The sequence below is a fragment of the Enterobacter sp. CPE_E890 genome, assembly GCF_046521475.1.
GTDB lineage: Bacteria > Pseudomonadota > Gammaproteobacteria > Enterobacterales > Enterobacteriaceae > Enterobacter > Enterobacter adelaidei.
Map to the genome: position 1 here is coordinate 3,278,738 of NZ_JBKFZW010000001.1, position 57,671 is coordinate 3,336,408.

Sequence of the window (57,671 nt, forward strand, 5' to 3'; positions counted from 1 at the left end):
TCTGTTTTTCGCCCATCAGCAAGGCGCGCAGCTCTTCAGCAGTCGTTGCTGACTTCAGCTGTTCAGCAACGGAATCATTGCTCAGTACGTGGGTCAGCTGACGCAGCAGGCCTAAGTGTTCGTCGCTGCTGGCCGCGATACCGATGGCCACATACGCCACCTGACCTTCACCCCAGAGCACGCCCTGTGGGAACTGATAAACCTTCACCCCGGTTTTCAACACCTGGTCGCGGGTGTCGGTTGTGCCGTGCGGAATAGCAATGCCATTGCCGAGGAAGGTTGAGGTCTGCTGCTCACGCGCCAGCATGCCATTTACATAACCGTCCGCGACGTTACCTGCCTGCACAAGGGCAGCGGCAACCTGGCGAATGGCCTCTTCTTTATCCCCGGCCTGTGCGCCCGGGTGGATATCCTGAACAGATAACTGGAACATGGTTCTCCACTCCTGCTGAAATTGAATCGTTTCAGCTTTAATGAGAAAAAATGCGCTAGCCTGCTCCGTTTGCTTAAACAAGATAGCGCTGAAACGTTTCAAAAAGTCTTGCGCTTTCTGCAATGCCTTGCAAGTAAACTCGTATTTCTGATCTCAGAATTTAGAGATACAGCACATTTCTTCTTCGTTCAGCTGAATATTGCTGAAGTTCAGCAAGTCAGTTTCAGCTAAGGTCAGCCAAACCTTCTATAAGTTGAAATGCCATTTTGATTTTTCGTGGCATCATTGACCGCACCCTCTGTTTATTTAATGAGTGCCAGCGTAAACTCCGCCTCTCTCTGTCACTCGTTAATTATAAAACATGCATAACACCCCCGCGGCCACCTCGCCAAAGCCCTTTGATTTGACTTCAGCGGCGTTCCTGATTGTTGCCTTTTTTACGGGTATTGCCGGTGCGTTACAGACGCCGACGCTGAGCTTATTTCTGACCAATGAGGTTCACGCTCGTCCGGCCATGGTGGGTTTCTTTTTTACCGGAAGCGCCATCATCGGCATTCTGGTGAGTCAGTTTCTGGCGGGCCGATCCGACAGAAAAGGCGATCGTAAAAGCCTGATTGTCTTTTGCTGTCTGCTTGGGGTGCTCGCCTGCGTTCTGTTTGCATGGAACCGCAACTATTTCGTTTTGCTGTTCATCGGGGTATTTCTGAGCAGCTTTGGTTCGACGGCTAACCCACAGATGTTCGCGCTTGCCCGCGAGCACGCCGACCATACCGGGCGTGAAGCGGTGATGTTCAGCTCGGTAATGCGTGCTCAGGTGTCGCTGGCATGGGTGATCGGCCCCCCGCTGGCTTACGCGCTGGCGATGGGGTTTGGTTTTACGGTGATGTACCTGAGTGCGGCTGTCGCATTTGTGGTATGTGGCGCGCTGGTGTGGTTCTTTCTGCCGTCGATGCGCAAAGAGCCCAAAGTGGCGACGGGCACGCTGGAAGCCCCGCGCCGCAACCGCCGCGATGCCCTGCTTCTGTTTGTTATCTGCACCCTGATGTGGGGCACTAACAGCCTGTATATCATCAATATGCCGCTGTTTATTATTGATGAACTGCATCTGCCAGAGAAGCTGGCAGGTATCATGATGGGAACAGCGGCCGGGCTTGAGATCCCGACGATGCTCATCGCAGGCTATTACGCAAAGCGCTTCGGCAAGCGTTTTCTGATGCGTATCGCCGCTGTCGCCGGTCTGCTTTTCTATATCGGTATGCTGACGGTACATACGCCGGGGTTGTTGCTGGCTTTACAGCTGCTGAACGCTATCTATATCGGCATTCTGGCCGGGATTGGCATGCTCTATTTCCAGGATCTGATGCCAGGTCAGGCAGGCTCGGCCACCACCCTTTATACTAATACCACCCGTGTGGGCTGGATTATCGCAGGCTCAATGGCGGGGGTCGTCGCAGAAATCTGGAACTATCACACGGTGTTCTGGATTGCGCTGGTGATGTGCACGCTGACGATTGGCTGTCTGGCGAGGATTAAAGACGTTTAAGGCGCGGTGAGCGATTCCAGCTCGAGCAGATACGTCATCGCCTGCGCTCGCGTGCTGCCACACATTTCGGCTGTTGGCTGAAGTCCGGAGCAAACCTTCGGGCGCAGGGGCGAACCAAAGATCATACACAGGTTAGTTTCAGAGAGCTGAACGCAGCGGGTATTGGCAGGCTTGCCCTCTGGCATTCCTGGAATGGGGCTTGAAATGGACGGTGCGGTACAGCACGCGCCGCAATCTGGACGACAATCCATAAACGCTCTCTTTCGCTGACGAAGGCCCGCGCAGCCGGGCATCGCGCGCACAGTAACACCTTTTGCGTATTGATAGCAAAAGCCACGAATTCCTCTTGCCTGAAAGGCCGCGCACGAGTAATTTGGCGCGATATTTTTTACCTTCCGTATACAGGATTACTGCAATGCCAAGAGCGAACGAAATTAAGAAAGGTATGGTACTGAATTACAACGGCAAACTGCTAATTGTGAAAGATATCGATATTCAGGCACCTAGCGCCCGTGGTGCAGCGACGCTGTACAAAATGCGTTTCGCCGATGTGCGTACCGGTCTGAAAGTTGAAGAACGTTTTAAAGGTGACGATATCGTTGATACCGTGACACTGACCCGTCGCTATGTCGATTTTTCCTATATCGACGGCAACGAATACGTGTTCATGGATAAAGAAGATTACACCCCGTATATCTTCACCAAAGATCAGATTGAAGAAGAGCTGCTGTTTATTCCTGAAGGCGGTATGCCAGACATGCAGGTTCTGACCTGGGATGGAGTGCTGCTGGCTCTGGAACTGCCTCAGACCGTCGATCTGGAAATCGTTGAAACGGCACCGGGTATCAAAGGCGCATCTGCAAGCGCCCGTAACAAACCAGCAACCCTGACAACCGGACTGGTTGTGCAGGTGCCAGAATACCTGTCTGCAGGCGAGAAAATTCGCATCCATATCGAAGAAAAACGCTATATGGGTCGTGCTGACTAACACAAAAAACCCGGCTTTGCGCCGGGTTTTTCTTTTACAGCAAGTCAGGATACTTCGTCATCTTCAGCGCCAGCTCTATGCCGCGCACTTCCGCCATCCCTTTCAGACGACCGATTGCCGAATAACCTGGGTTCGTTTTCTTACGCAGATCGTCCAGCATCTGATGCCCGTGATCCGGACGGAATGGAATAGGACGCACATCGCCAACCTGCTTACGACGTACTTCTTCCGCCAGGATGGCATCCACCACCGCGACCATATTTACATCACCGCCAAGGTGCGCTGCCTCGTGGAAGGTTTTTGGGTTCTCTTCACGACAGGTCGCGCGCAGGTGAGTAAAGTGAATACGATCGCCGAAGGTTTCAATCATCCGCACCAGATCGTTATCCTCACGCACGCCGTAGGAGCCGGTACACATGGTAAAGCCGTTGTAGATGCTGTCTACCGTCTCTTTCAGCCACTGCATATCTTCAATCGTCGAGACGATGCGCGGCAGGCCGAGAATAGGACGCGGAGGATCGTCCGGATGTATCGCCAGGCGAACGCCCGCTTCTTCTGCGACGGGCACAATCGCGCGCAGGAAGTACGCCATGTTTTCACGAAGCTGATGCTTATCAATGTCGCCATATTCCGCCAGACGTGCACGGAACTGATCCAGCGTATAGCCCTCTTCCGCACCTGGCAGACCAGCAATGATATTGCGGGTCAGCTTTTCGATGTCAGCATCACTGGCGGCGTTAAACCACGCGCGCGCCTGCTGCTGCTCTTCCGCGGTGTAATCCGCTTCGGCGCCAGGACGTTTCAGAATGTGCAGTTCAAATGCCGCAAAGGCAATTTGATCGAAACGCAGTGCTTTTGAACCGTCCGGCATCTGATATTCAAGGTCAGTGCGCGTCCAGTCCAGGATAGGCATGAAGTTATAGCACACCGTATCAATGCCGCAGGTCGCCAGGTTGCGAATACTCTGCTGATAGTTGGCAATCCAGGTCTGGTACTCCCCTGAATGGGTTTTGATATCTTCATGAACCGGAATGCTTTCCACCACAGACCAGGTTAATCCCTTCTCTGCCAGCAGCGCCTGACGCTTTTGAATTTCATCAACCGGCCATACCTGGCCGTTAGGAATATGATGCAGCGCCGTGACGACACCCGTTGCGCCAGCCTGACGCACATCATCAAGAGAAACCGGATCGTTCGGCCCGTACCAACGCCAGGTTTGTTCCATTGCCTCACCCTCTTAAGTTGTTATACCAATATGCGTTACCGCAATGACGACTACCATACATGTTTACCATGAAGGGTCAACATACCGCCACGCATTGATTGATCAAACTCACAGAACAGGGATATTTACGGCTTACCAATTTTATTTGCTGTCATATAACTTTACACTGGCATTGTTAATTAATGGTTAATCAGGTGTGTATCTCATGAAGACAATTGCCTCCACCGCCCTTCCTGCCCATGTTCAGCAACCGCGCTACGATCGTCAGCAATTACGCTCTCGCATCGTCCATTTTGGCTTTGGCGCGTTTCACCGCGCGCACCAGGCATTGTTAACAAATCGGGTGCTGAATGAGAAAGGCGGCGACTGGGGAATATGTGAGATTAGCCTCTTTAGCGGTGATGTGCTGATGAGCCAGCTGCGTGCGCAGGATCACCTGTTCACCGTTCTGGAGAAAGGTGCAGAAGGAAATGAGGCAATTATCGTCGGTGCCGTCCATGAATGCCTGAACGCAAAGCTGGACTCTCTGCCCGCTATTATTGAGAAATTTTGTGAGCCTCAGGTGGCGATTGTGTCGCTCACCATCACGGAGAAAGGTTATTGCATCGATCCCGCCACCGGTAAATTGGATCTGCAAAACTCGCGGATTATCCACGATCTGGAAAATCCATCTGAGCCGCATTCCGCCCCGGGGATCCTTGTCGAAGCGCTCCATCGTCGCCGTGAGCGCGGCTTACCTGCTTTTACCGTGCTTTCTTGCGACAATATCCCTGACAACGGCCATGTGGTGAAAAATGCCGTTCTGGGAATGGCGCAAAAACGCTCTCCGGCACTCGCTGCGTGGATTGATAGCCACGTGAGTTTTCCCGGAACCATGGTCGACAGGATTGTTCCTGCTGCAACAGAGGCCTCACTGGCAGAAATCACCGAAACGCTCGGCGTTGAAGATCCGTGCGCCATCAGCTGCGAACCGTTTATTCAGTGGGTGGTGGAAGATAATTTTGTTGCCGGCCGTCCGGTGTGGGAAGTGGCGGGCGTCCAGATGGTGCAGGATGTTCTGCCGTGGGAGCAGATGAAGTTACGCATGCTTAACGGCAGCCACTCTTTCCTGGCTTATCTCGGGTATCTCGCCGGCTATGCACATATCAATGAATGTATGGAAGACGCAGCCTTCCGCGAAGCCGCCCGTCGGCTCATGCTGGATGAACAGGCACCCACATTACGCATTAAGGATGTCGATCTCACCGTATACGCCGATAGCCTGCTCGAACGCTTTGCTAACCCGGCCTTGCAGCACCGTACCTGGCAAATTGCAATGGACGGTAGCCAGAAACTGCCTCAGAGAATGCTGGACGGGATCCGCGTCCATCTTGAGCGAAAAACGCCGTGGCCGCTGCTGGCTCTGGGCGTGGCCGGCTGGATACGCTACGTCAGCGGGACTGACGAACACGGAAACACAATTGACGTCCGCGATCCCCTCAGCGATAAAATCCGCGCGATTGTTGACGCCAGCAGCGACGACGATCGCGTCAACGCGCTGCTGGGGCTGAACGAGGTCTTTGGACACGATCTCGCCCAAAATAGCGTTTTTGTTGAAGCTGTCAGCCAGGCTTATCAGCGCATTGCCCGCCACGGTGCACGTCAGGCTGTTATTGAAACGTTAAATCTTTAACGATTATTGCGCTTAACACGAACGGAGGTGACCTCCGTTCACCCTTCCCCTTCTCATTGCGCCCTTTTTTCGCCAGGATAAGAGATAATTGTTATAGCATCACAATTCTCTTCTGGAGCGCACGTGACCAAAACCAACCTCATCACCGGTTTTCTCGGCAGCGGTAAAACCACGTCAATTCTTCACCTGCTGGCGAACAAAGATCCGGCCGAGAAATGGGCCGTTCTGGTCAATGAATTTGGCGAAGTGGGCATCGACGGCGCATTACTGTCGGACAGCGGCGCGATGATCAAAGAGATCCCAGGCGGATGCATGTGCTGCGTCAATGGCTTGCCCATGCAGGTAGGACTCAATACCTTGCTGCGTCAGGGCAAACCCGATCGCCTGCTGATTGAACCCACCGGGCTGGGTCACCCGAAGCAGATCCTTGATTTACTGACCGCACCGGTTTACGAGCCGTGGATTGATCTGCGTGCCACCCTGTGCCTGCTCGATCCTCGCCAGCTTCTGGATGATAAAGCGGTGGCCAATGAGAACTTCCGCGATCAACTCGCCTCAGCAGACATTATCGTTGCTAATAAAGAAGATCGCGCCACGGCTGAAAGCCAGGCCGCGCTGGACGCGTGGTGGCAACATTTCGGGGGTAATCGTCAACGGGTGCAGACCACTCAGGGGAGGATTGATAGCGCCCTGCTTGACCTTCCTCGTCTGAACATAGCGGAACTTCCGGCCAGTGCAGAGCATGCCCATAGCCACCCGGTGAAACAAGGTCTGGCTGCCCTCAGCCTGCCGGAACACCAGCGCTGGCGTCGTAATCTGAATAGTGGTCAGGGGTATCAGGCCTGTGGATGGATCTTCGATGCAGATACCGTTTTTGACACCATCGGGATCCTTGAGTGGGCCAGACTTGCTCCGGTCGATCGCGTTAAAGGGATCATGCGCACACCAGACGGACTGGTACGGATCAATCGTCAGGGTGAAGATTTCTTTATTGAAACGCAAAATGTCGCCCCGCCGGACAGCCGAATTGAGTTAATTAGTGCGGTTAACGCCGACTGGAATGCCCTGCAGTCCAGCCTGTTGAAGCTTCGTTTAAGTTTGGGCGGCTAACGTTGCCCCTGTTTTCACTCTTTGCTGAACGTTATGACGACTCGATTTCCCCTGATATTACTGCTTAATGTCGCCGGTCTGGCGCTCTTTTTCTCCTGGTATATTCCGGCGAATCATGGTTTCTGGTTCCCGCTGGATTCTGCAATCTTTCACTTCTTCAACCAGGAGCTAGTGAAAAGCAATGCCTTTCTGTGGCTGGTAGCTATCACCAACAACCGCGCCTTCGACGGTTTTTCGTTGCTGGCAATGGGCTGCCTGATGCTCTCCTTCTGGTTGAAAGAGGATAAAGCAGGGCGTCGGCGTATTATGATTATCGGTCTGGTGATGCTGCTGTTTGCCGTGGTCATTAACCAGCTGGCAACCGCGATTATTCCGGTTAAGCGCTCCAGCCCAACGCTCTTCTTTAGCGATATTTATCGCGTCAGTGAGTTGCTGCATATTCCAACAAAAGATGCCTCGAAGGACAGTTTCCCTGGCGACCACGGCATGATGCTGCTTATTTTTTCCGCAGTTATGCTTCGTTATTTCGGCAAAAAAGCCTTCTCAATAGCCCTGATTATTTTTGTGGTTTTTGCTTTTCCACGCGTAATGATTGGCGCCCACTGGTTCACCGATATTGCCGTCGGTTCGCTCTCCGTTGCTCTGATTGCTCTGCCGTGGTGTTTGATGACACCGTTGAGCGACGGGATAATAGTGCTGTTTGATCGCTATCTTCCCGGAAAAACGCAACAACAATTAAACAAATAACTAACCTAAATTAACGTTAGCTATCAGGGATCGACATGATCCCTGACAGGTCTTCTGCCGCGATCTTTTCTCACTGTCATATTCCTGTCATCACATTCATGATAAAAATGAATCAATTACGCGATAAGGTGGCGGATCTGTCGGTATTTTGAGCATTTCCATGTTTTTACTTTCTGTATCACAATTTCTTATAAAAAAAAGGCTTTTTTTACTCGCAATACCCCAGGCAATCGGTTAATCTCGAACTCGTTTTGCCCCATAGAGATAATTATTTCACTGGCTAATAATTTTGTGCGCTGTGCCACAAATGTGAGCAGAAAGAATTGTCTCAATGTGAACAGATAATTAGTCTCGTCACGTTTGGCATTTTTATAACGATATTTGTCGTTAAGGACTTCAAGGGAAAATAAACAAAATGGTCAAATCTCAACCGTTTCTGAGATATATCTTACGGGGGATCCCGGCGATAGCAGTCGCGGTACTGTTGTCTGCATGTAGTACATCGAACACCGCAAAGAATATGCATCCTGAGACGCGTGTTGTGGGAATGGAAGATTCCTCGTCACTGCAAGCCTCTCAGGATGAATTTGAAAATATGGTACGTAATCTGGACGTGAAGTCCCGCATTATGGACCAGTATGCTGACTGGAAAGGCGTGCGTTACCGTCTTGGCGGCAGCACGAAAACAGGTATTGATTGTTCCGGTTTTGTACAGCGTACTTTCCGTGAGCAATTCGGGTTAGATCTTCCGCGTTCGACTTACGAACAGCAGGAGATGGGCAAGTCGATTTCACGTACTAAACTGCGCACCGGTGACTTAGTTCTGTTCCGCGCCGGTTCTACAGGTCGACATGTGGGCATCTATATTGGTAATGACCAGTTTGTACATGCCTCCACCAGTAGCGGTGTGACCATTTCCAGCATGAACGAACCGTACTGGAAAAAGCGCTACAACGAAGCGCGCCGCGTACTGACCCGCAGTTAATATGGAAATTGTATCGTTGGTTATCCCTTGGCTGGCGATATGATGAAAAAAAGCACTGCTTCGGCGGTGTTTTTTTTTGCCCGTTACACTGAATACATTCGGCGGCAATTCAGGAACCACAACGTCTATGTTCACCCGCTACTTCTCCAGTAATCGCAAGATACTGATCCTCAGCATTATCACAGGCCTGATCGCTGCCCTGCTCCTGGGTTCATTGCAATTTTTCTGGAGCTACCACAAGCGGGACGTAAAATTCGACACCCTGATTAACGATGTCAACCTCTACATGGAGAGCTATTTCGCAGAGTTAAAAACCTCTATCGACATCCTCCAGCCACTCACGCTGAACAATTGCCACGACGTCAATGCAGAACTGACTTCACGCGCAGCATTTAGCCTCAACGTGCGCGCCTTTTTGTTGGTCAGGGACAAAATTGCGTTCTGTTCATCCGCCACAGGTCCAATGAATGTCCCGATGGAGGAGCTGATACCCGAGCTGCACATTAATAAGCAGATCGATATGGCGTTGCTTCCAGGCACCCCGATGTTGCCCAACAAGCCCGCGATTGCCATCTGGTATCGTAACCCGTTAGTTAAAGATGGCGGTGTGTTCACCTCGGTGAATATCAATCTGACACCTTATCTGCTCTACACAGCCCGCCAGGACGAGTTCGCTGGCATCGCCATCATCATTGGCGATTATGCTCTAACGACGATGTCCAGCAAGCTGGTCAAAGCGCGTGATTTAGATGAAGCACCGAGCCGCATCGCTACGCTGAAAAACGTCCCCCTGACCATTAAACTGTATGCGGACGCCTGGACCAGCGATGAAATACTTTACGCTCTGTTCTTCGGACTGGTGTGCGGCATTGCGGCCGGATCGCTCAATTACTATATTCTCAGCATACGGCTGAATCCGGGTAAAGAGATTTTAAGCGCCATTAAGCGCGATCAATTCTATGTGGTCTATCAACCTGTGGTGGACGCAAAAGAGCTGAAAATGCGCGGTGTCGAGGTGTTGATGCGCTGGAAACACCCGACCATGGGTGAGATTCCGCCTGACGCCTTTATCAATTTTGCAGAGGCACAGAAGCTGATCGTTCCGCTGACGCTGCATCTTTTTGATCTCATCATTCACGATGCGCCGGTATTACAGACCGTGCTACCGCCGGGCGCAAAACTCGGCATCAACATCGCGCCTGGGCATTTGCATGCGGAAAGCTTCAAAGAAGACATGCTCACCTTCAAAGCGTTACTGCCGCCGGATTACTTCCAGATCGTGCTGGAAATCACCGAGCGCGACATGCTTAATCATCGGGAAGCCAACAGCCTCTTCGAATGGCTGCATAACGAAGGGTTTGAGATAGCCATTGATGATTTTGGTACTGGTCACAGCGCGCTGATTTATCTTGAGCATTTCACCATGGACTATCTCAAGATTGATCGTGGTTTTGTTAATGCGATAGGCACGGAGACCGTGACGTCACCGGTGCTGGATGCAGTCCTGACGCTGGCAAGACGAATGAATATGTTGACCGTCGCCGAAGGGGTGGAAACCCCGGAACAGGCTGCATGGCTACGCGAGCATGGCGTCAATTTCCTGCAGGGCTACTGGATTAGCCGCCCGATGCCACTGGATCAGTTCCGCAACTGGCGGCCTGACGTTTCGCCCGGCAGTGAATAATTTCACATTGCCCGTGACGTCACTTATTATTCAGCTTAACTGAGCTGGTTTGTAAAAGAAGGAGCCGCCACGAGATGCTTATGCGCTTTATGTTGCTGATGTTGGCATTCACGAGCCTGTCCAGCCAGGCGCAAGCCATCAAAGAAAATATCGCCTTCGCGGTGATTGGCGAGCCGAAATACGCGGTCAATTTTACACATTTCGATTACGTCAACCCAGCCGCCCCCAAAGGTGGGAAGGTAACACTTTCCGCCACGGGAACGTTCGACAACTTCAACCGCTACGCCCTGCGTGGCGTGGCGGCCGCGCGAACGGAATCACTTTACGATACGCTTTTTGTCACGTCTGATGATGAGCCCGGCAGCTACTATCCACTGATTGCCGATAACGTGCGTTACGCGGATAACTTTGCCTGGGCTGAAATCTCGATAAACCCTCGGGCACGTTTTCACGATGGTTCACCGGTTAAGGCCAGTGACGTCGCGTTCACCTTTCACAAATTTATGACTGAAGGCGTGCCCCAATTCCGCATCGTGTACAAAGGCGCATCCGTCAGAGCCATTGCGCCGCTCACCGTGCGCATCGAGCTGAGCGAACCCAACAAAGAGAATATGCTCAGCCTGTTCTCACTGCCGGTGATGCCTCAATCGTTCTGGAAAGATCACAAACTGAGCGACCCGCTCTCTACTCCCCCTCTGGCAGGTGGTCCTTACCGCATTACCGACTGGCGCATGGGGCAATATGTGGTCTATTCCCGCGTCAAAGACTACTGGGCCGCAAATCTGCCAGTTAACCGCGGGCGCTGGAATTTCGACACCCTTCGTTATGATTACTACCTCGACGATAACGTGGCATTTGAAGCATTTAAAGCCGGTGCCTTCGATCTGCGCGTCGAGAGCAACGCCAAAAACTGGGCCACGCGGTATATCGGGAAAAATTTCGCGAAAGGTTACATCGTTAAAGATGAGCACAAAAATGAGTCCGCCCAGGACACCCGCTGGCTGGCATTTAATATTCAGCGTCCGGTGTTTAATGACCGCCGGGTACGGGAAGCGATTTCCCTGGCCTTTGATTTTGAGTGGATGAACAAAGCGCTCTTTTACGGGGCCTACAGCCGTGCGAACAGCTATTTTCAGAACACGGAATATGCCGCGCGCGACTACCCGAAAGCTGACGAGCTGGTCCTGCTGGCACCGCTGAAAGCGGAAGTACCCGCGGAAGTGTTCACCTCGGTGTTTCAGCCGCCCGTGTCGAACGGTGACGGCTACGACCGCGCCAACCTGCTGAAAGCCAGCAAGCTGCTGGATGACGCGGGCTGGCCCCTGAAGAATCAAAAACGTGTGGATGCCAAAACGGGTAAGCCTCTCAGCTTTGAGCTGCTGCTTTCATCCGGGGGCAACGATCAGTGGGTACTGCCGTTTAAGCACAACCTTGAGCGGTTGGGCGTTACCATGAACATTCGTCAGGTTGATAACGCGCAGATTACCAATCGCATGCGCAGCCGTGATTACGACATGATGCAGCGCTTGTGGCCCGCACAGCCGTGGCCAAGCTCCGATCTGCAAATTTCATGGGCCTCCAGCTACATCGACTCCTCATATAATGCCCCGGGGGTGAAAAGCCCGGCGATTGATGCACTGATTGCAAAAATAGTGGCGGCGCAAGGCGATAAAGAAAAACTCCTGCCGCTCGGACGGGCGCTCGACAGGGTCTTAACCTGGAACTACTACATGCTGCCGATGTGGTATATGGGCGAAGATCGTCTTGCTCGCTGGGACAAGTTCTCCGTGCCTGCCGTACGCCCTGTCTATTCACTGGGCTTTGATACCTGGTGGTATGACGTCAACAAAGCCGCCAGACTCCCCGCTGAGCGACGCTAAGGAATCATCATGGGTGCCTATCTTATCCGCCGTCTGCTGTTGGTCATCCCGACCCTGTGGGCCATCATCACGATTAACTTTTTTATCGTGCAAATCGCGCCTGGCGGCCCGGTTGATCAGGCTATTGCCGCTATCGAGTTTGGTAATAGCGGCGGTATGCCAGGCGGCGGCGGTGAAGGAATGGGCGCGAGCCATGCGCGAACCGGCGTAGGGAATATCAGTGAAAGTCATTATCGCGGTGGGCGTGGACTGGATCCTGAAGTGATCGCCGAGATCACCCACCGCTATGGCTTTGACAAACCCATTCACGAGCGCTATTTCAAAATGCTCTGGGACTATATTCGCTTTGATTTCGGCGATAGCCTGTTTCGCAGTGCATCAGTCTTAACATTGATTAAGCAAAGCCTGCCAGTGTCCATTACGCTGGGGTTATGGGGAACGTTGATTATCTACCTGGTCTCGATTCCGCTCGGGATCCGTAAAGCCGTTTATAACGGCAGCCGTTTCGATATCTGGAGTAGCACGTTCATCATCATCGGTTATGCCATCCCGGCGTTTCTGTTTGCCGTCCTGCTGATTGTTTTTTTTGCCGGGGGGAGTTATTTCGATATCTTTCCGCTGCGAGGGTTAGTCTCCGCTGATTTCAGTACCCTGCCGTGGTACCAGAAAATCACCGACTATCTCTGGCATATCACGCTACCGGTTCTGGCAACGGTTATTGGCGGGTTTGCGGCTCTGACCATGCTGACCAAAAACGCCTTTCTTGATGAAATTCGAAAACAGTACGTCGTCACGGCCCGCGCCAAGGGCGTAAGCGAGAAGCAGATTATGTGGAAGCACGTATTCCGCAACGCCATGCTGCTGGTCATTGCCGGATTTCCTGCCACGTTCATCAGTATGTTTTTTACCGGTTCACTGCTGATCGAGGTGATGTTCTCACTCAACGGTCTGGGCCTGCTGGGCTATGAAGCCACCGTCTCGCGCGATTATCCGGTGATGTTTGGCACACTCTACATTTTCACCCTGATTGGCCTGCTGCTGAATATCGTCAGTGATATCAGCTATACGCTGGTTGATCCCCGAATTGATTTTGAGGGCCGCTAATGTCGCGTTTAAGCCCCGTAAACCAGGCCCGCTGGGCCCGTTTTCGCCACAACCGCCGCGGCTACTGGTCACTGTGGATTTTTGCCGTGTTGTTTATTTTAAGCATGTGCTCTGAGTTGATTGCCAACGACAAGCCTTTGCTGGTGCATTTTAACGACCGCTGGTATGTACCGGTTCTCGCCAACTACAGCGAAAGCGATTTTGGTGGCCCGTTTGCAACGCCTGCGGAGTATCAGGACCCGTGGCTTCGCCAGCAAATTGAGCAACATGGCTGGGCTATCTGGGCACCGGTGCGTTTTGGCGCAAACAGCATTAACTTTGCCACCACAACGCCCTTCCCTTCCCCACCTTCCGCGCAAAACTGGCTGGGAACGGATGCCAACGGTGGCGATGTCCTGGCGCGTATCCTTTATGGCACACGGATATCGCTCCTCTTTGGACTGATGCTGACGCTTTTTTCCAGTGTGATGGGTGTCGTGGCCGGTGCGGTTCAGGGCTATTACGGTGGAAAAATAGACCTGTGGGGCCAGCGTGTTATTGAAGTCTGGTCAGGCATGCCGACGCTGTTTCTGATTATCCTGCTTTCAAGTGTGGTACAGCCAAACTTCTGGTGGCTGTTAGGTATCACTGTACTCTTCGGCTGGATGGCGCTGGTGGGTGTCGTGCGGGCGGAATTTCTGCGCACCCGCAACTTCGACTATATTCGCGCCGCGCAGGCGCTGGGCGTGAGCGACCGCGGGATTATTTTCCGCCATATGCTGCCTAACGCCGTGGTGGCCACGCTTACCTTCCTGCCGTTTATTCTGTGCAGCTCCATCACCACCCTCACCTCGCTGGATTTTCTTGGCTTCGGGTTACCACTGGGTTCCCCGTCGCTCGGCGAGCTTCTGTTACAAGGCAAGAACAACCTGCAGGCGCCGTGGCTGGGTATTACCGCCTTTCTTTCTGTGGCCGTGCTGCTTTCGTTGCTGATTTTTATTGGCGAAGCCGTGCGCGATGCCTTCGATCCTAATAAGGCGGTATAAGATGACGCAGCCCCTTCTCAGTATTGATAACCTGTCGATTGCTTTTTCAACACAGGGTGAGATGCGTACCGTCGTCACCGACCTGTCACTCCAGATACAGCGCGGTGAAACGTTGGCACTGGTGGGTGAGTCAGGTTCAGGCAAGAGCGTCTCAGCTCTCTCCATCCTGCGTCTGCTGCCCTCTCCGCCTGTGAGTTACCCGCAAGGCGACATTCTTTTTCACGGCAACTCGCTGTTGCATGCTGACGAACATACCTTGCGCGCAATCCGCGGTAATAAGATTGCCATGATTTTCCAGGAACCGATGGTTTCTCTTAACCCCCTTCACAGCCTGGAAAAACAGCTCTATGAAGTCCTGTCCCTACACCGAGGTATGCGCAAAGAAGCCGCACGCGGGGAAATTCTGGACTGCCTTGAACGAACCGGAATACGCAATGCAGCCAAACGGCTGAATGATTTTCCGCATCAGCTTTCCGGCGGCGAGCGCCAGCGCGTGATGATTGCCATGGCCCTGCTCACGCGCCCCGAACTGTTAATTGCTGATGAACCTACAACGGCGCTGGACGTGACGGTGCAGGCGCAAATTTTGACGCTGCTGCGCGAGTTGCGTGACGAGCTGAACATGAGTTTGCTGTTTATCACGCACAACCTGAGTATCGTGAAAAAGTTGGCCGACAGCGTTGCGGTGATGCAAAACGGGCGATGTGTCGAGCAGAATGTCGCGTCCACGCTGTTAAACGCGCCACAACACCCGTATACCCAGCGCCTGCTCGACAGTGAACCCTCTGGCGACCCGGTTCCGCTGCCAGCTGACAGCGTACCGCTGTTGCGTGTTGACGATTTGTCCGTCTCGTTTCCCATTCGCAAAGGTATTCTGCGGCGCCTCGTCGACCAGAATCCGGTGTTGAAAAATATCCGCTTCTCTCTGCGACCGGGGGAATCTCTGGGACTGGTAGGTGAATCCGGTTCGGGTAAAAGCACCACCGGCCTGGCGCTGCTGCGCTTAATCGCTTCTCAGGGCGAGATCCTCTTTGACAACATGCCGCTGCATCTCTGGAACCGACGCCAGATGCTTCCCGTACGCCCTCGTATGCAGGTGGTATTTCAGGACCCCAACTCCTCGCTTAACCCACGGCTCAGCGTGTTACAGATCGTTGAAGAGGGTCTGCGTGTTCATCAGCCCAGCCTGAATGCCCAACAACGGGAACAGGAGGTCATGCGGGTAATGAACGAAGTGGGCTTAGATCCCGATACCCGTCACCGCTATCCGGCAGAATTCTCCGGCGGGCAGCGTCAGCGTATCGCTATTGCCCGTGCGCTGATCCTGAAACCGGAACTGATTATTCTGGATGAACCGACGTCTTCGCTGGACAGAACCGTCCATGCGCAGATCCTGAAACTGCTCAAGGGGTTACAGGAAAAACACCGGCTGGCCTATATCTTTATCAGCCATGATTTACAGGTGGTTCGGGCGCTATGCCATCAGGTGATTGTGTTGCGACAGGGAGAAGTGGTCGAACAGGGGGAGTGCCAGCGCGTATTTACTGCGCCAACGCAGAGTTACACGCGCCAGCTGCTTTCAGCAGACTAGCGCTCAGAATGGATACTGGCCAGAGAAAGGCTCCGCAATAGCAACGCCAAAATTTTTCAGGCGGCAGGTCGCGGCAAATTCATCCTGGCTTTTAACAAACAGGCACGGCTCACCTTCGCACTCCAGTACGGAGCTGTCTACTTCGATATCCGTCAACGCCTGGCTTAAGCGCTCCATAACCGGCCATGCGTTTTCGTCGCTCGGGCTAAGCAATTTGAGCGCAACCAGACAATTATCGCAGTCCGCGGCACTTTGCGGAATCGGTTCAACTTTCAAACCTGCAAAACCCGCTGACCAGCGATAGCTCTGGGGCAAGCGATGGACAATGGAGAGTTGTAATGTATTCACGTTCGTTCCCCGGAAGCAAAATTTACTTCACAATTTATTTACATTTATAGTAACACATCATCGCTAACCTGCACTATTCAGCGCTTTTTTATAGGAATCCAGGCTTGCGTCGGCGCTATATGTACCCGTTTCTGCGATCTAACTCAACCTTTTTGAATACAATGATGTGACTTTTTACATAAATAGATTTTACATAAAAGAAACAAACGCCGGGTGTGTCAACGTGGGTTTGGTTGATATGTATCAACAAAAAAGGCCCTGTAGGGCCTTTTTTGTGCTTTAGTGAGCCGTTTTTCGCGGTCGACTGGCGTAAAGATAGAAGAGTATGGAGCTGGTTGCGCAAAAAGCCATCGCCCATAACATCGGCCAGGCCGTCGTAAAGGTAGCCATAGAAAGCAACGCCCCGACAATCGCCCCAATACCAAAGCGGAACGTTCCTGCCAGTGACGATGCTGTTCCCGCCATATGCGGGAATTCATCGAGGATCACCGCCATCGCATTCGACGATACCATCGACACGCAGCCGACAAAAGCCGCCACACCCACTACCAGCGCCCAGAAGCCCACGCCCAGAAACGCGCTCACCACCAGCCAGATCGCCATCACAAACTGGATCCACAGCCCGGCGCGGAACATGTTCAGCGCCCCCACCCGCCGGACAAAACGGCTGTTGATGATGGTCATGATGAACAGGAAGACGATGTTAAGCGCAAAGTAATAGCCGAAGTGCTGCGGCGAAACGTGGTTCAGTTCGATGTAGACAAACGGCCCGGCGCTCAGGAAGGAGAACATCCCGGCAAAGCTGAACCCGCTTGCCAACATATAGCTGAGCACGCGCTTGTGGCGAAACAGTGAGGCGAAGTTACCTATTGTGGTGCGGATGTGGAATTTCTGGCGGCGCTCGACGGGAAGCGTTTCATCAATAAAGAAGAAAATCATCGCGGAGGCCAGCAGCGCGGCCAGCGCCAGGATCCAGAAAATCGCATGCCAGCTAAACCACACCAGCACCGCACCACCCGCCATCGGGGCCACCAGCGGCGCAATCGTCGTCACCAGCATCACGAACGACATCATGCGGGAGAACTCTTCTTTCGGGTAGATATCGCGCATCAGGGCGTTAATCACCACGCTTGCCGCTGCCGCCGCCAGACCGTGGAAGAAGCGCATGATAATCAGATGATCGATGGTCTGAGCCAGCGCACAGGCAACTGCCGCGGCCGCAAAGACCAACGTCCCACCCAGAATAACAGGCTTGCGTCCCAGGCTATCCGCCATCGGGCCATAAAACAGCTGGCCGAGGGCAAAACCGAGTATATAGGTGCTGAGTGTCATCTGTGCGCTGCCTGCCGGTACGCCAAACTGCGCGGCAATAACCGGCAGTGCAGGCAGATACATATCAATCGACAGCGGCATCAACATGGCCAGCAGGCCAAGAATGAAGACAATTTTGAACGACGAGTGTGGCCTGGTGGTCACAGAGTTCTCCTGAGATTAATGCGAAGGCAGACCGACGCTGGCGATCTCTTCTTCCGTTAACGGGCGGTATTCGCCTGGCGCCAGGTCGTGATCGAGTTCAATCGCACCAATCCGCTCACGATGCAAGCCGACAACGTGGTTCCCCACTGCAGCAAACATCCGTTTTACCTGATGATAGCGCCCTTCGCTGATGGTCAAGCGAACTTCGGTCGGGGTGATCACCTCAAGGACGGCGGGTTTGGTGAGATCTTTCTCATTATGCAGCTGAACGCCTTTGGCGAATTGCTCTGCCGTGTCATCCGCTACCGGAGACTCCAGCGTCACCAGATAGGTTTTCTCGCAATGATGGCGCGGAGAGGTAATACGGTGCGACCACTGCCCGTCGTCAGTCATCAGTACCAGTCCGGTGGTGTCGATATCCAGGCGACCAGCGGCATGCAGCTTGTGCGCCACCGGTTCGTCGAGGAAATAGAGTACTGTCGGGTGATCCGGATCGTCCGTTGAACAGACATAGCCTTCCGGCTTGTTGAGCATGAAATAGCGTGGGCCATGCTGCTGGGTCAGCGGATTGCCGTCATACTCAACCTGATGGTCCGGTTGCAGTTTGAAAGCGCTGTCTCTCACAATGTCGCCGTCCACGGTAACGCGGCTGGCGCGAATTTCACGCCCGGCAATAGCGCGGCTTACGCCGAGTTGCTGAGCGATAAACTTATCAAGTCGCATGAAATCTTTTTAGCCTTAATGGTGCTGGAAGTCGAACAGTACGTCCGAAAAAGAAGCAGTCTGGAACGGTTCAGTATAATGGTCTGGTTGCGCCACTCAAGGGAAAAAGTTTCGTGGCATACTATGTGCGGAATAATGAAACCGAGACCCCATGACTTTTACACTTCGTCCCTATCAGCAGGAAGCCGTTGATGCCACCCTCGCGTGGTTCCGTAAACATCGTGAACCTGCGGCTATTGTGCTTCCAACCGGTGCAGGCAAGAGCCTGGTCATCGCCGAACTGGCACGTCTGGCCCGCGGTCGTGTGCTGGTGCTGGCGCACGTCAAAGAACTGGTCGCGCAAAACCATGCCAAATATTGCGCACTCGGGCTGAAAGCCGACATTTTCGCCGCCGGGCTAAAGCGTAAAGACAGCCACGGTAAAGTGGTCTTTGGCAGCGTGCAGTCGGTGGCCCGCAATCTGGATCTGTTTCGCAGCGAATTTTCGCTGCTGATTGTTGACGAGTGTCACCGCATCAGCGATGACGACGGCAGCCAGTATCAGCAAATCCTGACACACCTGAAAGAAGTGAACCCACACCTGCGCCTGCTGGGCCTGACGGCGACCCCGTTTCGTCTGGGGAAAGGCTGGATCTATCGTTACCATTATCACGGCATGGTGCGCGGCGATGACAAGGCCCTGTTTAGCGACTGCATCTACGAGCTTCCGCTGCGCTACATGATTAAACACGGTTACCTGACGCCGCCTGAACGCCTGGATATGCCGGTGGTGCAGTACGATTTCAGCCGTCTGCAGGCACAGAGCAACGGGTTGTTCAGCGAAGCGGATCTTAACCAGGAGCTGAAAAAGCAAAAGCGCATTACGCCGCATATCATCAGCCAGATTGAGGAGTTCGCCGCGACGCGCAAAGGAGTGATGATCTTCGCCGCCACCGTTGAGCACGCACGAGAAATTACCGGGTTACTGCCCTCCGGCGACGCGGCATTAATCACTGGCGAGACCCCAGGCCCTGAGCGCGACAGCCTGATTGACGCCTTTAAAGCCCAGCAGTTCCGCTATCTGGTTAACGTGTCGGTACTGACCACCGGCTTTGACGCCCCGCACGTCGACCTGATCGCTATTTTGCGCCCGACCGAATCGGTCAGTCTGTATCAGCAAATTGTTGGCCGCGGCCTGCGTCTGGCGCCGGGTAAAACCGACTGTCTGATTCTGGATTATGCCGGTAACCCGCACGATCTCTATACGCCTGAGGTCGGCGCGCCAAAAGGAAAAAGCGACAACGTGCCGGTACAGGTTTTTTGTCCTGCCTGTGGTTTTGCCAACACCTTCTGGGGTAAAACCACCGCCGACGGCACGCTAATTGAGCATTTTGGCCGCCGCTGTCAGGGCTGGTTTGAAGATGACGAAGGGCATCGCGAGCAGTGCGATTTCCGTTTCCGCTTCAAGAACTGCCCACAATGCAACGCCGAAAATGACATTGCCGCACGCCGCTGCCGGGAATGTGACACGGTACTGGTCGATCCTGACGACATGTTAAAAGCGGCACTGAAGTTAAAAGATGCATTGGTGCTCCGCTGCTCAGGCATGGCACTACAGCCCGGTGCGGATGAAAAAGGCGAGTGGTTAAAAATCACCTACTACGATGAGGACGGGGCGGACGTCAGTGAGCGTTTCAGGGTACAAACTCCCGCTCAACGCACGGCCTTCGAGCAACTCTTTATTCGCCCGCACACCCGTACGCCAGGGGTTCCTCTGCGCTGGATAACCGTGGCCGATATCGTGCACCAGCAGGCGTTACTGCGCCATCCGGATTTTGTTGTTGCTCGCAAGAAAGGCCAGTTCTGGCAGGTCCGTGAGAAGGTCTTTGACTATGAAGGTCGCTTTCGTCGCGCCAACGAATTGCGCGGTTAACGGGACTTTTCATTGATGTGAGGAGCATTTGAGTATAAAATGCCGCCCGCTTCACATCCGTGAGGCAGAACACTCACCTGCTGCTGGGTCGCCTGTAGTAGGGTTTTAAATACAGAGAGAAATCAATGTTTACTATCGAAGCAGAAGTACGTAACGTGCAGGGTAAGGGTGCGAGCCGCCGCCTGCGTAACGCTAACAAGTTCCCGGCTATCGTTTACGGTGGCGAAGCTGCTCCAGTTGCAATCGAACTGGATCACGACAAACTGTGGAACCTGCAGACCAAAGCTGAATTCTACAGCGAAGTTCTGACCATCGTTGTTGGCGGTAAAGAAGAAAAAGTGAAAGTTCAGGCTGTTCAGCGTCACGCGTTCAAGCCAAAACTGACTCACATCGACTTCGTTCGCGCGTAATCGCAAACTCGTCGAGAAAAACCCCGCTTCTGCGGGGTTTTTTGTGCCTGCTATTTACCGCCAGAAGTACGGCGCTGAAGCTGATCGCGCAGGTTCGGCGGCGTTCCTTTAATGGTCAGCGTATCGGTGGCAGGATCCCAGAAAATGCGTTCTCCCAGCAACATCGCATCAAAGTTAATGGTTAACCCGCCGCCACTGCCGGCAAACTTGGTTAACTGACGCAGCGTACTGCGATCCGCCGGGAAGCTCTCTTCAAGCTCATAGCCTTTATCCGCGGTGAACTCCTGGAAGCTGACTTCGCTGACGCCCGCCAGCTCTTTTGACAGCGACTCCAGCTCAATCTCTTCCCCCGCCTGCAGCTGTTCGTTGCAGTAGCTATAGACCTGCTGGCGCACGTTCTGGCGCTCAGATTTATCGAGCTGCGCTTCTGCCGTGAAGTCATCAACCGCCTGGAGCAGCCCTTTGTTCTGCGCTTTGGCGTTCAGGCCTTCGCTGGCGCCGAGGAAGTCCATAAAGAAATCCGCCACTTTGCGGCCCACGCGCCCCTTCAGGAAAGTCAGGTAGCGGGTCGACTCCGGGTTGGTTTCCCACTCGGTCAAATCAATACGCGCCACGATATCCGCATGGTTAATATCCAGATAATGCGTTGAGCTAATATCCAGCTGTTCGTTCACGCGCATGCTGCTTAAGTTATTCAGTACGGTAACCAGCAGATACTCTACGGCCAGATAGCGGTAGTGGCAGAACAGCACAATCCCGCCGTCGGCGAAGGGATATTTCGCCAGCTCGTCGCGCAGACGTCCGGTCGCGGCGCGGCTAAACGCCAGAAAATCTTCTTCGCCCTGACGTTGCAGACGCAGGCTATCAGCCAGTTCGCTCTCTTCACTGAACAGGCCATAGGCTTTATTTTTAGCGCTGTAGACACGGTGTAACTCCGCCATCATCTCTACAACAGTAGGCGTGGGTTCCAGTAACGAATCGCGCAGCACCACTTCAAGGGTTTGCTCATCACGCTTGATAAGCTGGTGCAAGGCAATCTGGTTGATTTCCAGACTCATGATAAACTCTCCTTTTAGACCGGGCGGTATTCAACCACCACCAGGGCATGTGTGCAACAACAGATAAAAAAGGGGAAAAAAAGCTGTTGCTACGGTAATATGTTGCCCTTTCATCAACAAACTGATTTTGATTTATGCCACAACATTCCCGCTACAGTGATGAACACGTTGAACAGCTGCTCAGTGAGCTGGTTAACGTACTGGAAAAACATAAAACGCCGACCGATCTCTCCCTGATGGTTTTGGGAAATATGGTCACCAACCTGATTAATACCAGCGTTGCTCCGGCTCAGCGTCAGGCGATCGCCAAATCTTTCGCCCAGGCTTTACAGTCATCCGTCAGCAACGACCAGGCCCATTAAGGGATACGAACAACAGTTTATGGTGACGAATCGTCAGCGCTACCGTGAAAAAGTCTCCCAGATGGTCAGCTGGGGGCACTGGTTTGCCCTGTTCAACATTCTGCTGGCGACGGTCATTGGCTGTCGTTATCTGTTTGTCGCAGACTGGCCAACAACGCTAACCGGGCGTATCTACTCCTGGATGAGCGTTGTGGGTCACTTTAGCTTTTTGGTTTTCGCCACCTATCTGCTGATCCTGTTTCCTCTGACGTTTATCGTCATGTCGCAGCGTCTGATGCGGTTCTTGTCCGCCATCCTTGCGACGGTGGGGATGACACTACTGCTTATCGACAGCGAAGTGTTCACCCGCTTCCACCTGCATCTCAATCCCATCGTCTGGGAACTGGTGATTAACCCCGACCAGAATGAAACGGCCCGTGACTGGCAGCTGATGTTTATCAGCGTCCCGGTGATCCTGTTGATTGAGATGCTGTTTGCCACCTGGAGCTGGCAAAAACTTCGCAGCCTGACCCGGCGGCGGCATTATGCCAAGCCCGTCGCCGCGCTCTTTTTTGTCTCATTTATCAGCTCGCATATTATGTATATCTGGGCGGATGCAAACTTCTATCGCCCTATTACCATGCAGCGCGCTAACCTGCCGCTCTCGTATCCAATGACCGCCCGTCGTTTCCTCGAAAAACACGGTCTGCTTGACGCGCAGGAGTACCAGCGCCGTCTGGTCGAACAGGGTAATCCGGAAGCAGTCAGCGTTCAGTACCCTCTGAGCGATCTGCACTATCGCGATATGGGTCGCGGGCAAAACGTCCTGCTGATTACCGTCGATGGCCTGAACTATTCCCGTTATGAGAAGCAGATGCCTGCGCTGGCCGATTTCGCGAGTCAAAACGTCACGTTCACCCAGCATATGAGCTCCGGTAATTCTACCGATGCGGGTATCTTTGGGCTGTTCTATGGCATCTCAGCCGGATACATGGACGGCGTGCTGTCTGCCCGTACGCCTGCGGCACTGATCACCGGGCTGAATCAGCAAGGTTATCAGTTAGGGTTGTTCTCCTCTGATGGTTTTAACAGCCCGCTTTACCGCCAGGCGCTGTTGTCTGATTTCTCACTGCCGGCGGCACAAAATCAGTCTGATGCGCAGACCGCCAGCCAATGGATAAACTGGCTGCAACGATACGCCCAGGAAGATAACCGCTGGTTCTCGTGGGTTGCCTTTAACGGCACAACGCTCGCTAACAGCAATAAGAATGACTTTGCGCGCCGCTACAGCCGCGCGGCTGGCGATGTGGATGCGCAGATAGGCCGAGTGCTTGAGGCGCTGCGTGAGTCAGGCAAACTGGATAATACCGTGGTGATCGTGACCGCTGGCCATGGCGTCCCGCTGGGTGACGAGACGAAGGGTATGAGTTGGTCTCGCCCGAATCTTCAGGTTCCGCTGGTGATCCATTGGCCTGGCACTCCAGCTCAGCGCATTACTATGCTTACCGAGCATAAAGATGTGATGACCACCCTGATGCAACGCCTGCTGCATGTCAGCACGCCAGCAAACGAGTATTCACAGGGGCAAGATCTCTTCAGTGCCACGCGCCGCCATAACTGGGTTACGGCTGCCGGGAATAACACCCTGGTGGTGACCACGCCTAAGCTGACGCTGGTGCTGAACAGCAACGGGAATTATCAGACGTACAACCTGCAGGGCGAGCGGTTGAAAGACCAGAAACCGCAGTTAAGCCTGCTGCTGCAGGTCCTGACGGATGAGAAGCGCTTCATCGCTAACTGATTAATAATAAACCAGTTAGCGATAGATTCCCTTGCATTCAAAACGGAATCGAGTAGTATTCTTTTCATGCGTCGGCACGTAGCGCAGCCTGGTAGCGCACCGTCATGGGGTGTCGGGGGTCGGAGGTTCAAATCCTCTCGTGCCGACCAAAAATACATTGAAAACCAGCCTGATGGCTGGTTTTTTTATTGCGCCTCACCCGGTGTTTTATGCAGATACGCCAGCGTAACAAGACAAATCACCGCTCCGGCATAAAAGGTGTATTGTGCGCCAAACATTTCCCAGATCGCTCCGGCGCTCACGCTGGCGATTAACAATCCCACGCCACTGACCAGGCTAAAAATACCAAAAGCCGTACCTCGCAGATCGGCCGGAGCGGTTTTAGCAACCATGGCCGCCAGCAACCCCTGAGTCATTCCCATATGAACGCCCCACAGTGCGACACCGACAATAATACCGATCCAGTGGCTACTCAGCGCCAGAACGACATCTGCGCCAATCAATACCATTAACCCCCACTGCAGGAGTCGAGTGTGGCTCATGCCATCAGAAAGCTTGCCAAAGGGATAGGCCGAGAGTGAATAGAGAACGTTCATTACCACCATCACCAGCGGAATAAACGCCAGGGGAACACCCGACTGTTGCGCACGAAGCACAAGAAATGCCTCGCTGAAACGGGCCAGAGTAAACACCGCGCCAAGGCCAATCACCCACCAGCACGCTTTCCCCAGACGCTTCAGATTCGCTCTTTTGATGGGGTTAGTGCGTTTGTGCTCGACAGGGGTTTTCGGTTCCTGCAGACCAAAATAAAGCAGTGCAACTGAAAGCAGGCCGGGGATGAGCGCTATCCAGAAAACGGTACGGAAATCATTATCCAGCAACAACATCAAACTCACCGCCAGTAATGGTCCGAGAAAGGCCCCAGTGGTATCCATCGACTGACGCAGGCCATATGCCGCACCGCGCATTTCCGGCGGTGTAACGTCTGCAACCATTGCGTCTCGTGGTGCTCCCCGGATCCCCTTCCCCGTTCGGTCCATCAGACGTGCACCTAAAACCATACCTGAGGAAGAGGCCAAAGCGAAAAGGGGTTTGCTTAGCGCGCCCAGGCCATATCCCAACAGTGCCAGACCTTTGCGCTGACCAAGATAGTCGCTTATCGCTCCCGAAAAGACCTTAATAAAGAGAGCGGTTGCCTCCGCCAGCCCTTCAATCAGACCGATGAATAACACGCTGGTCCCGAGCGTGGTCATCATAAAAAGAGGGAGCAGGCTGTGAATACTCTCTGAAGAGATGTCCATCAGCATACTGACGCCCCCCACAACCCAGACGCCTTTTGGGATCTGGCTGAGTACTGGAAACCTGGAAAGCATGCGCGACTCCTGCTTTAAAAACAGTTGCCTGAATGTTTACAGAATAGGATATGGCGGATTAAAAAACCTGAGGAGGAATAATGGGGCTATAAAAAAGCCAACCCGCAGGCTGGCTCATGAAGGCTTAGTGCTTTTCGCGTCCACCCAGGAAGAAAATACCCAGCGGGATAGCCAGCAGTACGGTGAACACCAGGCTGTAGACAAAGATCATTGCTGATTGCAGGACATACATGCTGGTCGTCCAGGCTGAGAGGGGGATGTTGTACTGTTCGATAACGCCAACAATGGTTGCCCGCCCAACGCACGCGGCAGCAATCATAAACACAACCAGTAGCGCCAGGAGGAACTTACGGCCTTCAGGTGTTTTAAGTTTTGCACGAACCATCTCACTTCCCTTTACAGATGAATAACATTATAAGGTGTTTAAAATAACACGAACTATCGCCAGACTCCATACCAGTACAAACAACCATTAAAAATACCAAAATTAAGTTTATAACACTAAGAATATTGAAAATGTAAGTAAATCAAACCAATCATTCATGAGCGCTATGCTAATCTGTTCAGGATCGTTTTGACATAAAGGAATGACAATGAAAAACGCACCTAAATTTGCCATCGCTCTGATCGCCGCCGCGTGCGTCAGCACCAGCGCTTTTGCCAGCGAAACCCCAAAAGAGCAGCCGCTGGAAAACGTTGCCCCATATCCGAAAGCGGACAAAGGGATGAAGCGTCAGGTGATTCAGTTACCGGCTCAGCAGGATGAAGCAAATTTCAAAGTGGAGCTGTTAATTGGCAAAACGCTGGAAGTGGATTGCAACCAGCACCGTCTGGGCGGTCAACTGGAAAGTAAAACCCTGGAAGGCTGGGGTTATGACTATTACGTCTTCGATAAAGTCACCTCTCCGGTCTCTACCATGATGGCCTGCCCGGATGGCAAGAAAGAGAAGAAATTTGTGACGGCGTATCTGGGTGACAACAGTCTGCTGCGCTACAACAGCAAGCTGCCGATCGTGGTCTACACGCCGGAAAACGTGGAAGTGAAGTATCGCGTCTGGAAGGCTGATGAGAATATCGGACAAGCGGTAGTACGTTGAAAAAAAGCCGGGTAATCAATACCCGGCTTTTTTATTTACAGCGCGATATCCGCAACCGGTTTGTTTTCCGACTGAGGTTTAAGCTCTGCTTTGGGCGCTGTATCAGCAGCCTGCGGCTTAACGTATTGCAGTTGCAGAACACGGCTGGTGTATTCCAGCTCCTGCTCCGTTGCTTCCACGTTACCGTTCAGCTTTGTACCGTAGGATGGAATAATAGTTTTCAGCTTAGCCTGCCATTCAGGACTGGAGACTTTATCTTTAAACACTTTTTCCATCAGGTGCAGCATGATTGGCGCAGCAGTAGATGCACCAGGTGACGCCCCCAACAGCGCAGCAATTGTGCCATCCTTATCGCTCACCACTTCGGTACCCAGGCGCAGCACACCCCCCTCTTTCGGGTCGCGCTTGATGATCTGCACACGCTGACCCGCCTGCCACAGACGCCAGTCTTCTTTCTTCGCCTCCGGGTAGTACTCTTTCAGCGCTTCGAAACGATCGTCGTCAGAGAGCATCACCTGGCTAATCAGGTATTTCACCAGGTCGAAGTTATCCAGTCCCACATCCATCATTGGCTTAACGTTAGAGGTGGTGGTTGCACTGAGCAGATCCCACAGAGAGCCGTTTTTCAGGAACTTAGTTGAGAAGGTCGCGAACGGCCCAAACAGCACCACGCGTTTGCCGTCAAGCATACGGGTGTCGATGTGCGGCACAGACATTGGCGGCGCACCAACAGAAGCCTGACCGTACACTTTAGCCAGATGGCGATTCACCACTTCCGGGTTTTCGGACACCAGGAACTGGCCGCCGACCGGGAAACCGGCATAATCGTCAGCTTCCGGAATACCGGATTCCTGCAGCAGTTTCAGCGCCGCGCCACCTGCTCCAATAAAGACAAACTTCGCCTTGATGACGTGCTCGGCTTCGTTGTTTTTCAGGTCAGCAACGGTCACGCTCCAGCTGTTGTCCGCGTTGCGCTTAAAGCCACGCACTTCGGTGCTGAGCTGCAGATTGAAGTTCTCTTTTTTCTTCAGAGACGTCACCAGCTGACGGGTTATTTCACCGTAGTTAACGTCAGTACCAATCTCAGTACGGGTTGCCGCCACTTTCTGGTTCGGGTCACGACCTTCCATAACCAGCGGGGCCCACTCTTTGATCTGAGCGTGGTCTTCAGAGTATTTCATACCGCGGAACAGCGTGCTCTGCTGCAGAGCCGCGTAACGCGCGCGCAGGAAGTTGACGTTCTGCTCGCCCCACACAAAGCTCATATGCGGCACGGTGTTAATGAAGGAGTGCGGGTCATGCATCACACCGCTGTTGACCTGGTGAGACCAGAACTGGCGTGAAATCTGGAATGCTTCGTTGATCTCTACCGCCTTCTCGATACTAATGGAACCGTCCTTTTTCTGCGGCGTATAGTTCAGTTCCATGAGTGCCGAATGTCCCGTACCGGCGTTATTCCAGCCGTTCGAGCTCTCCTGCGCCACGCCATCGAGGCGTTCGACCATGGTCATTGACCAGTCTGGCTGCAGTTCCTGCAGATAGGTTCCCAGCGTGGCGCTCATGATACCGCCACCAATTAAAAGGACGTCCGTTTCCTGCTCTTTTGGTGCGTCAGCTTTCGCCGCCATCGAGACGGTGTTAAGCCCCACGGCCAGAGAAAAGAGCATGGCAGTCATTTTTTTCATAATTTATGCCTTAGTGTAAAAGTGCTTGATGCGTGGAAATTGCAGGTGAAAAAAGCTGCGGGGGCACGGTAACAACTTTTAAATATTGTTTAAAGGTTACGAAATTATTGTAATTGTGAAATTTAATGATGGATTGTTTGTGGAGAATTACGCTGGCTGCTGGTACCGATTAATTTGCAAACGCAGTGAAAGGATTGGGTGTACTGGGCGGGATCATCATCATGGTACTGCTTCCCGCCCGTATTAAGCATCTGATTAAAGAAGAAAAATCGTTGCCAGTCCAAGAAAAATAAAGAAGCCACCGGTATCGGTGATGGCAGTGATCATCACGCTCGACCCCACTGCGGGGTCGCGCCCCAGTTTGGTCATCGTCAGAGGGATAATCACGCCCATCATTGATGCCACCAGCAGGTTCAGTACCATCGCCAGCATCATCACGCCTCCTAGCGCCATATCGTCGTACAGCCACCAGGTAATACCGCCCATAATGCCGCCCCATACCAGGCCGTTAATCAGCGCAACGCCCATTTCTCTTAAGATCAGGAAGGTAAAGTTGCCAGGCTGAATGTTCTCCAGCGCCAGCGCGCGGACGATCATAGTAATAGTCTGGTTTCCGGTGTTGCCGCCAATCCCGGCCACAATCGGCATCAGCGATGCCAGCGCGACTAACTGAGAAATAGTGTGTTCAAAACCATCAATCACGCGGGAAGCGATAAACGCAGTACACAGGTTAATGGCAAGCCACGCCCAGCGGGTTTTGACGGCCTTGCCAACGGATGCATGGACGTCGTCCTCCGCGCTGATCCCACCGAGAGCACGTAAATCGTTATCAGTTTCTTCGTACACCACATCAACGATCTCATCAATGGTCAGGCGTCCCATCAGCTTGCCGACAGAATCGACCACCGCCGCACTTACAAGGTCGTCACGTTCGAAGGTACGCGCCGCTTTTTCAGCATCGTCTTCCGGAGAGAAGACCATCGGCTCGGTCTCCATCACCTCACTCACCCGCCGTTGGGTACTATTGAGCAGGATCGTTTTCAGTTCCAGCTCACCGAGCAACGTTTTATCCCGCGAGGTCACAAACAGTTTATCGGTGTTATCCGGCATACTGCCGAGGCGGCGCAGGTAGCGCTGGACGGTACCAAGCGTAACGTCCGGGCGTACCGTGATAACGCCAAACTCCATGATCGCGCCAACGCTGTGTTTCTCGTAGTGCATCACCTGACGCACACGTGCCCGCTCTTCGGCTGGCAAAGAGGCCAGCAGGCGGCCGGTCAGATTACGCGGCAGATGTTGAACAAGGTAAATCTGTTCGTCGATATCCAGCGTTTTCAGCGCATCAAGAATATCCCGGTCGCTCATCTCGTCGATAAGGTCATCCCAGACGTTTTCCGAGGCTTCAAGCAGCACCTGGCCACGCTCGTGATCCTGCACCAGACGCCACAACGCATGGCGCTCCTCCGAAGGGAGCGCCTCAAGGGTATCGGCCAGGTCAGGCGGGGGTAAGTGGGCAACCAGCGCACCTACCTCAGCAATATCGTCGGCTAAGGTGCCGACATCATATTGCTCAGCCAGGGTCAGTTTGCCCAATAACGCAGAAGTGACCGCTTTATCGGTCGTGAGAAGCCAGATCAGTCGCGCGCGTTCCTGGTCACGCTGTCTGGCGCTGTTTTTCGTTAATACCGACATCAATCATAAATCCATGAAATAAGATGGTATTAAGCATAGCGCGGGGATATGTAAATAAGAATAAACAACAGGGCGGGATGGAGAAAAAAGCGGCATTACGGCCACGTTTTATCCCCTCTCCCTGTGGGGGAGAGGGTAACGGCATCATGCCGTACGCGCCACCGCGTCACGAGACGCCGCATCTCGCTCTTCACCGGTCAACTCGCTCAGTTTACCGTCGCGCATCTCCAGCAGACGGTCAGCATGAATGAAGTAATGATCGTCGTGGCTGATGGCGAAAATGGTTTTGCCCATCTCCTGCATCAGCGGCAGCAGAACCTGATAAAACTCGCGGCGGAAATGCGGATCCTGATCCGCTGCCCACTCATCCAGCAGAATAATGTCGCGCTCTTCCGCCAGCGCCAGCAGCAGCGCCACGCGTTTTTTCTGCCCTTTAGAGAGTTTCAGGTTGAGGATCTTTCCGTCCTGTAGCTCCAGCTTGTGCGACATCTGCAATTGTGCCAGCCATTTCTCCACCAGCGCAGGATTGGCCTGTTGCCCTTTAGGCCCAAGCAGTTGTTCAAACAACCAGACATCGGTGAACACCGCCGAGAAAAGCTGGCGGTAATCCTCAGGTTTCTCCGCGTTCAACGCCCTACCGTCCAACAAAATCTCGCCCAATTGCGGCTGATAGAGCCCGGTCAGCAACATTGCCAGCGTCGATTTACCACTACCGTTGCCCCCAATCAGGAACAACAGCTCACCGCGATGTATCGTCAGGTTGACCGGTCCTATGGAGAAGGCGTTGTCCCGATAGCGGAACGTAACGTTACGAAGCTCCAGCGTTTGCCAGTTGGGGAAGGCCTGCGGGCGCGGAAATTCGGCTTTGAACGGCGCAAGGTCGAATTTTTTGAGTTTATTAAACGTAACTTGCGCACTCAGCAAGGTAGGCAGTGCGCCGACAGCGGAGAGCAGCGGTGTGCGTAAAAACAGTAACGTTAATGAGTAGGTTGCCGCCACGTTGGTGTCCGCCCAGCCCAGGCTGTTCGCCATCCAGAATACCAGGCCAATGGCGCCCAGCATCATAATGTTTGACCAGTTCACCGCGCTCAGGTGGAAGGTATCGGCGCGAATGATATGGTGTCGGTATTCGCGCGCATCCGGTAGGTAGAGATGGTTAAAGATATGCTCGGCACGTTCGCGGTTCAGCGTCAGCTCTTTACGCCCTTCCAGCACCGTCTGGTAATCGTTATAGAGCTTATCTTCGGTTTCGCGCAGCACCGCCATGTGTTTATAGACGCGTGACACCAGCACAAAACCGCCCAAGATGGTAATGACTATCCATAGAGCAGTCACTGCCAGCATTTTGCTGGAGAGCCAGGCGAGATAGGCCGCAGAGCCAAAGGTCAGAATGATCCCCTGGACCAGTTCCGGTAAACGGACGAATGCAATAGTGATGGCGCGCACATCGCTGGTCAGTCCCGCCAGCAGAGAAGCACTTCCGAGTTGTTCAACACGCTCGACCTGGGTGTCCAGAATCCGCTTGATAAATTCACTGCGTAAACGAAAAACGAAATGGTGCCCAAGCGCAGTCAGCGCCAGCTGAGAGCCGAGCGTGACCGCCATCAACAACAGCAACAGGCCAAGAAACTCCGGTAAAACGGAGAGTGACGTGTCGACCATTTCAATCAAACGTACGTTAATAAATGCGATCAGGCCAATACCTAATGCGGCACTGGCAAGGCTTAACGCCATTACTGCAATGAAGGGCCAGCGATACTGACGCCAGACAAGAAGAATTAGTTGCATGCAGGCAATCCGGACAATAAAAATCAGCCAGCAGTGTAAACTGCCCTGCGGTTACATCAAGAATAATTCTTATTTTTATTTACTCTCTCCTGCCTGGCGAAAGGTCAGGTTAAATCGGTACTCGCCAGTTAATGGGTGAACCCCGGGTTTCAGAGGCTGAATGCCGTGGTAAAACAGCCGCGCTTCCCTGCCCCACACCACCACATCGCCATGCTCCAGCATCAGGCGCTTGAGCGGGTCGTTGCGGCGTAACCCGCCGAACTGGAAGACGGCAGGCAGACCCAGGGAGACGGATACGATAGGCGCGCGCAGGTCAGGCTCATCTTTGTCCTGATGCAACGAGAGCTTCGCGCCCACGGCGTAGCGGTTGATCAGACAGGCATCCGGGCGGAAGTCTGGATAATCCGCAGCCACTGCGGCCTCGTGGCAGAGAGACTGAAAAACAGCAGGTATGGGAGGCCACGGCTGACCGGTTAAGGGATCGACAGGGGCATACAAATAGCCCCGTTCGTTCGTCGCCCAACCGAGTTCTCCGCAGTTGGCCATTGCCACCGACATGGTGTAGCCTCCCGGCGTCACCATATGGCGAAACGGTGAAACGGCCGTTACCTCTTCAATACCGGCAAGCAGCGCCGCCGCACGTGAAAGTGCAAAGCGGCGGAGGATCACCGCGCCCGGAGCAAGGGGTTCCTGCCAGGGTTCAGCATCCGCAAAAAGATCGAGCATCATCCCTCCTGGTGTTCCGCCTCACGTTTCAGTAATAACGCTTTTCGTTCCGTTCCCCATCGGTAACCCGATAGCGCACCGTCATTGCGAACAACGCGATGGCAGGGGATCACAATTGCCAGTTTGTTTGCAGCACAGGCTCCGGCAACGGCACGTACGGCATTGGGTTTACCAATTGCTTTTGCCACCTGCTGATAACTTGCCGTTTCGCCGCAGGGAATGTCGCGAAGTGCCTGCCAGACGCGCTGCTGGAAAGCAGTTCCACGTATATCCAGCGGCAGTGACAGCGGCACTGCACGGTTATCAATACTGGCGATCACCTGGTGGGTCCGCAGCGCAAAAGCGTCTTCCAACGGTACGCGCTCTGCTTTTGGAAACAGCGTAGCAAGCTCTTCGGTTAATTCTGTATCGCTGTCACCCAGCAGTATCGCGCAGATCCCCCGCTCGCTTTCAGCAACCAGACAGCGTCCTAACGAACAGTCGTCAATGGCGTAACGCACGGCCACATCTCCTTTACGATACTGTTTCGCCGTCATACCCAGCGTATCGCTGGCTTTACGATAATAACTGCTGCTATCAGGAAATCCTGCCGCCAGCACGGCGTCGGTAATGTTGTCTCCCTGCGCAAGCGCCGTGCGCAGTCGCTGTCCCCGCGCCGCCTGCTGCCAGGCTTTTGGCGTCATACCCGTCACGGATTTAAACAGACGATGGAAATGGAAAGGACTCATGGCAACCTGGTTAGCCAGCTTTTCCAGTGTCAGGGTGGGATCCTGCTCCAGAAGGCGACAGGCGTGCTCTATTTTTGCCAGTTTCTGTTCCTGAGGATTACCTTTGTCCGGCATGCAGCGCTTGCACGGGCGAAACCCTACCTGAATGGCATGGTGGACATCAGCATAAAAGCAGACATTTTTACGCAGCGCGTGGCGGGCACGACAGGACGGACGACACACGATCCCCGTGGTCTGCACGGCAAAGACAAACTGTTCGTCAGCGCGTGGATCGCGGGCCAGCACGGCCTGCCAGCGCTCTTCATCGGTAATAAAGGTCGGGTTTTTCATCATCAACTCCTCTTACAAGCATACATACAGCGTGCCTGAGTGCCACTGATAAAAAACCCGCAACCTTGCTTTTTAATTTTTTTCGCTCACCAGGAAGCTGTTGAACTGCGGCGAATGCCAGGTTTTAAATCCGTCAGCCTCTTTGATGATCATATAAACCGCCAGCCCTTCCTGGCGAACCACCTCTTTGGCTTTCTCCGGTCCGAGTACCATTAACCCGGTATCCCAGGCATCGGCTTCCAGCGCAGTGGGTGCAATGACCGTCACCGAAACCAGATTATGGGTGATTGGGCGCCCGGTCTGTGGGTCAATGACATGCGAAATGCGTTTACCGTCAAGTTCGTAATAGTTACGGTAGCTTCCGGATGTGCTGATGCCATGCCCGTTGATATCCACCATCGCCTGCACGGCGTTTTGCCGATCGGTCGGCTTTTGGATGGCCACCCGCCAGGGCTTATCACTGGCGTTCATGCCGCGGCTCACTAAGGCGCCCCCCACAGACACCAGATAACGCGAAATCCCTTCCTGGGCCATCAGCGCTGCCAGGTGATCTGCCGCATAGCCTTCCCCAACCGTTGACAGGTCGACAAACAGATCGGGGATATCTTTTTGCAGGTACTGTTGACCGTACTGATTGATCACCGTCAGATGCTGTAGACCGGTTCTGGCACGGGCATCATCAATGGCTGCCTGATCGGGTGTGGTGACCGGCTGCTTGTTGGGGCCAAACCCCCAGAGATTTACCAGCGGTCCAACGGTGACGTCCATCGCTCCGCCGGTTTTGTAGCCCACGCGGAGTGACTCCGTCACGATATCGGCCATCGCTTCACTAACCGGCCACAGGGAAGTACTGCTTGAGAGATTAAAGCGCATCAGCGCCGAGTCATTTTTATACGTTGAAAGTAGCTGATCGTCGGCATCCAGTTGAGACTGTATTTTGCCACGGAGTTCGTCTGCGCGCGTTTTATCAAGGTTCATAACGCTGACGCGCCAGAAGGTGCCCATCGTTTTACCTTCAAGCACCGTCGCCGCAGGTGCATCGGCTTTCGCCACCGGCGGCGTGGAAGAGTCACAAGCGGTCAGGAAAAAAAAAGTAGCCAGAAAGCTGGCGCGTAAAAAAGTCATGTCCATTCATTATTATCCTCATGCCAGGGCGGCAAGAGTACACCAAAACGGGTAAGTTGTGAGATCCTAAAAAAACAGACTAAAAAGGGGCCATCAGGCCCCTTTGTCAAATTGCGAAGCGATTAGAACTGGTAAACCAGACCCAGCGCTACGATATCATCAGTACCGATACCAGCCTGTTTGGTGAAGTTGTTGTCATCCAGCAGGTTGATTTTGTAGTCCACATAGGTAGACATGTTTTTGTTGAAGTAGTAAGTCGCACCCACATCAACATATTTCAGCAGATCCTGATCGCCGTAAACTTCAATGTCCTTACCTTTAGACTGGAGGTAAGCCACGGAAGGACGCAGGCCGAAGTCGAACTGGTACTGAGCAACCACTTCAAAGTTCTGCGCTTTGTTGGCAAAGCCGTAAGCGGTAGTTGGGTTGCTGCCGTTAGAGGTACCGAAACGGGTTGCGTTGTAGGTCTGAGAGTACTGCGCTGCCAGATAGATGTTGTTGGCATCGTATTTCAGGCCACCAGAATAGACTTCTGCGTGATCGCCCTTACCGTATACGCCAGCTGCATTCTGGTCGGCGGTACGTTTGGAGGAGGACATTGCGCCGCCCACGCTGAAGCCTTCGCCCAGGTTATAGGTCACGGATGCACCGTAGCCGTCGCCGTTCTGGTTCAGCAGGCTGCGACCGTTAGTGTTTTCACCGCTTACGCTGCCGTTTTTGCCCTGATATTGCAGAGCAAAGTTCAGGCCGTCAACCAGACCAAAGAAGTCCTGGTTACGGTAGGTTGCAACGCCGTTAGCACGGGATTGCAGGAAGTTGTCTGCGCCGTAGGTATCGCCGCCAAATTCTGGCAGAACGTCGGTCCAGGAGGTTACGTCGTAGATTACGCCGTAGTTACGACCGTAATCGAAAGAACCCGCCTCAGCGAATTTCAGACCCGCGAACGCCACACGCGTCCAGGACTGGTTGTCACCTTCAGTGGTGTTGCCCTGGATCTGGTATTCCCACTGGCCGTAACCGGTCAGCTGATCGTTAACCTGAGTTTCGCCTTTGAAGCCAAGACGCATATAGGTCTTGTCGCCGTCGTTACCCTTGTCGTCAGAGAAATAGTGCAGACCATCGACTTTACCGTACAGATCTAATTTGTTGCCATCTTTGTTATAAATTTCGGCCGCATTTGCTGCGCCTGCTACCAGCAGTGCTGGTACCAGGAGGGACAGTACTTTAACTTTCATTTTATTAACCCTCTGTTATATGCCTTATAATTACCACTGCTTACTGGTTAACCCTCATTAACCAGTCGGCAATTTCATTCTCCGCAAAATTACAGAATAATCCAATGCGAATATGATACTAAAACTTTGAAGATGTTTCATTTATGCATCAACATGTTTCAATTTGTAAATATCAAGGAACTTTTACAAAGCACAAATAGCTTAGAAATTTAGCACGCATAATCAAACAGAAAAATCACCACATAAATATCAACGATTTACAATAAAATTCGTTACAGCACTGAATGACAAAACAAGATCGCGCCTAATCTCTAAAATAACCCCTGCTATCATCATTAACTTTATTTATTACCGTCATTCAGTTTTGAATGTCTGTTTATCCCTAATTCAACCGGATGCTTCGCATTCGGTTTTTTTTTACCTTTCTTTACGTAAATTTTCTTTTCCTGTGCTACCACCCTGAAATTGTAACGACTATTAACTAAATTCTCGCCGCGTATCCCCCGACGTGGAAAAAATGATGAAAAACTCAATTTCTTGTTAATTCGTGCTTTTTGCCATATAGCACTGTTTTATATTTGTACATTCCCGGTGAGTGTGTACATGTTTAGGACACTTTCCATCTCTGATATTACCTGTGGAAAAAGTCGTCGCTTCCAGACCAGTGGCGCTGGAAATTCAGTTATTACCCTTTATACTGCCCTATCGCGACAGAGCACGACCATCACAGGTTAGAGATATCAATGAGTCAGACTGAAACTACCGCCCCGAGCAAATTCTCCCTCCTCCCCGGGAGCATCACCCGTTTCTTTCTTCTTTTGATCGTTGTGCTGTTAGTCACCATGGGGGTTATGGTGCAGAGCGCGGTGAACGCCTGGCTAAAGGACAAAAGCTATCAGGTTGTTGATATCACCCATGCCGTACACAAACGCATTGATACCTGGCGCTACGCCACCTGGCAGATTTACGACAATATTGCGGCTGCGCCCGCAACCTCATCCGGGGATGGGCTGCAGGAGACACGTCTTAAGCAGGACGTCTATTATCTCGAAAAACCGCAGCGCAAAACGGAGGCACTTATCTTTGGCTCTCACGACAGTGCGACGCTGGAGATGACGCAGCGCATTTCGACCTATCTGGATACCCTTTGGGGAGCCGAAACCGTGCCGTGGTCGATGTACTATCTGAATGGTCAGGACAACAGCATGATCCTGATCTCGACGCTGCCGTTGAAAGATCTCTCTTCCGGGTTTAAAGAGACAACCGTGGGCAGCATCGTCGATTCCCGTCGGGCAGAGATGTTGCAGCAGGCAAATGCTCTCGATGAACGTGAGAGCTTCTCTTCCCTGCGTCGCCTGGCCTGGCAAAATGGTCACTATTTTACCCTGCGCACCACGTTCAACCAGCCAGGGCATCTGGCGACGGTGGTGGCCTTCGATTTGCCAATTAATGATTTAATCCCGCCGGATATGCCGCTCGACAGCTTCCGCCTTGAGCCAGACAGCAGCACACAGAATATGCGTGCGGCGTCTGACAAAGAGGCCGCAGAGAGCGTATCGATCTCTTTTAATGGCTCGAAAATTGAAATTGCCTCTTCGCTGAACTCAACCGGTATGCGTCTGGTGTGGCAGGTGCCGTTTGGCACGCTGTTGCTCGACACCCTGCAAAATATCCTGCTGCCTCTGCTGCTGAATATCGGTCTGCTGGCGCTGGCTCTGTTTGGCTACAGTACGTTTCGTTTCCAGCCGGGTCGTCAAAGCGACGCCTCTGCGGTTCCGGCGGGCACCACTAATGAGTTGCGCGTGTTACGTGCATTGAATGAAGAGATTGTTTCCGTGCTGCCGCTTGGGGTCTTAGTTCACGACCAGGAAGCGAATCGTACGGTGATGAGCAACAAAATTGCCGACCATCTGCTGCCGCATCTTAACCTGCAAAACATCACCACCATGGCGGATCAGCACCAGGGGGTGATTCAGGCCACCATCAACAATGAACTGTACGAGATCCGTCAGTTCCGCAGTCAAATCGCCCCACGCACGCAAATTTTCATTATCCGCGATCAGGATAGAGAAGTGCTGGTGAATAAAAAGCTGAAGCAGGCGCAAAGACTGTATGAGAAAAACCAGCAGGGGCGCGCGGCATTCATGCAGAATATTGGTGATGCCTTCAAACAGCCATTAAAAACGCTGGCAACCCAGGCGGCAGCGTTAAATACGTCAGAAAGCCACCAGCTTGCCAGCCAGGCCGACTCACTGGTTCGTATGGTTGATGAGATCCAACTGGCGAATATGCTGGAGAATGATTTCTGGAAAGGAACACCTACCCTCTTCTCCATTCAGAATCTGATCGATGAAGTGGTTCCGGAAGTCCTGCCCGTGATTAAGCGCAAAGGACTGCAACTGCTAATCAATAACCATTTATCCGCGAATGATGAACGTCATGGCGATCGCGAAGCACTGCGCCGCATTCTGCTGATGCTTATTCAGTATGCGGTGACCACAACGCAGATTGGCAAGATCACCCTGGAGGTGAGCACAGACGAGTCTGCTGAAGATCGTCTGACGTTCCGCATCCTGGACACCGGGGAAGGCGTCACAACGAGCGAAATTGATAATCTGCACTTCCCGTTCCTTAATGACACGCAGAGCGATCATTACGGCAAAGCCAATGCGCTGACCTTCTGGTTATGCGATCAACTGGCGCGTAAGCTTGGTGGTCACCTGAATATCAAGGCCCGTGAATCCCTCGGCACCCGGTACTCTCTGCACGTTAAAATGGCCGCCAATCCACAAGAAGAAGATGAAGAACGTCTGCTGGATGATGTTGTGGTGATGGTCGATGTGACCTCAAATGAGATCCGCAATATTGTGGTTCGTCAGTTAGAAAACTGGGGCGCGGCCTGCATCACGCCGGATGAAAGGCTGGCAAGTCAAGAATTTGATCTGTTTTTAACTGATAATCCGTCTAATCTTACTGCCTCCGGCTTGCTTTTAAGCGATGATGAGTCAGGCGTGCGGAAAATCGGCCCTGGCCAGCTGCGCGTCAACTTTAATATAAGCAATGCGATGCAGGAAGCTGTACTACAACTAATAGAAGAACAGCTGGCGCAGGAAGAGATAGCGGAATCCCCGCAAGGCAGCAATGAAAATGCCGAGCTTCACGCCAGCGGATATTATTCGCTCTTTGTTGATACAGTACCAGATGATGTTAAGCGGTTGTATACTGAGTCCGCTGCGAATGATTTTGCAGCGCTGGCACAGACAGCACACCGGCTTAAAGGGGTGTTTGCCATGCTTAATCTGGTTCCCGGCAAGCAGTTATGTGAAACGCTGGAACATCTAATTCGTGAGAAAGATGCCTCTGGCATTGAAAAATACATCAGCGACATTGACGCCTACGTCAAAAGCTTGCTGTAGCAAGGTAGCCTTATACATGAACAATATGAACGTAATTATTGCCGATGACCATCCGATTGTACTGTTCGGTATTCGCAAATCACTTGAACAGATCGAGTGGGTGAATGTAGTCGGTGAATTTGAAGACTCTACAGCACTGATCAATAACCTCCCAAAGCTTGATGCACACGTGCTCATTACCGATCTCTCCATGCCTGGGGACAAGTACGGTGATGGGATCACGCTCATCAAATATATTAAACGTCACTTCCCCGATATCTCGATTATCGTTCTGACCATGAACAACAACCCGGCGATTCTGAGCGCGGTGTTGGATCTGGATATCGAAGGCATTGTGCTGAAACAAGGCGCACCAACCGATCTGCCAAAAGCGCTCGCTGCGCTGCAGAAAGGCAAGAAATTCACGCCTGAGAGCGTCTCTCGCCTGCTGGAAAAAATCAGCGCAGGTGGCTACGGTGACAAACGCCTGTCGCCGAAAGAGAGCGAAGTACTGCGCCTGTTCGCCGAAGGTTTCCTGGTGACCGAAATTGCCAAGAAGCTGAACCGCAGTATTAAAACCATCAGCAGCCAGAAGAAATCAGCGATGATGAAGCTGGGTGTGGACAACGATATTGCCCTGCTGAACTATCTCTCCTCCGTCACGCTGAGCGCAACGGATAAGGATTGATTCCCTACGTGTGCCCCTCTCCCACAGGGAAGGGTGAAAACGTAAAAGGCCCTTGCGGGCCTTTTTTTATATCCGCGTTTTTCTCACGCGATCCGCATAAACAGACAGTGTCTGCTTCAGCACATCCAGCGTCACCGGTTTTGATAAACAGCTGTCCATACCTGACTCCAGGCAGCGCTGTTTCTCTTCCGCCAGCGCATTCGCCGTCACGCCCACAACCGGTAACGTCAGGCCAAGCTGGCGGATGCGCTGCGTCAGACGATAGCCATCCATATTCGGCATATTTACGTCGCTGAGAACGATATCAATATGATTTTTACTCAGTACATTCAGCGCATCCACGCCATCATTAGCCGTTTTGCACTGATAGCCAAGCGAACCCAACTGGTCGGCCAGCAGGCGGCGGTTAATCGGATGGTCATCCACCACCAGAATCATCATATCGTCATTCACCGACGCCAGAGACTCCGGTGACGGTAATCCACCCGCGCCGTCACTCTCTTCCAGATGCACTTTGTAGATGCGTGCCAGCAGGCTCATCAGCTCATGCGGCGTTGCTACGCTATGTACCCATTCTCCCGGCGCACGCTCAACCGGGATGCCGATGTGACGACGGCAGAAGAGTACCGTCCCTCTTCCCTGCCACGGCTGTTCCGGCATATCGTCGGTAATCAGCACATCGTCCACATCCGGTGTTTGACCTTCATAACGGGACACCCTCACGCCGCTGTGAGTGAGCAGCGCAGTGAGATAGTCATTCAGTGAAGCATTATGCACCGCCAGCCAGCAGCGCTTATTGCTCAGGCCGTCAACCGTCGTTTTTGCCGGATACTGAGCCGAATAGAGCGGAATGCGGATAGTGAACTGACTACCCATGCCGGGCTCAGTATCAACAGAGATATCGCCGTCCATCATGCTCACGAGCTTTTCACAGATCGCCAGCCCCAGCCCGGTGCCCTGGAAGTTACGCTGCACGCCGGTACCGACCTGGAAGAACGGGTCGAACAGACGAACCACTTCTTTCGCTGGAATACCCACTCCCGTGTCCCTCACGCGGATACTCAGGTAGTCTCCGGCCCGGCAAACGTGTAAAACAATACAGCCGATATCGGTGAATTTAATGGCGTTACTGAGCAGGTTAGAGATGACCTGCTGCAGGCGCATGGGATCGCCGTGCAATGTCAGCGGCACATCCGGTTCGATAAAACAGTAAAGCCCCAGCTGTTTACGCACCACCAGCGGCAGATAGTTGGCGCTGATGTGGTTCATCACCTCACGCGGAGAGAACTCACGCGGTTCGATTTTCAGCTGCTCAGACTCAATTTTGGAGAAGTCGAGAATATCGCTGATGATTTTCAGCAGCAGGCTGGAGGAGTTGTTCATCGCCGTCACCAGCCTGTCGACCCCTTTCGGCAATTCCTTCGTCTGCAACAGGTCGAGGTTACCGATAATCCCGTACAGCGGCGTTCGCAACTCGTGGCTGACGGTCGCAAGGAACATCGATTTCGACTGGCTGGCCTGCTCTGCCGCCTGCGCCATCTCCTGCAACGACTCTTCCATCTTCACGCGTGCAGAAACATCCACCAGCACGCAAATCGCCACGTTTTCATTGCGATAGCGGGAATGCACAAAGCTGATTTGCAGGTTAGTGTGCGTGCTGGTCAGCACGTCGACAAAGTTAACCTGCTGACCACAGATAATTTGCGTCAGCCTTTGCCGATCCTCATGCGTCAGCATGTTCAGGTAATTATGTGCCAGCTCATTACTCAGGATATTGGTCCCGTCCTGGGTACGCAGAATACAGATCCCCACCGGCGCCGAGGCAACAATCTTGCGGTTAAACTGCTCGTGTTCCTCCAGCCGCTGGGCGTCGCTTTCGGCAGGAATAAAGATTTTCCGCTCATACATGCGCGCCAGCGTGAACAGCGCGCCCCCCACCAGCAGGTTGAGCAGAATCGCATTCATGATAAGAATACGTATCCGCTCAAGCACCATATCCACCGGCAGCGAATAGACGATACTCAGCGACGAAGGCGGCAGGCTCTTCTTCAGCACCAGTTCGCGGAACCCCGAGGTATAACCAAACCACGATCGCTCCTGCATCCAGTGCGGATCGACGTTTAAACGGTTGTCCGGCCCGGCAAGGGAGATAAGCTGATGTCCATTTTCATCAAGAATAGTCACCCCCATTGGCAGACTGCCCGGGGTGAAGAAGTTTTCCATGCGAATGGTCTGTTCAATCCCCAGCAGCGCCTGCAGGCGATTGCCCAGATACACCGGCGTCAGGGCGTAGAAATAACCCACCCCCGTGCGCGGGCCCTGGCTTATCCAGAAGATGTTATTTCCGCGCTCATCCTGCGGTGCATTGCGGTATTTCACGATGCGTTCGTGCAGGCTTTTCAACGCATCATCACGCTCGACGGGAAGATCGCGCAGGCCAAAATCCGCCACGCAGAGATTTTCACTGCCAATCAGGAACACGCGATTGAGGTCATAAGCAGCAGAAAAATTGTCGCGCCAGTAGCGCATAAACCAGGCAAGAGATTCCAGTGACCCACGCCAGGTATTGCTCATGGTGGAACAATCGGAATCCGGGAACAACGGCTGGAAGTCCGGGACTTCGGTTTTGTCGTTACGACCGCGAAGAGCAAGAATACCATTTTCCGCCGTCAGACGATTTTCAGCAATGTACTTCAGCTCCTTCATTACATCAGACGTTCGCTGAATGTAGCGCTGTGCCTGGTCGGAGCTTAAATTAAACTCCTGGCGGATCTCCGCTTCTTTCTGATGCAGCGCGTTAACGATGTAAAACACCGAGAACAATGCCACCAGCAGCCAAAGCAAGAGCGCCAGCGCCCGAAACAGATAGCGAGAAACTTTCAGCGTAGTACGAAAGGAGACGAGGTATTTCAAAGGGGCGAGGCTCCGCCGTCGGGGTCAAAAGATGTGGTTAAGGTAGCGGTAAACGCGCCTTGTCGCAACGTTGAGTTATCTGCTTCTGCAAAAGAAAAGGGCCGGAATCCGGCCCTTTTTTGCATCATGCAATATTACTCGTCAGCGTCATCCGCTGCATCGTCGTCGGTGTCGGTTTCCGGTGCGATATCATCATCACCTTCAGCGACGCTGCCGTCGATGGAATCGAGCTCTTCGTCGTCCACCGGCTCTGCAACACGCTGCAGACCCACAACGTTTTCATCTTCCGCAGTACGGATGAGGATCACGCCCTGGGTGTTACGACCCACCACGCTGATCTCAGAAACGCGCGTACGCACCAGCGTACCGGCATCGGTGATCATCATGATCTGGTCGGTATCATCTACCTGAACCGCGCCCACAACGGAACCGTTGCGCTCGGTCACTTTGATAGAGATAACGCCCTGCGTGCCGCGAGACTTGGTTGGGTATTCCCCTTCCGCCGTACGTTTACCGTAACCATTCTGCGTCACGGTCAGGATAGCCCCTTCACCGCGCGGAATAATCAGGGAAACCACAGAGTCTTCACCAGCCAGCTTGATACCACGAACGCCCGTAGCGGTACGCCCCATTGCACGGACGGCGTTCTCTTTAAAGCGCACCACTTTACCGGCCGCAGAGAACAGCATCACTTCATCCGAACCGGAGGTCAGATCGACGCCAATCAGCTCATCGCCTTCGTTCAGGTTCACCGCGATGATACCGGCAGAGCGTGGACGGCTGAACTCGGTGAGCGCGGTTTTCTTCACGGTACCGCTGGCGGTCGCCATAAAGACGTTCACACCCTCTTCGTACTCGCGTACCGGCAGAATGGCGGTAATACGTTCGTTCGCTTCCAGCGGCAGCAGGTTAACGATTGGACGACCACGTGCGCCACGGCTCGCTTCCGGCAACTGGTAGACCTTCATCCAGTACAGACGACCACGGCTTGAGAAGCAGAGGATCGTGTCATGGGTGTTCGCCACCAGCAGGCGGTCAATAAAGTCTTCTTCTTTAATACGTGCCGCAGACTTGCCTTTACCGCCACGACGTTGTGCTTCGTAGTCGGTTAACGGCTGATACTTCACGTAGCCCTGGTGAGACAGGGTCACAACAACGTCTTCCTGGTTGATCAGGTCTTCGATGTTGATGTCCGCGGTGTTCGCGGTGATTTCGGTGCGACGCTCATCGCCGAACTGATCGCGGACCAGCTCCAGCTCTTCACGGATCACTTCCATCAGACGTTCTGCGCTACCCAGGATGTGCAGCAGCTCAGCAATCTGTTCCAGCAGTTCTTTGTATTCGTCGAGCAGTTTTTCATGCTCAAGGCCGGTCAGTTTCTGCAGACGCAGATCCAGAATCGCCTGAGCCTGCTGTTCAGTCAGGTAGTATTGACCGTCACGCACGCCGAACTCAGGTTCCAGCCACTCAGGACGCGCAGCATCATCACCCGCACGTTCCAGCATCGCTGCAACGTTACCCAGATCCCACGGACGGGAAATCAGTGCCGCTTTCGCTTCTGCCGGGGTTGGCGCACGACGGATCAGTTCGATGATCGGGTCGATGTTTGCCAGGGCAACCGCCAGCGCCTCAAGGATGTGCGCACGGTCGCGCGCTTTGCGCAGTTCAAAGATGGTACGACGAGTCACCACTTCACGGCGGTGACGCACGAACGCGCTCAGGATCTCTTTCAGGTTCATGATCTTCGGCTGACCATGGTGCAGTGCAACCATGTTGATACCGAAGGAAACCTGGAGCTGAGTCTGGGAGTACAGGTTGTTCAGAACAACTTCACCCACCGCGTCGCGTTTGATTTCAATCACGATGCGCATGCCGTCTTTATCAGACTCATCACGCAGCGCGCTGATACCTTCAACACGTTTTTCTTTTACCAGCTCGGCGATTTTTTCAATCAGACGCGCTTTGTTCACCTGATACGGGATCTCGTGAACAATGATCGTTTCACGGCCGGTTTTGGCGTCCGCTTCCACTTCTGCACGGGCACGGATGTAAATTTTGCCGCGACCGGTGCGGTACGCTTCTTCAATACCACGACGACCGTTGATGATCGCCGCCGTCGGGAAGTCCGGGCCCGGGATGTGTTCCATCAGCCCTTCAATGCTGATGTCTTCATCGTCGATATACGCCAGGCAACCGTTGATCACTTCCGTGATGTTGTGTGGCGGAATGTTGGTTGCCATACCGACGGCGATACCGGACGAACCGTTCACCAGCAGGTTAGGAATTTTCGTTGGCATAACGTCAGGAATTTTTTCCGTGCCGTCGTAGTTATCAACGAAATCAACCGTCTCTTTTTCCAGGTCGGCCATCAGCTCATGGGCAATCTTCGCCAGACGGATTTCCGTATAACGCATTGCCGCGGCGGAGTCGCCGTCGATAGAACCAAAGTTACCCTGACCATCTACCAGCATGTAACGCAGCGAGAATGGCTGCGCCATACGGACGATAGTGTCGTACACCGCGGAATCACCATGAGGATGGTATTTACCGATTACGTCACCAACGACACGGGCAGATTTTTTGTAGGCTTTATTCCAGTCATTGCCCAATACGTTCATGGCGTATAGTACGCGACGGTGTACCGGCTTCAGGCCATCGCGGACGTCCGGCAGCGCACGGCCAACAATGACCGACATCGCATAGTCCAGATAGGAGCTCTTCAGCTCTTCCTCGATGTTAACCGGTGTAATTTCTCTCGCAAGGTCGCTCATCTAACCGCTATCCCTCTACTGTATCCCGGATTCAAAGGTCGCAAATTATAACACAGCCGAGGTGATTGAGGTAAACCTATACGCTTTATTCACAGGGATTGCCTGATATACTCATTCGTCTTGCTAAATAAGGAGTAAAAGCGCCCATGAATGCCGAAAAATCCCCGGTGTCTCACAACGTTGACCATGAAGAGATTGCCAAATTTGAAGCGGTGGCGTCCCGCTGGTGGGATCTCGAGGGTGAGTTCAAACCTCTGCACCGTATTAACCCGCTGCGTCTGGGCTATATCGCGGAGCGTTCCGGCGGTCTGTTCGGTAAGAAAGTGCTCGATGTCGGTTGCGGTGGCGGTATCCTGGCAGAGAGCATGGCGCGCGAAGGGGCTACTGTCACTGGTCTGGACATGGGCTTTGAGCCGCTGCAGGTTGCCCGTCTCCATGCCCTGGAGTCCGGCATAAAGGTGGAATACGTGCAGGAAACCGTGGAAGAGCACGCGGCCAAACATGCGCATCAGTACGATGTGGTGACCTGCATGGAGATGCTGGAGCACGTTCCCGATCCGCAGTCCGTGGTGCACGCCTGCGCAAAACTGGTGAAACCGGGCGGCCAGGTCTTCTTCTCGACCATCAACCGTAATGGTAAAGCCTGGCTGATGGCCGTCGTCGGCGCAGAGTATGTGCTTCGCATGGTGCCGAAAGGGACACACGACGTGAAGAAATTCATTAAGCCTGCTGAGTTACTGAGCTGGGTTGACCAGACGTGGCTTAAAGAGCAACACATCACCGGTCTGCATTTCAATCCATTGACCGATAAATTCAAACTCGCACCGGGCGTGGATGTTAACTATATGTTGCATACAACCGCCAAAAACGACTAACGTCATCTGTTATTCTTATAAAGATTGCGCGACATCATGTTGCGCAATTCTGACCTCTCGTTGAAGAAATCAGCACTCGATCAAATTTTGAATTTTTTTTCTTAATTATTGACATGTCTTCCAGGCCTTACGGTACGAGGACTTACGCTTTTTTACCCTTTCACAACCTCAATTTAACGTCAAAATCAACCCTTGTGCTGAAAAGAATCGATACTAGAATACTCACCATATAGCGTTTTTCTTATCGCAAACCCCCTATATGTAGTATTTATCCACAGAGTTAGTCACAAGACGGATCTGTGGATAAACGGGGGATATTTTTTATTTCACGGACAGGTAAAACCCACATGAATCAGAGTCTGCTGGTGACAAAGCGCGACGGTACCACCGAGCGTATCAATCTGGACAAAATCCATCGAGTTCTCGACTGGGCAGCAGAAGGACTGAACAACGTATCTATCTCCCAGGTTGAACTGAAATCTCACATCCAGTTCTACGACGGCATCAAAACGTCTGATATCCATGAAACCATCATTAAAGCGGCGGCGGATCTGATCTCCCGTGAAGCACCGGATTATCAGTACCTGGCTGCACGCCTGGCCATTTTCCACCTGCGCAAAAAAGCCTACGGCCAGTTTGAGCCGCCTGCGCTTTACGATCACGTAGTGAAAATGGTTGAGCTGGGCAAATACGACACGCATCTGCTGGAAGACTATACGGAAGAAGAGTTCGAGCAGATGAACGGGTTTATCGATCACTGGCGCGACATGAACTTCTCCTACGCGGCGGTGAAGCAGCTCGAAGGCAAATACCTGGTTCAAAACCGTGTGACCGGTGAGATCTACGAAAGCGCCCAGTTCCTCTATATTCTGGTGGCCGCTTGCCTGTTCTCTAACTACCCACGTGAAACCCGTCTGGAATATGTGAAGCGTTTCTATGATGCGGTATCCACGTTCAAAATTTCTCTGCCTACGCCAATCATGTCTGGCGTGCGCACCCCTACCCGCCAGTTCAGCTCCTGCGTGCTGATCGAGTGTGGTGACAGCCTGGATTCTATCAACGCCACCTCCAGCGCCATTGTGAAATACGTTTCCCAGCGTGCTGGTATCGGTATCAACGCCGGTCGCATCCGTGCTCTGGGCAGCCCAATTCGCGGCGGTGAAGCATTCCACACCGGCTGTATCCCGTTCTATAAGCACTTCCAGACGGCGGTGAAATCCTGCTCTCAGGGCGGCGTACGCGGCGGTGCTGCGACCCTGTTCTACCCGATGTGGCACCTGGAAGTGGAAAGCCTGCTGGTACTGAAAAACAACCGTGGCGTGGAAGGCAACCGCGTGCGTCACATGGACTACGGCGTACAGATCAACAAATTGATGTACACCCGTCTGCTGAAAGGTGAAGACATCACCCTGTTCAGCCCGTCTGACGTCCCTGGCCTGTACGACGCGTTCTTCGCTGATCAGGATGAGTTCGAACGTCTGTACACCAAATATGAGAAAGACGACAGTATCCGTAAACAGCGTGTGAAAGCGGTAGACCTGTTCTCTCTGATGATGCAGGAACGTGCCTCTACCGGCCGTATCTACATCCAGAACGTTGACCACTGCAACACCCACAGCCCGTTTGATCCGGCTGTTGCGCCAGTGCGCCAGTCTAACCTGTGCCTGGAAATCGCCCTGCCGACCAAGCCGCTGGACGATGTTAACGACGAAAACGGTGAAATTGCGCTGTGTACGCTGTCTGCGTTCAACCTGGGTGCGATTAAGAGCCTCGACGAGCTGGAAGAGCTGGCCGTGCTGGCGGTTCGTGCGCTGGATGCCCTGCTGGACTACCAGGATTACCCAATCCCGGCCGCTAAACGTGGTGCAATGGGTCGTCGTACCCTGGGCATTGGCGTGATCAACTTTGCCTACTGGCTGGCGAAAAACGGCAAGCGTTACTCTGACGGCAGCGCCAATAACCTGACCCACCAGACGTTTGAAGCTATTCAGTATTACCTGATGAAAGCGTCCAACGAGCTGGCGAAAGAGCAAGGTGCGTGCCCGTGGTTTAACGAAACCACCTACGCGAAAGGCATTATGCCGATCGATACCTACAAAAAAGATCTGGACGCGATTGTCAGCGAGCCGCTGCATCTGGACTGGGAAGGCCTTCGCGAATCCATTAAGACTTATGGACTGCGTAACTCTACGCTCTCTGCCCTGATGCCGTCTGAGACCTCTTCACAGATCTCTAACGCCACCAACGGTATCGAGCCACCTCGCGGCCACGTCAGTATTAAAGCGTCGAAAGACGGTGTTCTGCGCCAGGTGGTGCCGGATTACGAGACGCTGGGTAACAACTACGAGCTGCTGTGGGAAATGCCAAACAACGACGGCTACCTGCAGCTGGTTGGGATCATGCAGAAGTTTATCGACCAGTCGATCTCTGCAAACACCAACTACGACCCAACGCGCTTCCCGTCAGGTAAGGTACCGATGCAGCAACTGCTGAAAGACCTGCTCACTGCCTATAAATTTGGCGTGAAAACCCTGTACTATCACAACACCCGTGATGGTGCAGAAGACGCGCAGGACGACCTTGTACCGTCAATTCAGGACGATGGCTGCGAAAGCGGCGCATGTAAGATCTAATAAAGGGCGGGGATTTCCCCGCCTTTATTTCGTAAGACAGGACTCCAATTCATGGCATACACCACCTTTTCACAGACGAAAAACGACCAGCTCAAAGAGCCGATGTTCTTCGGCCAGCCAGTCAACGTGGCACGCTACGATCAGCAAAAATATGACATCTTCGAAAAGCTGATTGAAAAGCAACTCTCCTTCTTCTGGCGCCCGGAAGAGGTTGACGTCTCCCGCGACCGTATTGATTACCAGTCGCTGCCGGATCACGAAAAACATATCTTCATCAGCAACCTGAAGTACCAGACGCTGCTGGACTCCATTCAGGGCCGCAGCCCGAACGTGGCGCTGCTGCCGCTGATCTCCATTCCGGAACTGGAAACCTGGGTGGAAACCTGGGCGTTCTCTGAGACGATCCACTCCCGTTCTTACACCCATATCATTCGCAATATCGTTAACGATCCGGCGGTGGTGTTTGACGATATCGTCACTAACGAGCAGATCCAGAAACGCGCAGAAGGCATTGCTCACTACTACGACGAACTGATCGAGATGACCAGTTACTGGCATCTGCTGGGCGAAGGCACCCATAACGTGAACGGCAAAACTGTTACCGTGAACCTGCGTGCGCTGAAAAAACAGCTGTATCTGTGCCTGATGAGCGTCAACGCGCTGGAAGCCATTCGCTTCTACGTGAGCTTTGCCTGCTCTTTCGCCTTTGCCGAACGCAAGCTGATGGAAGGTAACGCCAAAATCATCCGTCTTATCGCCCGTGACGAAGCCCTGCACCTGACCGGCACCCAGCACATGCTGAACTTGCTGCGCAGCGGCGTGGACGACCCGGAAATGGCGGAAATCGCCGAAGAGTGCAAACAGGAGTGCTATGACCTGTTCGTGCTGGCGGCCCAGCAGGAGAAAGAGTGGGCAGACTACCTGTTCCGCGACGGCTCCATGATTGGCCTGAACAAAGACATTCTGTGCCAGTACGTTGAGTACATCACCAACATCCGTATGCAGGCTGTCGGCCTCGACCTGCCGTTCCAGACGCGCTCCAACCCCATCCCGTGGATCAACACCTGGCTGGTATCGGATAACGTGCAGGTTGCGCCGCAGGAAGTGGAAGTGAGTTCTTACCTGGTCGGTCAGATTGACTCCGAAGTTGATACTGACGACCTGAGCAACTTCCAGCTCTGATGACACGCGTAACGCTACGTCTTTCTGGCACCGAAGTGCTGTGTCAGGAAGAGCACCCTTCTCTGCTGGTGGCGCTTGAGGCGAACCAGGTGGCGGTTGAGTATCAGTGTCGTGAAGGCTATTGCGGCTCCTGTCGCTGCCGTCTGGTGACAGGTCAGGTGGACTGGCTGACCGAGCCGCTGGCCTTTATCAGTGAAGGGGAAATTTTGCCCTGCTGCTGCCGGGCAAAAGGCGATATCGAGATCGAGATGTAAAAAAGGGCCTTACGGCCCTTTTTCTATTTTAAGAACGTCACTGCTTTATCCGGGAAATCCGTAAACAGTCCGTCCACGCCCGCCTGGTTATACAGCACGTCGTAAAGCTGATTCACGTCCGTGGCATACGGCGGCAACTGGTCTGCACGCACCGTGTACGGATGGACCTGCATCTTGCTGGCATGCGCCTCTTTCACCATCGCCGTCAACTTCACGTGCCCAGGCGTTGAGCCTTCCGCCACCAGCATGTGATAATCCGGCCCGATGCCATCGGCGTACTGCGCTATCTGCTTCATCGCACCCGGCTTAAACATCCAGTCGTAGTTGTAGTTCACCCACTTCCCGTCCGGCTGCTTCTCCTGGGTTTCGTTCCAGTCGGTATAGGCAATCAGCTGCACCAGATTGAGATCCATCCCCCTCTTCGGCTCCAGCTCGGTTTTGATGCGCTTCAACTCAGCGGCGTCAAAACACTGCAGATACACCTTGTCCTTCTTGCTGGTGTATCCGTACTGCTTGAGTACGTCCAGCGTTTTGGCCGCAATGTCTTTCCCTTCCTGGTGGTGGAACCACGGCGCTTTGATTTCCGGGTAGATACCGATATTTTTACCGGTTGAGTGGTTCAGCCCCTGAACAAACTCAATCTCTTCCTGGAAGGTATGGATCCGGAAGTCAGATTTGCCCATCGGGAAGCGTCCCGGATAGACCTGCACCTTCTTGCCGTTTTCGATCTCAAAGCCTTCGGTAAACTTCAGCGAGCGAATTTCCGCCAGCGTGAAGTCGATGGCGTAGAAACGGCCATCTTTGCGGGCGCGGTCCGGGAAACGCTCCGCCACGTCCGTCACGCGGTCAAGATAGTGGTCATGCAGGACGACCAGATGGTCGTCCTTCGTCATCACCAGATCCTGCTCCAGGTAATCCGCGCCCTGCGCATAGGCCATCGCTTTTGCCGGGAGCGTATGCTCCGGCAGATAGCCGCTTGCGCCGCGGTGGGCAATAACGATTTTATCTGCCGCCAGCGCAGAGCCTGTCATCAGGCCTGCCAGCAGCAGACTGGTAGCTAACTGAGTTAATTTCATCGCAATGCTCCTTATTGACGACGCGCCAGCACTTCAGCGTGGTGACGTTTTTCGCCGATCATCACAACAATCAGCAGCAGAACCGCCAGCACGCTACCGCCAATCATCACCATAAAGCCGCCGTCCCAGCCGAAGAAGTCAACGGTATAGCCCACAATGGCGCTTGCCGCGACCGACCCGCCGAGGTAGCCAAACAGGCCGGTAAAGCCTGCCGCCGTGCCCGCCGCTTTTTTCGGCGCCAGCTCCAGCGCGTGCAGACCGATCAGCATCACCGGACCGTAAATCAGGAAGCCGATGACAATCATGCAGGCCATATCTACTGATGGGTTGCCCGGCGGGTTGAGCCAGTACACCACGGTGGCGATGGTCACCAGGGTCATAAAGAACACGCCTGTCGCACCGCGGTTACCTTTAAACACTTTGTCCGACATCCAGCCGCAAAGCAGCGTGCCTGGGATCCCGGCATATTCGTACAGGAAGTAGGCCCAGGAGGATTTATCCAGCGCGAAGTGCTTCACCTCTTTCAGGTAGGTTGGCGACCAGTCGAGGATGCCATAGCGCAGCAGGTAAACGAACACGTTCGCCACCGCGATGTACCACAGCAGCTTGTTCGGCAGGACGTACTTCATGAAGATCTGTTTTGCAGTCAGCTCTTCTTCGTGCTCCTTGCTGTAATCATCCGGATAGTCGTTTTTGTACTCTTCGATCGGAGGCAAACCGCAGGACTGAGGCGTGTCGCGCATCAGCGCGAAAGCGATAATCGCCACGACGATAGCACCAAAAGCAGGCATATAGAGCGCCGCGTGCCAGTCGTTGAACCAGGCCATCCCCAACAGGAACAGCAGCGGTGGAATACCGCCTCCCACGTTATGCGCACAGTTCCATACCGACACGATGCCGCCACGTTCCTTCTGCGACCACCAGTGCACCATGGTGCGTCCGCATGGTGGCCATCCCATTCCCTGGAACCAGCCGCAGAGGAACAGCAGCACGAACATGATGGCAATACTGGAGGTTGCCCACGGCACAAAGCCCATAAACAACATCACCGCTGCCGCCAGGATCAGACCGGCTGGCAGAAACACACGCGGGTTCGAGCGATCCGACACGGAACCCATGATGAATTTGGAAAAACCGTAGGCAATCGAAATTCCCGACAGCGCGAACCCTAAATCCCCCCGCGAAAAGCCCTGCTCCACCAGATAAGGCATGGCGAGCGCGAAGTTTTTACGCACCAGGTAGTACGCCGCGTACCCGAAGAAAATCCCCAGGAAAATTTGCCAACGCAGACGACGGTATAGCGGATCAATTTCTGCCTCAGGCAGACGCGCACGATGCGGCGCGGGTTTGAAGATACTGAGCATGACAGCCTCCGTGGCCAGGTATTGAATTTACTGGGGTTTTACTGCCCCATACTCCAGAGAGGCGGCGATGTTAAGAAATCACGGTGATTGTTACTGTGAATCAACGCACAGATTGTTACAGAAATATGACAGAATGCGCAAAAAAGCGCATGAAATCACGTTTCACTTTCGAATTTCGCTCGTTTGTGTTCGAAATCAAACAAACCATAGTTTTCATGTGGCTAAATGGTAAAAAAACGAACACAGAGGGATGACAATGACAATTCACGATCCACGCTACAGCGATGTGATTATCATTGGCGGCGGTGCGACCGGTGCCGGCATCGCACGTGATTGCGCACTCAGGGGGTTGAGCGTCACGCTTCTGGAGCGCCATGATATTGCGACAGGTGCCACCGGGCGCAATCATGGCCTGCTTCACAGCGGTGCCCGCTACGCCGTTACCGATGGCGAATCGGCTCGTGAATGTATTGCCGAAAACCAGATCCTGCGGCGGATTGCTCGCCACTGCATTGAACCTACAGACGGCTTGTTTATCACGCTTCCCGAAGACGATCTCGCCTTTCAGGCTACCTTTATTACCGCCTGTCGCGCGGCGGGGATTCAGGCCGAGGCCATTGACCCGGCCCTGGCGCGGCGCATTGAGCCCTCCGTCAACCCGATCCTGACAGGGGCGGTAAAAGTGCCAGACGGCACGGTTGATCCTTTCCGCCTGACGGCCGCCAATATGCTTGATGCCCGCGAACATGGCGCGCACATCCTGACCGGGCATGAAGTGACCGGGCTTATCCGGGAAGGTAACCGCGTCCGTGGCGTGCGGCTTTTTAATACGCAATATAACGAACACAGCGAACTGTATGCTTCCGTGGTCGTCAATGCGGCGGGGATCTGGGGGCAGCGGATTGCGGAGTATGCCGACTTGTCCGTTCGCATGTTTCCGGCAAAAGGCTCGCTGCTGATCCTCGACCATCGCATCAATAACCATGTGATTAACCGCTGCCGTAAACCGTCTGATGCCGATATTCTGGTTCCGGGCGATACCATTTCATTAATCGGTACCACCTCAACCCACGTGGACTATAGCGAGATTGATTACAACCGCGTCACTGCTGAAGAAGTGGATATTCTGCTGCGTGAAGGGGAAAAACTGGCCCCGGTGATGGCGCAGACCCGGATGCTGCGCGCCTACGCGGGTGTGCGTCCGTTAGTTGCCAGCGATAACGACCCAAGCGGGCGTAACGTCAGCCGGGGCATTGTGCTGCTCGATCATGCTGAACGCGACGGCATGGAAGGGTTTATCACCATCACCGGTGGCAAACTGATGACCTATCGTCTGATGGCCGAATGGGCAACCGATGCCGTCTGCCGCAAACTGGGCAACACCGAGCCGTGCAAAACGGCAGAACAGCCCCTGCCCGGCTCACGTCAGTCTACCGAGAAGACGCTGCAAAAAATTATCTCCCTGCCCGCTCCCCTGCGCGGTTCGGCCATCTATCGTCATGGTGACAGGACGCCGGTCTGGCTCGGCGAAGGCCGGCTTAGTCGCAGCCTGGTCTGCGAGTGCGAAGCCGTAACCGCGGGCGAAGTACAATATGCGGTGGAAAATCTGACCGTCAATTCTCTGCTCGATCTCCGCCGCCGCACCCGGGTTGGAATGGGGACGTGTCAGGGTGAATTGTGCGCCTGCCGTGCCGCCGGGTTATTGCAACGCTTTCATACCACCACCGCGACCCAGTCGCTCGATCAACTCAGTGCTTTTTTAAACGAGCGCTGGAAAGGTATTCAGCCTGTCGCCTGGGGCGATGCTCTGCGTGAAAGTGAATTTACCCGCTGGGTCTACCAGGGGCTTTGCGGTCTGGAGAAGGAGCAACACGATGAAATTTGATACCGTGATCGTCGGCGGCGGGCTGGCGGGTCTGCTCTGTGGCATCAAACTCACAAAACAGGGGCTACGCTGCGCCATTATCACCCGGGGTCAGAGCGCCCTGCACTTCTCGTCGGGCTCGCTGGATCTGGTGGACGAAACGTACCGAGAAAAACTTCCGCCAGAGCACCCTTATCACCTGACAGGCGCGCAGCATATCGATCGCTTTGCCCTGGAAACCGAAGCGCTACTGGCGGATTGCGGCGCTCGTCTGCAGGGAAGCGCCAGGCAAAATCATCAGCGTGTTACACCACTCGGCACCCTACGCTCCGCCTGGCTCAGCCCGGAGGAGGTGCCCGTTACCCCGCTCAACTCAGCGCGTGTGCGGGTGGTAGGTATTAGCGGTTTTCTGGATTTTCAGCCCCATCTCGCGGCGGCATCACTTTGTCGCCAGGGGGTAAACGCTGAAACGGCAGAAATAGAGCTGCCTGAGCTTGATGTCCTGCGCGACAACCCGAGCGAGTTTCGCGCGGTGAATATTGCCCGTTTTCTTGATCATGAAGAGAGATGGCCGCTGCTGTATGAGGCGCTCAAACCGCTTGCAGAAGGGTGCGATGCGCTTTTTATGCCCGCCTGCTTTGGCTTAAACGACAATCGACTCTGGCGCTGGCTGTCCGATCGACTGCCCTGCACACTCGGTTTACTGCCAACGCTCCCCCCTTCGGTTCCCGGTATTCGCCTGCATACCCAGCTCCAGCGCAAATTTGTTGCGCAGGGTGGCGTCTGGATGGCGGGTGATGAGGTGAAAAAAATCACCCTGACTGACGGGGAAGTGAGCGAAATCTGGACGCGCAACCACGATGATATTCCGCTTCGCGCCCGCTTTACGGTGCTGGCAAGCGGCAGTTTCTTCAGTAACGGGCTGCTGAGCAGTCGGGACGGCATCCGCGAAGCCATAATGGGTCTGGATGTCCGGCAAAGCGCCTCCCGCGCGGACTGGTATCAGAGTGATTTCTTCACGCCACAGCCCTGGCAACAGTTCGGCGTCATTGTCGATAACCACCTGCACCCGCAACTTTCGGGTAAGTCAGTCAGGAATCTCTTTGCTATCGGCTCGCTTCTTGGCGGATATGATCCTATCGCCCAGGGCTGCGGTGGCGGGGTCTGCGCCGTCACGGCGCTGTATGTGGCAGAGCAGATTAGCCAGCGCATGGAGGCTGAACAATGAGCGATACCCGTTTCGAAAGCTGCATTAAATGCACGGTGTGTACTACCGTCTGCCCGGTCAGCGGCGTAAATCCACGTTATCCTGGTCCGAAACAGGCCGGGCCGGACGGTGAGCGTCTGCGTCTGAAGGACGGCAAGCTGTATGATGAGGCGCTGAAGTACTGCATCAACTGCAAACGCTGTGAAGTTGCCTGCCCATCAGATGTCAACATTGGCGACATTATCCAGCGCGCCCGGGCGCGTTATAGCACGCAAAAGCCATCATTGCGGGATGCCATTCTCAGTCACACCGATTTGATGGGGAGCATCTCGACGCCGTTCGCCCCGCTGGTGAATGCGGCGACAGCGCTCAAACCGGTGCGCCAGCTGCTGGATGCGACGCTTAAAATAGACCATCACCGCAGCCTGCCGAAATATTCTCACGGTACCTTCCGTCGCTGGTATAAATCCGTCGCGGCGCAACAGGCGCAGTATGCCGAACAGGTGGCGTTCTTCCATGGCTGCTATGTGAATTACAACCACCCGCAGTTGGGTAAAGATCTGCTTAAAGTGCTGAATGCGATGGGGACGGGCGTACAGTTACTTAGTAAGGAAAAATGCTGCGGTGTACCACTGATCGCCAACGGATTTACGGATAAAGCGCGCAAGCAGGCCAAAAGCAATGTCACCTCACTGCGTGAAGCCATCGTCGACAGGGGGATTCCGGTGCTGGCCACCTCGTCTACCTGTACCTTCACCCTGCGAGATGAGTACCCGCATCTGCTGGACGTGGATAACACCGGGCTGCGCGAGCACATTGAACTGGCAACACGCTTCCTGTGGCGCAAACTGGATAGCGGGCAGACGTTGCCGCTGGGGAAATTGCCGCTGAAAGTGGTGTATCACACGCCCTGCCACATGGAAAAAATGGGCTGGTCGCTCTATACGCTTGAACTGCTACGCTTAATTCCTGGGCTGGAGCTGACGGTGCTGGATTCCCGCTGCTGCGGTATTGCGGGAACGTACGGCTTCAAAAGTGAAAATTACGAAACGTCACAGGCGATTGGCGCCCCACTGTTCCGTCAGATTGAGGAAAGCGGCGCGGATATCGTGGTAACCGACTGCGAAACCTGCAAGTGGCAAATAGAGATGTCCACCAGCAAGCGCTGCGAACATCCGATCACCATACTGGCGAGGGCTCTGGGCTGAACATGGCCGGGGCGAGAAGCCCCGGTCAGTGTTTTACTCAACGAACAGCGACTCGACAACGTTTATCCAGCCGTGCTCGCTGGCAACCTCTTTGCCATTCAACCAGCGGCGCAGCATGTTCAGCGCCATCATGGCGCAAACTTCCTGCCGTATCGCCAGGCTGTGGCGGGTGATACTCATTTTTACCCTCAGGGCATACGTGCCTTCCGGTGTCGCCAGCGCAAAGTTCAGGTATTCCTCATCCAGCCCACCGACAAACAGCGCCAGCCCGGCAAAATGTTTTACCCTTCTTTCAGAAGCCCAACGGGCGGTCTGCGCCAGCGTCTCCTGCTGGAACGGCACCACTTCGCTGGCCAACAGCGGCGCATTGACGCGCGACAGCTGCAGCGCCAGCAGGCCGCCGGTG

Annotated in this window: 46 protein-coding genes and 1 tRNA gene (2 of these 47 running past the window's edge); 26 read left to right on the plus strand and 21 right to left on the minus strand. The window is 53.6% G+C overall.

Going from position 1 to position 57,671, the window contains the following annotated elements:
* Window positions 1-433, minus strand: the start of a protein-coding gene (fruB, locus tag ACLHV9_RS16100; RefSeq protein WP_407220826.1) for a fused PTS fructose transporter subunit IIA/HPr protein. It extends 698 nt beyond the left edge of the window; the window shows 433 of its 1,131 coding nt (coding positions 1-433); it begins with the start codon at window positions 431-433; the stop codon falls past the left edge of the window.
* Between the two features lie 361 nt (window positions 434-794).
* Here fruB and setB point away from each other — a divergent pair, with 361 nt between their 5' ends.
* Window positions 795-1,976 (plus strand): sugar efflux transporter SetB, encoded by a 1,182-nt coding sequence (gene setB / locus ACLHV9_RS16105; protein ID WP_407220827.1) that lies wholly within the window; start codon window positions 795-797, stop codon window positions 1,974-1,976.
* On the opposite strand, the gene ACLHV9_RS16110 is transcribed toward setB, so the two are convergent.
* The gene (locus tag ACLHV9_RS16110) at window positions 1,973-2,227 is read right to left on the minus strand and encodes a YkgJ family cysteine cluster protein (protein WP_032666680.1); all 255 of its coding nucleotides are present in this window, start codon (window positions 2,225-2,227) and stop codon (window positions 1,973-1,975) included. The two genes, setB and ACLHV9_RS16110, sit on opposite strands and share 4 nt — an antisense overlap.
* Before the next feature lie 164 nt (window positions 2,228-2,391).
* On the opposite strand from ACLHV9_RS16110, the gene yeiP reads away from it, so the two are divergent.
* Window positions 2,392-2,964 carry an elongation factor P-like protein YeiP gene (gene yeiP, locus ACLHV9_RS16115; RefSeq protein WP_008500940.1) on the plus strand — a complete coding sequence of 191 codons (573 nt, stop codon included), beginning with the start codon at window positions 2,392-2,394 and terminating at the stop codon, window positions 2,962-2,964.
* 34 nt (window positions 2,965-2,998) lie between these two features.
* Here yeiP and uxuA read toward each other — a convergent pair whose 3' ends face one another.
* Window positions 2,999-4,189, minus strand: a complete 1,191-nt coding sequence (gene uxuA, locus ACLHV9_RS16120; protein ID WP_407220828.1) for a mannonate dehydratase — start codon at window positions 4,187-4,189, stop codon at window positions 2,999-3,001.
* A gap of 205 nt (window positions 4,190-4,394) precedes the next feature.
* Between uxuA and ACLHV9_RS16125 the strand changes: the two genes are divergently transcribed.
* The 9 genes from ACLHV9_RS16125 (at window position 4,395) to yejF (ending at window position 15,987) form a co-directional block, all read left to right on the plus strand.
* Window positions 4,395-5,861 (plus strand): mannitol dehydrogenase family protein, encoded by a 1,467-nt coding sequence (locus tag ACLHV9_RS16125; RefSeq protein WP_407220829.1) that lies wholly within the window; start codon window positions 4,395-4,397, stop codon window positions 5,859-5,861.
* 123 nt (window positions 5,862-5,984) lie between these two features.
* On the plus strand, window positions 5,985-6,971 hold the full coding sequence (locus ACLHV9_RS16130) for a CobW family GTP-binding protein (protein WP_028016295.1): 987 nt from the start codon (window positions 5,985-5,987) through the stop codon (window positions 6,969-6,971).
* Window positions 6,972-7,004: 33 nt separating this feature from the next.
* The gene (locus ACLHV9_RS16135; protein WP_108090806.1) at window positions 7,005-7,718 is read left to right on the plus strand and encodes a phosphatase PAP2 family protein; all 714 of its coding nucleotides are present in this window, start codon (window positions 7,005-7,007) and stop codon (window positions 7,716-7,718) included.
* A 415-nt stretch (window positions 7,719-8,133) separates the two neighbouring features.
* Window positions 8,134-8,703 carry a bifunctional murein DD-endopeptidase/murein LD-carboxypeptidase gene (gene mepS / locus ACLHV9_RS16140; RefSeq protein ID WP_008500946.1) on the plus strand — a complete coding sequence of 190 codons (570 nt, stop codon included), beginning with the start codon at window positions 8,134-8,136 and terminating at the stop codon, window positions 8,701-8,703.
* A gap of 127 nt (window positions 8,704-8,830) precedes the next feature.
* The gene (locus tag ACLHV9_RS16145; protein WP_108090807.1) at window positions 8,831-10,387 is read left to right on the plus strand and encodes a cyclic di-GMP phosphodiesterase; all 1,557 of its coding nucleotides are present in this window, start codon (window positions 8,831-8,833) and stop codon (window positions 10,385-10,387) included.
* Window positions 10,388-10,461: 74 nt separating this feature from the next.
* Complete coding sequence (locus tag ACLHV9_RS16150; RefSeq protein WP_108090808.1) at window positions 10,462-12,267, plus strand: extracellular solute-binding protein; 1,806 nt, start codon at window positions 10,462-10,464, stop codon at window positions 12,265-12,267.
* A 9-nt stretch (window positions 12,268-12,276) separates the two neighbouring features.
* Window positions 12,277-13,371, plus strand: coding sequence for a microcin C ABC transporter permease YejB (locus ACLHV9_RS16155; RefSeq protein ID WP_028016291.1), 1,095 nt, complete (start codon window positions 12,277-12,279; stop codon window positions 13,369-13,371).
* Window positions 13,371-14,396: an ABC transporter permease gene (locus ACLHV9_RS16160; RefSeq protein ID WP_028016290.1), complete on the plus strand. Its 1,026-nt coding sequence runs from the start codon at window positions 13,371-13,373 to the stop codon at window positions 14,394-14,396. The genes ACLHV9_RS16155 and ACLHV9_RS16160 overlap by 1 nt, the downstream gene beginning before the upstream one ends.
* 1 nt (window position 14,397) lies before the next feature.
* Entirely contained in the window at window positions 14,398-15,987 is a 1,590-nt protein-coding gene (gene yejF / locus ACLHV9_RS16165; protein WP_108090809.1) for a microcin C ABC transporter ATP-binding protein YejF, read from the plus strand.
* A gap of 3 nt (window positions 15,988-15,990) precedes the next feature.
* On the opposite strand, the gene ACLHV9_RS16170 is transcribed toward yejF, so the two are convergent.
* From ACLHV9_RS16170 to rsuA, 3 genes are all read right to left on the minus strand, one after another.
* Complete coding sequence (locus ACLHV9_RS16170) at window positions 15,991-16,335, minus strand: YejG family protein (protein ID WP_028016288.1); 345 nt, start codon at window positions 16,333-16,335, stop codon at window positions 15,991-15,993.
* Window positions 16,336-16,614: 279 nt separating this feature from the next.
* Window positions 16,615-17,811, minus strand: a complete 1,197-nt coding sequence (locus tag ACLHV9_RS16175; RefSeq protein WP_108090810.1) for a Bcr/CflA family multidrug efflux MFS transporter — start codon at window positions 17,809-17,811, stop codon at window positions 16,615-16,617.
* 15 nt (window positions 17,812-17,826) lie between these two features.
* Entirely contained in the window at window positions 17,827-18,534 is a 708-nt protein-coding gene (gene rsuA, locus ACLHV9_RS16180) for a 16S rRNA pseudouridine(516) synthase RsuA (protein ID WP_028016286.1), read from the minus strand.
* Window positions 18,535-18,685: 151 nt separating this feature from the next.
* On the opposite strand from rsuA, the gene ACLHV9_RS16185 reads away from it, so the two are divergent.
* Both ACLHV9_RS16185 and rplY read left to right on the plus strand, forming a co-directional pair.
* A complete protein-coding gene (locus tag ACLHV9_RS16185; RefSeq protein ID WP_028016285.1) occupies window positions 18,686-20,446 on the plus strand; it encodes a DEAD/DEAH box helicase in 1,761 nt (586 codons plus the stop codon).
* Between the two features lie 125 nt (window positions 20,447-20,571).
* Window positions 20,572-20,856 (plus strand): 50S ribosomal protein L25, encoded by a 285-nt coding sequence (rplY, locus tag ACLHV9_RS16190; RefSeq protein WP_023312497.1) that lies wholly within the window; start codon window positions 20,572-20,574, stop codon window positions 20,854-20,856.
* 50 nt (window positions 20,857-20,906) lie between these two features.
* On the opposite strand, the gene yejK is transcribed toward rplY, so the two are convergent.
* Window positions 20,907-21,914, minus strand: a complete 1,008-nt coding sequence (gene yejK / locus ACLHV9_RS16195; RefSeq protein ID WP_028016284.1) for a nucleoid-associated protein YejK — start codon at window positions 21,912-21,914, stop codon at window positions 20,907-20,909.
* 134 nt (window positions 21,915-22,048) lie between these two features.
* Here yejK and ACLHV9_RS16200 point away from each other — a divergent pair, with 134 nt between their 5' ends.
* From ACLHV9_RS16200 to ACLHV9_RS16210, 3 genes are all read left to right on the plus strand, one after another.
* A complete protein-coding gene (locus ACLHV9_RS16200) occupies window positions 22,049-22,276 on the plus strand; it encodes a YejL family protein (protein ID WP_014884596.1) in 228 nt (75 codons plus the stop codon).
* A 19-nt stretch (window positions 22,277-22,295) separates the two neighbouring features.
* Window positions 22,296-24,056 (plus strand): LPS biosynthesis-modulating metalloenzyme YejM, encoded by a 1,761-nt coding sequence (gene yejM, locus ACLHV9_RS16205; protein WP_028016283.1) that lies wholly within the window; start codon window positions 22,296-22,298, stop codon window positions 24,054-24,056.
* Window positions 24,057-24,128: 72 nt separating this feature from the next.
* Window positions 24,129-24,205 (plus strand) — tRNA-Pro (locus ACLHV9_RS16210).
* A gap of 36 nt (window positions 24,206-24,241) precedes the next feature.
* On the opposite strand, the gene ACLHV9_RS16215 is transcribed toward ACLHV9_RS16210, so the two are convergent.
* Window positions 24,242-25,429, minus strand: coding sequence for an MFS transporter (locus ACLHV9_RS16215; protein ID WP_028016282.1), 1,188 nt, complete (start codon window positions 25,427-25,429; stop codon window positions 24,242-24,244).
* Between the two features lie 124 nt (window positions 25,430-25,553).
* On the minus strand, window positions 25,554-25,814 hold the full coding sequence (locus ACLHV9_RS16220; protein ID WP_008500962.1) for a DUF2534 family protein: 261 nt from the start codon (window positions 25,812-25,814) through the stop codon (window positions 25,554-25,556).
* Window positions 25,815-26,022: 208 nt separating this feature from the next.
* Here ACLHV9_RS16220 and eco point away from each other — a divergent pair, with 208 nt between their 5' ends.
* Window positions 26,023-26,526, plus strand: a complete 504-nt coding sequence (gene eco / locus ACLHV9_RS16225) for a serine protease inhibitor ecotin (protein WP_028016281.1) — start codon at window positions 26,023-26,025, stop codon at window positions 26,524-26,526.
* A 35-nt stretch (window positions 26,527-26,561) separates the two neighbouring features.
* Here eco and mqo read toward each other — a convergent pair whose 3' ends face one another.
* The 7 genes from mqo to ACLHV9_RS16260 form a co-directional block, all read right to left on the minus strand.
* On the minus strand, window positions 26,562-28,211 hold the full coding sequence (mqo, locus tag ACLHV9_RS16230) for a malate dehydrogenase (quinone) (RefSeq protein ID WP_028016280.1): 1,650 nt from the start codon (window positions 28,209-28,211) through the stop codon (window positions 26,562-26,564).
* A gap of 255 nt (window positions 28,212-28,466) precedes the next feature.
* Window positions 28,467-29,903 (minus strand): magnesium transporter, encoded by a 1,437-nt coding sequence (mgtE, locus tag ACLHV9_RS16235; RefSeq protein WP_028021368.1) that lies wholly within the window; start codon window positions 29,901-29,903, stop codon window positions 28,467-28,469.
* A 144-nt stretch (window positions 29,904-30,047) separates the two neighbouring features.
* Window positions 30,048-31,691: a multidrug ABC transporter permease/ATP-binding protein gene (locus ACLHV9_RS16240; RefSeq protein WP_407220832.1), complete on the minus strand. Its 1,644-nt coding sequence runs from the start codon at window positions 31,689-31,691 to the stop codon at window positions 30,048-30,050.
* A gap of 75 nt (window positions 31,692-31,766) precedes the next feature.
* A complete protein-coding gene (gene alkB / locus ACLHV9_RS16245; protein WP_028016277.1) occupies window positions 31,767-32,417 on the minus strand; it encodes a DNA oxidative demethylase AlkB in 651 nt (216 codons plus the stop codon).
* A complete protein-coding gene (ada, locus tag ACLHV9_RS16250) occupies window positions 32,417-33,475 on the minus strand; it encodes a bifunctional DNA-binding transcriptional regulator/O6-methylguanine-DNA methyltransferase Ada (protein ID WP_108090812.1) in 1,059 nt (352 codons plus the stop codon). Before ada ends, alkB begins: the two co-directional genes overlap by 1 nt.
* Window positions 33,476-33,547: 72 nt before the next feature.
* The gene (apbE, locus tag ACLHV9_RS16255) at window positions 33,548-34,606 is read right to left on the minus strand and encodes an FAD:protein FMN transferase ApbE (RefSeq protein ID WP_028016275.1); all 1,059 of its coding nucleotides are present in this window, start codon (window positions 34,604-34,606) and stop codon (window positions 33,548-33,550) included.
* A 116-nt stretch (window positions 34,607-34,722) separates the two neighbouring features.
* Window positions 34,723-35,835 carry a porin OmpC gene (locus ACLHV9_RS16260; protein ID WP_028016274.1) on the minus strand — a complete coding sequence of 371 codons (1,113 nt, stop codon included), beginning with the start codon at window positions 35,833-35,835 and terminating at the stop codon, window positions 34,723-34,725.
* 743 nt (window positions 35,836-36,578) lie between these two features.
* On the opposite strand from ACLHV9_RS16260, the gene rcsD reads away from it, so the two are divergent.
* Window positions 36,579-39,251 (plus strand): phosphotransferase RcsD, encoded by a 2,673-nt coding sequence (gene rcsD / locus ACLHV9_RS16265; RefSeq protein ID WP_028016273.1) that lies wholly within the window; start codon window positions 36,579-36,581, stop codon window positions 39,249-39,251.
* A gap of 16 nt (window positions 39,252-39,267) precedes the next feature.
* Window positions 39,268-39,918 (plus strand): response regulator transcription factor RcsB, encoded by a 651-nt coding sequence (gene rcsB, locus ACLHV9_RS16270; RefSeq protein ID WP_003859405.1) that lies wholly within the window; start codon window positions 39,268-39,270, stop codon window positions 39,916-39,918.
* Between the two features lie 66 nt (window positions 39,919-39,984).
* Here the strand turns inward: rcsB and rcsC are convergent, their stop codons facing one another.
* Window positions 39,985-42,831, minus strand: coding sequence for a two-component system sensor histidine kinase RcsC (rcsC, locus tag ACLHV9_RS16275; protein ID WP_028016272.1), 2,847 nt, complete (start codon window positions 42,829-42,831; stop codon window positions 39,985-39,987).
* Between the two features lie 134 nt (window positions 42,832-42,965).
* Entirely contained in the window at window positions 42,966-45,602 is a 2,637-nt protein-coding gene (gene gyrA / locus ACLHV9_RS16280; protein ID WP_028016271.1) for a DNA topoisomerase (ATP-hydrolyzing) subunit A, read from the minus strand.
* Window positions 45,603-45,748: 146 nt separating this feature from the next.
* Between gyrA and ubiG the strand changes: the two genes are divergently transcribed.
* The 4 genes from ubiG to yfaE all read left to right on the plus strand — a co-directional run bounded on the left by ubiG (window position 45,749) and on the right by yfaE (window position 50,546).
* Window positions 45,749-46,477, plus strand: coding sequence for a bifunctional 2-polyprenyl-6-hydroxyphenol methylase/3-demethylubiquinol 3-O-methyltransferase UbiG (ubiG, locus tag ACLHV9_RS16285; protein ID WP_028016270.1), 729 nt, complete (start codon window positions 45,749-45,751; stop codon window positions 46,475-46,477).
* Window positions 46,478-46,824: 347 nt separating this feature from the next.
* Window positions 46,825-49,110, plus strand: coding sequence for a class 1a ribonucleoside-diphosphate reductase subunit alpha (gene nrdA / locus ACLHV9_RS16290; RefSeq protein WP_028016269.1), 2,286 nt, complete (start codon window positions 46,825-46,827; stop codon window positions 49,108-49,110).
* Between the two features lie 51 nt (window positions 49,111-49,161).
* Window positions 49,162-50,292, plus strand: coding sequence for a class Ia ribonucleoside-diphosphate reductase subunit beta (nrdB, locus tag ACLHV9_RS16295; protein WP_028016268.1), 1,131 nt, complete (start codon window positions 49,162-49,164; stop codon window positions 50,290-50,292).
* Window positions 50,292-50,546 (plus strand): class I ribonucleotide reductase maintenance protein YfaE, encoded by a 255-nt coding sequence (gene yfaE / locus ACLHV9_RS16300; protein ID WP_028016267.1) that lies wholly within the window; start codon window positions 50,292-50,294, stop codon window positions 50,544-50,546. The genes nrdB and yfaE overlap by 1 nt, the downstream gene beginning before the upstream one ends.
* A 23-nt stretch (window positions 50,547-50,569) precedes the next feature.
* Here the strand turns inward: yfaE and glpQ are convergent, their stop codons facing one another.
* Both glpQ and glpT read right to left on the minus strand, forming a co-directional pair.
* A complete protein-coding gene (gene glpQ / locus ACLHV9_RS16305; RefSeq protein WP_407220834.1) occupies window positions 50,570-51,622 on the minus strand; it encodes a glycerophosphodiester phosphodiesterase in 1,053 nt (350 codons plus the stop codon).
* A gap of 11 nt (window positions 51,623-51,633) precedes the next feature.
* Window positions 51,634-52,986: a glycerol-3-phosphate transporter gene (glpT, locus tag ACLHV9_RS16310; protein WP_032659131.1), complete on the minus strand. Its 1,353-nt coding sequence runs from the start codon at window positions 52,984-52,986 to the stop codon at window positions 51,634-51,636.
* A gap of 256 nt (window positions 52,987-53,242) precedes the next feature.
* Here glpT and glpA point away from each other — a divergent pair, with 256 nt between their 5' ends.
* Genes glpA through glpC form a run of 3 tightly spaced genes read left to right on the plus strand, consistent with a single transcriptional unit; the run spans window position 53,243 to window position 57,265 of the window.
* Window positions 53,243-54,871, plus strand: a complete 1,629-nt coding sequence (glpA, locus tag ACLHV9_RS16315) for an anaerobic glycerol-3-phosphate dehydrogenase subunit A (protein ID WP_407220836.1) — start codon at window positions 53,243-53,245, stop codon at window positions 54,869-54,871.
* Window positions 54,861-56,078: a glycerol-3-phosphate dehydrogenase subunit GlpB gene (gene glpB, locus ACLHV9_RS16320; protein ID WP_028016263.1), complete on the plus strand. Its 1,218-nt coding sequence runs from the start codon at window positions 54,861-54,863 to the stop codon at window positions 56,076-56,078. The genes glpA and glpB overlap by 11 nt, the downstream gene beginning before the upstream one ends.
* Window positions 56,075-57,265 carry an anaerobic glycerol-3-phosphate dehydrogenase subunit GlpC gene (gene glpC / locus ACLHV9_RS16325; protein WP_028016262.1) on the plus strand — a complete coding sequence of 397 codons (1,191 nt, stop codon included), beginning with the start codon at window positions 56,075-56,077 and terminating at the stop codon, window positions 57,263-57,265. The genes glpB and glpC overlap by 4 nt, the downstream gene beginning before the upstream one ends.
* A 33-nt stretch (window positions 57,266-57,298) precedes the next feature.
* Here glpC and ACLHV9_RS16330 read toward each other — a convergent pair whose 3' ends face one another.
* Window positions 57,299-57,671, minus strand: partial view of a nicotinamide mononucleotide deamidase-related protein YfaY gene (locus tag ACLHV9_RS16330; RefSeq protein ID WP_407220837.1) — the end only. The gene runs 827 nt beyond the window's last position; only the last 373 of its 1,200 coding nucleotides appear in the window; the start codon falls outside the window, past its right edge — the gene reads right to left on this strand; the stop codon is at window positions 57,299-57,301.

Excerpts from the sequence above, each read along its gene's own strand:
- setB (WP_407220827.1), top strand. The coding sequence starts at position 795 with ATGCATAACACCCCCGCGGCCACCTCGCCAAAGCCCTTTGATTTGACT.
- ACLHV9_RS16110 (WP_032666680.1), bottom strand. The coding sequence starts at position 2,227 with ATGGATTGTCGTCCAGATTGCGGCGCGTGCTGTACCGCACCGTCCATT.
- yeiP (WP_008500940.1), top strand. The coding sequence starts at position 2,392 with ATGCCAAGAGCGAACGAAATTAAGAAAGGTATGGTACTGAATTACAAC.
- uxuA (WP_407220828.1), bottom strand. The coding sequence starts at position 4,189 with ATGGAACAAACCTGGCGTTGGTACGGGCCGAACGATCCGGTTTCTCTT.
- ACLHV9_RS16125 (WP_407220829.1), top strand. The coding sequence starts at position 4,395 with ATGAAGACAATTGCCTCCACCGCCCTTCCTGCCCATGTTCAGCAACCG.
- ACLHV9_RS16135 (WP_108090806.1), top strand. The coding sequence starts at position 7,005 with ATGACGACTCGATTTCCCCTGATATTACTGCTTAATGTCGCCGGTCTG.
- mepS (WP_008500946.1), top strand. The coding sequence starts at position 8,134 with ATGGTCAAATCTCAACCGTTTCTGAGATATATCTTACGGGGGATCCCG.
- ACLHV9_RS16145 (WP_108090807.1), top strand. The coding sequence starts at position 8,831 with ATGTTCACCCGCTACTTCTCCAGTAATCGCAAGATACTGATCCTCAGC.
- ACLHV9_RS16150 (WP_108090808.1), top strand. The coding sequence starts at position 10,462 with ATGCTTATGCGCTTTATGTTGCTGATGTTGGCATTCACGAGCCTGTCC.
- ACLHV9_RS16155 (WP_028016291.1), top strand. The coding sequence starts at position 12,277 with ATGGGTGCCTATCTTATCCGCCGTCTGCTGTTGGTCATCCCGACCCTG.
- ACLHV9_RS16160 (WP_028016290.1), top strand. The coding sequence starts at position 13,371 with ATGTCGCGTTTAAGCCCCGTAAACCAGGCCCGCTGGGCCCGTTTTCGC.
- yejF (WP_108090809.1), top strand. The coding sequence starts at position 14,398 with ATGACGCAGCCCCTTCTCAGTATTGATAACCTGTCGATTGCTTTTTCA.
- rsuA (WP_028016286.1), bottom strand. The coding sequence starts at position 18,534 with ATGCGACTTGATAAGTTTATCGCTCAGCAACTCGGCGTAAGCCGCGCT.
- ACLHV9_RS16185 (WP_028016285.1), top strand. The coding sequence starts at position 18,686 with ATGACTTTTACACTTCGTCCCTATCAGCAGGAAGCCGTTGATGCCACC.
- rplY (WP_023312497.1), top strand. The coding sequence starts at position 20,572 with ATGTTTACTATCGAAGCAGAAGTACGTAACGTGCAGGGTAAGGGTGCG.
- yejK (WP_028016284.1), bottom strand. The coding sequence starts at position 21,914 with ATGAGTCTGGAAATCAACCAGATTGCCTTGCACCAGCTTATCAAGCGT.
- ACLHV9_RS16200 (WP_014884596.1), top strand. The coding sequence starts at position 22,049 with ATGCCACAACATTCCCGCTACAGTGATGAACACGTTGAACAGCTGCTC.
- yejM (WP_028016283.1), top strand. The coding sequence starts at position 22,296 with ATGGTGACGAATCGTCAGCGCTACCGTGAAAAAGTCTCCCAGATGGTC.
- ACLHV9_RS16215 (WP_028016282.1), bottom strand. The coding sequence starts at position 25,429 with ATGCTTTCCAGGTTTCCAGTACTCAGCCAGATCCCAAAAGGCGTCTGG.
- ACLHV9_RS16220 (WP_008500962.1), bottom strand. The coding sequence starts at position 25,814 with ATGGTTCGTGCAAAACTTAAAACACCTGAAGGCCGTAAGTTCCTCCTG.
- eco (WP_028016281.1), top strand. The coding sequence starts at position 26,023 with ATGAAAAACGCACCTAAATTTGCCATCGCTCTGATCGCCGCCGCGTGC.
- mqo (WP_028016280.1), bottom strand. The coding sequence starts at position 28,211 with ATGAAAAAAATGACTGCCATGCTCTTTTCTCTGGCCGTGGGGCTTAAC.
- mgtE (WP_028021368.1), bottom strand. The coding sequence starts at position 29,903 with ATGTCGGTATTAACGAAAAACAGCGCCAGACAGCGTGACCAGGAACGC.
- ACLHV9_RS16240 (WP_407220832.1), bottom strand. The coding sequence starts at position 31,691 with ATGCAACTAATTCTTCTTGTCTGGCGTCAGTATCGCTGGCCCTTCATT.
- alkB (WP_028016277.1), bottom strand. The coding sequence starts at position 32,417 with ATGCTCGATCTTTTTGCGGATGCTGAACCCTGGCAGGAACCCCTTGCT.
- ada (WP_108090812.1), bottom strand. The coding sequence starts at position 33,475 with ATGAAAAACCCGACCTTTATTACCGATGAAGAGCGCTGGCAGGCCGTG.
- apbE (WP_028016275.1), bottom strand. The coding sequence starts at position 34,606 with ATGGACATGACTTTTTTACGCGCCAGCTTTCTGGCTACTTTTTTTTTC.
- ACLHV9_RS16260 (WP_028016274.1), bottom strand. The coding sequence starts at position 35,835 with ATGAAAGTTAAAGTACTGTCCCTCCTGGTACCAGCACTGCTGGTAGCA.
- rcsD (WP_028016273.1), top strand. The coding sequence starts at position 36,579 with ATGAGTCAGACTGAAACTACCGCCCCGAGCAAATTCTCCCTCCTCCCC.
- rcsB (WP_003859405.1), top strand. The coding sequence starts at position 39,268 with ATGAACAATATGAACGTAATTATTGCCGATGACCATCCGATTGTACTG.
- gyrA (WP_028016271.1), bottom strand. The coding sequence starts at position 45,602 with ATGAGCGACCTTGCGAGAGAAATTACACCGGTTAACATCGAGGAAGAG.
- ubiG (WP_028016270.1), top strand. The coding sequence starts at position 45,749 with ATGAATGCCGAAAAATCCCCGGTGTCTCACAACGTTGACCATGAAGAG.
- nrdA (WP_028016269.1), top strand. The coding sequence starts at position 46,825 with ATGAATCAGAGTCTGCTGGTGACAAAGCGCGACGGTACCACCGAGCGT.
- nrdB (WP_028016268.1), top strand. The coding sequence starts at position 49,162 with ATGGCATACACCACCTTTTCACAGACGAAAAACGACCAGCTCAAAGAG.
- yfaE (WP_028016267.1), top strand. The coding sequence starts at position 50,292 with ATGACACGCGTAACGCTACGTCTTTCTGGCACCGAAGTGCTGTGTCAG.
- glpQ (WP_407220834.1), bottom strand. The coding sequence starts at position 51,622 with ATGAAATTAACTCAGTTAGCTACCAGTCTGCTGCTGGCAGGCCTGATG.
- glpT (WP_032659131.1), bottom strand. The coding sequence starts at position 52,986 with ATGCTCAGTATCTTCAAACCCGCGCCGCATCGTGCGCGTCTGCCTGAG.
- glpA (WP_407220836.1), top strand. The coding sequence starts at position 53,243 with ATGACAATTCACGATCCACGCTACAGCGATGTGATTATCATTGGCGGC.
- glpB (WP_028016263.1), top strand. The coding sequence starts at position 54,861 with ATGAAATTTGATACCGTGATCGTCGGCGGCGGGCTGGCGGGTCTGCTC.
- glpC (WP_028016262.1), top strand. The coding sequence starts at position 56,075 with ATGAGCGATACCCGTTTCGAAAGCTGCATTAAATGCACGGTGTGTACT.